Below are 43,965 nucleotides of genomic sequence, written 5' to 3'. Positions count from 1 at the left end.
GAGGGCCTGCCCGACCAGGCCGGGGCGCTCCGGGCGGCCCTGCGCCAGCCGATCGGCTGCCAGGCGTTGAATTCGTTGATCGGGCCCGAAGACACGATCGGTATAGTATTCAGCGATCTCACCCGGCCGGCGCCGAACCGCTTGCTTATTTCCGCTATCCTCGACGAACTAGGCCCTCTCTCCCGCGATCGGATAATGCTCTTTAACGCCACAGGAACTCACCGGCCCAATACCGTATCCGAGCTAACGGAAATGCTGGGAGAGGAGATAGCCGCCAATTACAAAATAATTCAGAACGATGCCAATAACCGGGACTCGCACGTCCCGGTCGGAACGACAGCGGACGGGAACGAGATCCTGCTGCACCGGGAGTACCTTGACTGCACAGTGAAAATCCTTAGCGGGTTTATCGAGCCCCACTTCTTTGCAGGATTTTCAGGTGGAGGCAAGGCGTGCATGCCGGGCCTTGCCTCCCTGGATACCATCTGCAGAAACCATAGCGTGAAAAACCTCGACAGCCCGCTGGCCACCTGGGGCGTAACCGAGGGCAATCCGGTTTGGGAGGACGTGCGCCAGGCCGTCTCCCTTGCTCCGCCGGCATTTCTGCTAAACGTGGCGCTGAACCGGAACAAGCAGATTACCCGAGTGTTTGCCGGAGATTATAAAAAAGCTCACGAAACCGGCTGCGCTTTTGTCCGGGAGCGGGCGATGGTCCCTGTCAGTCAACCATTCGATATCGTAATCAGCAGCAATTCGGGTTACCCCCTGGACCTGAATCTTTATCAGGCGGTCAAGGGAATGAGCGCGGCGGCCAACATTGTCAAGCCGGGAGGCAGTATTATCGTGGCCGCCGATTGCTGGGACGGTATCCCCGACCATGGCGAATTCGCCCGCCTGCTGCACCAGGCCAAGGATATCGGTTCTTTGCTTGAAACTCTCCGGGAGCCAGGCTTTCACGTGCAGGACATGTGGGAGGCCCAGTTGCTGGCCCTTGTTTGCAGCAAGGCGGAAGTGTACCTTTACAGCCGGAACCTGACTGATGACCAGATTAGCGGAGCCCATCTCAAACCTTGCCGCAGCATAGATTACACGGTAAAAAATCTGGCAGCAAAAATCGGCCCCGGAGCTTCGGTCTGCGTGCTGCCCCAGGGTCCGCAGACCATTCCCTTCATCGCCGGCTGAGTATCGTACCCGCTTCGGACAATCAGCCTTGGAGCTTGCCACGAATCGTTTCCACCCAGTGCAGGGCTTTTACGCCGGTAGCGTGCTCGATCTGATGCCTGCAACTGAAACCGCAAGCCACCAGCGCCGTGTCCTCGCTCAGCTTTCTTACGGCCGGAAACAACCGGTCCTCGCCTATTTTTAGAGAAAGCTCGTAGTGCTCCCTTTCATAGCCGAATGAACCGGCCATGCCGCAGCAGCCCGAATCAATTTCAGAGACAGCCAGGCCGGGCACCCGGCCCAGGATTTTCATCATTGCCGTGGAACCGTAAAGGGCTTTCTGATGGCAGTGTCCGTGGAGCGAAACCTTCTTCACCCGAGCGGTGAAGCCGATATCCAGCCTGCCGCGATCGATCTCGTTTTGCAGGAAGACGTCGATCATCAGCACGTTTTCTCTGATCCTGCCTGCTAGGCCAGGATCGTCGATCAGCTCTGGAAGGTCGTCGGTAAGCGCGGATGCGCAACTGGGCTCGCAAACCACCACCTGCAGTCCCTGGCGGATAAATTCGTCCAGCCGGCGCAGGGTTTTTTCTCCATCGCGGCGGGCCTGGTCAAGATAGCCATGTGAGATTCTGGGGCGCTGGCAACAGCCGGCCCGGGCCGACGCCACCTGGTAGCCGCACGATTCCAGCAACTCCACTGCCGAGGAGCCCACTTGAGGTTCATTGTAGTTCAGGTAGCAGTCGTCGAAAAGCACCACTCTTTTTGCCGAAACGTTAGCCTGCCGCACTGCGAACCAGCGCTGAAAAGTTTCCCTGGCGTACAGGGGCAGCACTCTGCGCCGGTCAAACCCGGCCGTCTTTTCCAGCAATGTCCGGAACAGGCTGGACTTCAGCGGCAAATTGGCCAGCGGAGCTTTCCATCCCGAAAAAAACCGGGACAGGCTCAAAGAGGAGGCCACGGCCTTTTCGCGCACCGTACTGCCGTGCCGCAGGTGGTACCTGTGCAGGAACTCGCTTTTCAGCCTGGCCATGTCCACATTGCTCGGACACTCTGATTTGCAGGCTTTGCAACTGAGGCACAGGTCAAGAGCCTCGTAAAGCCGCTTGCTGGTCAGCCCGTCCGGGCCGAATCCGCCGGTCATGGCCAGACGCAGGGCATTGGCCCTGCCCCGGGTGGAATGTTCCTCATCGCGGGTGGCCATGTAGCTTGGGCACATGGTACCGGTCAGAGTCTTGCGGCACTCGCCAACTCCGCTGCACATTTCCACCGCTGCGGTAAAACCGCCGAAGTCACTGAAGCTGAATTTCGAAGCCAGCTCGGGCCGCTGGTACGCGGTCCCGTAGCGCAGGTTCCCGTCCATCGGCGGAGCAGCGATAATCTTGCCCGGATTCATCAGCCCGGCCGGGTCGAAAAGCCTTTTGACCTCGGTGAAAACGCTGTAAATCCTGGGCCCGTAAAACCTTTCCAGAAACGGACTGCGGGCCAGCCCGTCCCCATGCTCGCTGCTCCAGGATCCGCCGTAACGCTTCACCAGTTCGAACGCCCCCTCGGCGATGGCTTTCATCCTCTCGATGTCAGTGCTCCGGGCCAGATCAAGCACCGGGCGCAGATGGATAACCCCCACGCTGGCATGGGCGTACATTACCAGCCGGGTTTCCTGTTCCCGGCAGATATCCATCACCTGGTCCACATATTCAGCCAGCACGGCGGTCGGCACGCAGGCATCCTCGATAAAGGGGATTGGTTTACGTTCCCCTTTCATACCCAGCAGCAAGCCCAGGCCCTTTTTCCTCACCGTCCAGACCCTGGCCATCGACTCCCGGTCACTCAGTAGCGGGCAGGCGTAGCCCACCTGCTGACTGCGCAGTTCGCTTTGCAGTTTTTCGGCCTTGCCGAGAGCTTCCTCCAGAGTGTCCCCAAAGAATTCCACAATCAGCACCGCCTCCGGATCGCTTTGAAGAAAGTCGCACAACGATGCTGTCGAGCGGTTTTCCCTGGCCAGGGTCATCACCGTGCGGTCCAGGATTTCCACAGCCGAGGGCCCGTGGGCCAGAATCGGCTCAACCCCCCGGATCGCCTCAAGCAAGTCGCTGAAATGGACCACGCAGAGTACGGCGTGTCCGGGCAGGGGTTCCAGGTTGATTTTAGCCTCGGTCAGGCTGGCCAGGGTTCCTTCGCTGCCCACGATCAGCTTGGCCAGATTCCAGTCCCCGTCTCCGGGAAATTCGTCCAGGTTGTAGCCTCCCACCCGGCGCATCACCTTGGGAAAAGTGCGCAGGATCTCCTCCCGGTTACCGTCCACAATCTGCTTGAACCCGCGCAGAACTTCCCCCTCGCGGCCTGTTCCGGCGCTGCGGGCGGCATATTCCCCGGCGGACAGATTGGCCAGCTCCAGCACCTGGCCACCGGCCAGGACCACCCTGGTCTCCAGGGTATGGTCCACCGTCTTGCCGTACACTATACTTTTGGTGCCCGAAGAGTTGTTGCCGATCATCCCTCCCACAGTGGCCCGGCTGGTGGTGGCGGGATCCGGGGCAAAATGCAGGCCGCAGCCAGCAAGCTCTGCGTTCAGGTTGTCGCGGACCACTCCGGGCTGGACCCTTGCCCATCGCTCCTGTTCGTTTACTTCGATAACCCGGTTCATGTGCTTGGTGAAATCGATGACCAACGATTCTCCCACCGCCTGGCCGGCCAGGCTGGTCCCCCCCCCACGCGGCAAAATGCTCACCCCCAGCTCGGCGGCAATTTCGGCCACCGCGATCACATCGTCTTCGTCTACAGGCAGTACCACAGCTACGGGCGTCATCATGTAGTTGCTTGCATCGGTGGCATAGATGCCCCGGGTGACCTGATCGAACAGCACTTCTCCGCGCAGGCGGCAGACCAGTGCCTGTTCCAGTGAACGTAATTTGCCCGGGTTGGTCATCCGATAACTCCTGAGCGGGTCTGGTTACTCATAACCACCTCAACGCGCCCGATTTTTTAAATCAGTACACCGGCCAATAGGCAGACGGACCGGTGCAACATGCCACTAGCCGTTCATCAGCTTGCCGATAGCGGAGAGTAGCAGATTGACATTGTTCTCCGATGAGCTGTAGCCCATCAGCCCGATGCGCCAGACCTTGCCGGCCAATTCACCCAGCCCGGCGCCGATCTCGATATTGTATCGCTCCAGCAGCTTGCGCCTGGTGGGAGCGTCCTCCAGCCCGGCCGGGATTTTAACCGCGTTCAGCATGGGCAGCCGGTATTCGGGGGCCACCAGGTACTCGAAACCCAGTTTTTCCAGTCCGGCCCGCAACAACTCGCTATTGGCTTTGTGCCTGGCAAAACGGACCTCCAGGCCCTCTTCCAGCACAATCCTCAGGCTTTCGCGCAGTGCGTAGATCGAGGAAATGGGCGCAGTGTGATGGTACACCCGTTCCTCACCCCAGTATTTCCTGACCATGCTCAAATCCAGGTACCAGCTCTGGACCTTGCTTTTCCTGCTGTCCATCACCTCGAGCGCCCGGCTGCTAAACGATACCGGCGAGAGCCCCGGCGGGGCGCCCAGACATTTCTGGGTCCCGCTGTAGACCGCATCTATCTCCCACTCGTCCACTCGCACGTCGACGCCGCCCAGCGAGGTGACCGTGTCCACCAGGAACAGGGCCCCGGCCTGGTGAGCCAGCCGGCTGATCTCTTCGAGCGGCTGGAGCACGCCGGTGGAAGTTTCGGCATGGATGATCCCCAGCAGTTTCGGCCGGCAGCCCGTCAGCGCCTCTTTGACCTGCCGGGGATCGATGGGGCTGCCCCAGGGAGCGTCCACCCGGACCAGCCTGGCTCCGCAGCGGCCCACAATATCACACATTCGGTTGCCGAAAACTCCGTTGACGCAAACCAGGGCTTCGTCTCCCGGTTCCAGCAGGTTAACCAGAGCGGCCTCCATCCCCGCGCTGCCGGTGGCGGATATCGGGATTGTCAGTTCGTTGCCGGTGCGGAAAACCTGCCTCAGCATGTCCCTGACCTCATCCATAATATCCAGGAAACAGGGGTCCAGGTGGCCGAGCAGCGGAGTAGCCATGGCTCGCAGTATCCTGGGGTGCGCCTCGCTGGGTCCCGGGCCCATCAGGACTCTAACGGGAGGATTCAACTCACCCGGCACAGACATATCAACCTCCAAATTTTTTAATAATTGTCAGGAACATATTATTACTGTCTGAAAATCCCCTCATCCGGTTTTCGCCGGGATAGGCAAAATGGTCAATTGCACAGCCGGTGGACCTCATCGGCTATCATACGCAGGTTTTGCCACGGGGCGTCAAGCGGCACGGCGCACTCGGGTCCGATGATGTCGATATTACTTGCCAGCTTTTCCCGCACGTCGGCGGTTATCAATTCGGGCGTGCCGTCTCTGACCACCGCCAGATTACTGGTGCCGCCCATCAGAGCCAGTCCGTCTCCCGCCAGGGTGCGGGCCGAGGACGCGGGTATTTTGGAATCGTAATGAAAGCATTCGATACCGGTGTTCCTGATATAGGATATACGATCCGAGGTGTCACCGCAAATGTGAAGCAGCAGCGGGCAGCCCAGGCTCAGGCGCAGTTGCCGGTGTATTCCGGCCAGAAAATCCCGGTAGGTTTCCGGAGAACAGAGGTCACGGGTACAGTGGTCAGCCAGGGTCAGGGCGTCGGCCCCGGCTGCCAGTTGGGCCCTGCCGAAGCGGATTGTCACCTCCATCAGGCCGTGCAGGGCCTTTTTCACTTCACCGGGCTGCTCCACGCTGGCGATCAGAAAATTCTCGATGCCGTAGATGTGATAGGCCAGCGTCCAGGGTCCGAACACCTTGCCCACCACCGCCACTTCATCCCCGAAAGTTTTTTTCAGGATAGCCAGGGCCTCGAGCGGCACTGCGCAGGCTTCATTTTTAAGGAAATCAGGGGGAACATCCAAGGGATCGGAAATGGAGGGGCAGAGGACACCGCTGACCGTGGGCATGCAATCTGCAGCTCCCCAATCCACCCGGCAGCCCAGGGCCGCCGCTTCGTGCACGACGCTGAAGAGCGGCATGACATTGTCGTAACCCAGCACCGTATGGCCGGCACTGGCCAGGCGGGCCATCTTTTCGGCATCCAGGTGCGCCTGGGGAAAGCGGACGCCCAGTTTGTCCATCAGGTCGGCGGTGACTACCGAGGTGGCACTGCCCACGGCCGGGCGGAGAGTCCGGCCGCGCTTGAGCGCGCTCAGGAATATGTCCCGTGGTTTCACAGGGATTCTCTCCGGGGAGCGGTTGCAGACAGGGGTCCTCCCTATGTTCTAGAGCTTGATTCCGAAACCGATAGCTACCAGGGCAAATCCCAGCACGGCTGACATGATCAGATAATAGACCAGGGGGATGAGCGTTTTGCGGATAATTTCGCCCTCCCTGTCCATCAGGCCCACCACGGCCGCGGCGGCCACCACGTTGTGCACGGTGATCATGTTTCCCGCGGCTCCGCCTACCGCCTGCAGCGCCACGATTAGCGACTGAGATACGCCGATCTTGGTGGCAACTCCGTACTGAAACAGGGCGAACATCATATTGCTGATCGTGTTGCTGCCGGCGATAAATGCTCCCATGGCTCCAATAACGGCGGCAAAACCCGTCCAGGTGTTCCCGGCCAGGTCGGCTACTCCGGCGGCCAGTTCCATGGGCATGCTCTCCAGGCCGCTGGTGTTGACGCCCGAGTTGATGAACACTCTGACCATGGGGATGGCAAATCCCAGGGCGAAAGCTGCTTTTACCGATGTCTTGGCGGCCGTGACGGTAGCACGCCCCAGTTCACCCGGCCGCATCTTCTGGATAAAAAAGGTACATAACACCGCCAGGACGAAAATAAAACCGGGCAGATAGAGCGGCTGAGCATCGGCGCTGATGCCGGTGCCCAGGATATTCTCCAGCCGGATCGTCCAGGCCGTGAGGATGGATTTGAAGACCGGCACCGTGCGGCTGAGTACCAGGAACAGGCCCACCAACACATATGGGATCCAGGCCTTGAACATGGTCATCCCGGGCCGCTCCTGGCTTAACTCGACGTTATAAGTGCCCGACCACTCCGGCTCCCACTGCTCTTTTTCGGGAAAATCCCACGGCTCCCTGGGGGTTAGAAAATTGTTTTTGGCGGCAATCACGATGATCCCCAGGCCGATCAGTCCCCCCACCAGCGAGGGGAACTCCGGGCCCAGAAAGTAAGCCAGCAGCACATAGGGCACGCACAGGGCCAGCCCGGCAAAAATGGCGAACGGGGCTGCTTCCAACCCCTTGGCAATGGATTTCTCTTTGCTGAAAAAGCGTGTCAGCGTCACCGAGAGAAACAGAGGGATCAGCACCCCAATGATCCCGTGCATAATTGCCACGTTCCAGCCGATCGCCTTGACGTAATCCATGTACGGCATTCCGGCACTGGCCAGGGCTTCTTTCACAACCGGGTTATCCAGGCCCGTGTGCACTCCCAGCAGGATAGGGGTACCGGCGCCGCCAAAAGACACCGGAGTACTCTGGATGATCAGCGACATGGTCACCGCGGCCATGGCCGGAAAGCCGAGAGCCATCAGCAGGGGAGCGGCCACGGCTGCCGGAGTGCCGAAACCGGCGGCCCCTTCGATAAACGCGCCGAACATCCAGGCGACGATCATGGCCTGGACCCGCCTGTCCGTCGATATGTTGATGAACCCTCGGCGAATGGTGTTCACCGCGCCGCTGTTGATCAGCGCGTTGAGCATTAGCAGCGCACCGAAAATGATCCACAGTATCGAGGCCGTAACCACCAGCCCCTGAATGATCGACGCCGCCACCAGCTTAGCGGACACTCCCCAGACAGTCATGGCCAGCATCGACGTGACCGCCAGGGCCAGCGGCATCGTCTTTTTCGCCGGCAGACGGAAAATCACCAGGAATACGAATACGGTAACTATAGGAGTCAGGGCCAGTAGCGAGTACAAGCGGTCATCCTTTGTGGAAACCGGTGATTGCTCTGCCGGAGATCAGACAGTTGGTCCATTCCGGGCGCGGGGCTTTTTTGGACAAGTTGAAGGTCACACCGAGCTTCGCGGCGAACTGCACCTGGGTCAGGTCAGTATGTCGTCAGGACATGTTGGACCGTTGACGTTCAAAATTAAGGTGTAGAACTCAGTAATTGCAAATGATTTTTACGTCCTCCTTTTCCGAGGTTAAAGGTCTTCCTCGTCCTCAGAGTTTCCCGTTTGATAACATCCCTCGGCGACAGGTGCTGCCTTCTGCGTCCGTTGTGTGGCCTGCTCCCCGCGAAAACGAATCAGCAGTATATGATGGAATTCAAGCCGTCACCTCCTGAATCAGCTCTGCTAACTCCTCCGACATCTCCGCCAGAAAAGTTTTAAAATAGTATCGACAGACCCGCCATTGATTTAAACGTTCTTTACAATAGCTAGTGGATTGAGTTAAGTCTGCTGCTTTCGCCTGACCCCCTTCGCATAACCATCGACTATCAACTTCATATGCAATTGCTGAGACCTACGCCTTGATTTTCATCAACAACTATCCAACATGTCCTGACGACATACTAGGGAAATGAAGACTTTTTCAGCTAGCGAAGAGGTGACTGAGATAATGAAAGCTGCTATTGGTGGCAGGACTGAAGATGCCAAGGAACTTCTTGGTTATTCAGATATTAGAGTGACACAAGGCTATATCACTCGTAAGCAGCTGTCATGGAACGAGTTGCCGAAGCTAACCAAAATAGGGGGCTCAAAATAAAAAGCCTTAGATCTGAACTCATCTAAGGCTTTCTCGGAAGGGGAACCGACACGATCTGACACAGTTATCATTCGAACATGCCTGATCTCTGTGTCGGAAATCGGCGCAACCCCCGATCAAATATGGTTGCCCGACCAGGGTTCGAACCTGGACTCTCCTGATCCAGAGTCAGGCGTGTTGCCAATTACACCATCGGGCAATAATGTTTGCTAAACTAAAACCAATCATACGTGCTGTCAAGGGCTTATGCACCGCGGAGCGGGCCTGCTAATCTGATGCGATGACGTTAAACGACAACACCCAGCCGTACTTGCCGCCCATCGGATAGTAGACGTTGTGCCAGAGGCCGTTGGTGACGACAAGGATCAGTTTTTCGCCTTTCTGCAGCGATGCGATCTCATGACTCGACGGGTTATTCTGCTCGTAAAGAGGAGTGTTGTTGCTGCTGACCTCCAGGCCTTTGCCGGATGGCGCCGCCTGCTGACCGTTCTGAGCCGGCTTGGAGGCCGCAGCCGATGCGCTTTCGTCGCCGGCCGGTACTGAAGTTTGAGCCGACTGTGTTTCCTGAGATTGGCTGGACGAGGTCAGTGTGTCCCTCGCTGAGTTTCCCTGCCGCTCGACATTCAGAATCGACGGCTCGCTCCAACTGCTGAGCAGGTTTCCCGCAGAATCCACGGCCGCCACCCTGGCCTGGTAGCGTCCAGGCTGGTCGAGTAGCCCGCTGTCAACTTCGAGCCGGCCTGAAGTACTGTCCAGGGCTTCGCTGATGATAACCTCTTCCACTTCGCCGCCTCCGTCCTCACTGCTCAGCCGGGCAAGCTCGAAATTAACACCGCTGGCATTATCGATCGTGCCGACATCCCATTTCACGCTGAACCCATCGTCGCTCGACTCGATTTCCGGGGACTGGGGTACTTCTGTCAGTTCCGGCGTCCCGCCATCCGGACCAGGTTCCGGATAGGGCATCGAACCCTCGCCGTCGGTCACGAACAAAGTCTCGGGATCCGACCACTGGCCCATGAAATCACTGTTGGCACTGACCGCGATCACGCGGAACAGGTATCTGCCCGGACCGGCCAGGCCATTGATACTCGAGTTGTACGTACCGCTGATTCGGCCCAGTGATGGATTGAAAAAGAACGCATTCAGCCTGTCGCGGGCCCGGCCGTTGGGATTGCCGAAAGAAGCGTCGGGCTTCGTGATTTCCACGGCCGCGTCACGCGCGCCCACCACATTGCTCACGTCCCAGTGGAATGAATAGTCCGGATTCTGAGGCGAGGCTGTCTTCTGGTCCACGTCCGGCCTGGTGGCGGCGATATTCAAATTGTTGTGAACGACTGCCAGCGGAGTGGCGTCGCTGAACCGGCTGATCAGCTCGCCCCGGGTGTTTAGCGCGGCCACGCGGTAATAGTATGTACCAACTCCCTCGAGCTCCAGCGCGTTGCCGCGGCGCTCGCCCTTGACCGTGCCAAGCGACGGCGTGTAGAACAGAGTGGCTTTCTTATCGGGAGAGGTACCCCGCGGGTTCGAAAATTTGGCGTTGGCCTTGCCGATCTCCAAGGCAGCATTCTTGGCGCCCAGTATATTGGACACGTCCCAACTGAGGACGTATTGAGGCGTGACAAGACTGATCGTGTCCGGTTGGAGCAACGGCGCGTTGGCCGGCGCCCGGCCCTGGGCGGACATATTCTCAGTGCGCAGGTTGCGCTCCAGGCGGTTTACGTTCCGGTTGAGTGTCGTTTCACCCATCCCTGCGAGACTTGTGCCGCCCGAGGCAGCTGTCCCCGGGCTTTTAATAAAATCCTGGTTTAACCTGACTGCCTCCTGGCGCATCGCAATGGTGGACGTATCGACCAGGTTTTTGATCCTGTTTCGTTGCTGGGCAGTAAGCTGCTTAACCAGGTTCTCGGGGTTTTCCAGAATACCGCGGATCTGGGTGTTAAGCTGGTCGAATGCTCCGGCGTCCACCATCTGATCGTTGCCGACCTTTCGCAGCATATCGTCCATCAGGTCGCCGAGCTGGCTCTTGACCCGCTTGCTGTTGTAGTGGGCGCTGAACTGCTGATCGTTCATCAGCTTGGACAGCTTGCCCTTGAGCTGGACCACGGAACGGCGGAGACTCGTCTTGCCGGCCATGTTGCCCGCGGCCTCATAGGGGTCCTGATTCAGGAAATCCTCCGCCGCTTCGATCTCGCGCATCTGAGACTGCCTGACGGAGTTGAGTGCGCCGACTATCTGATTATAGAGGGGATGGTCTGTTTCAAGGGCTTCCAGGATGCTCTCCAGCACGCTGCGCGAGCGCTGAAGCATGTTTTCCTTGCTGAAGAACCTGGAAAGGTCGAGATAGGTTTCCACGTTGTCGGTGGCTTTGCTCAAGTCCCCTTCGATTGCAGACTTTACCGCGTCGAACATCGACTGGCCCTCGTTGGCCCGCGAGAGCGCCTCGTTCAGCACCAGCAGATCGAACTTGTCCAGCCGCCCGTTACCGTCAACATCGCCGGCGCTGAGTTCCTCGTCCTTCGCACCCAGGCCGAGGGCCACGGTCCGTTCGAGCCGCATGATGTCGAAGATGTCGAACATCCCGTCGAGATTGACGTCACCGTTGGTGATCATATCAGTGGCGGCGGGAATCTGTGCGGCTGCGCTCTGCGGCAGGGAAATTACTCCCAGCGCAAGAATCAGCATCAGGTGAACTGTGCGACTGCTAACCATCTTGCATCCCGGCATGAGTCAAATTTGAGAAAACGGCCTTAATTCAAGTACTCCATTGCTAATTATAAGATTCCGTCCACGGAAAATCCAGCCGAAGCGGGAAGTAAATGCCTGCCCGGATCAACCCAGTTCGTTGATTGCCCGCTCAATCCGCTCCAAAGAAATATCCCGGCCGATAACCGCTAAAGTCTCGAAAATACCCGGACTTACGTTAGTTCCGGTTACCGCCAGCCGCAGGGACTGAATCAGCTTACCGGCGCCAATCTGCAAGTTTTCTGCCAGAGCGCGGATTTTTTCCTCCAGGGGCTCCTCGCTCCAGTCGTCCAATCCGCTCAGCACCTCTTTGGCCCGGCCAAGCAAGTCCGGGGTGTTGTCCTTCCAGATCTTTTTTACCGCCTGCGGATCATACTCTATTGTAACCGGGAAGAAAAAGCGGCTGCGCGGCGCCAGTTCGCCGGTCACCCGGCAGCGTTCCTTGGCCAGGCCGATAGCGGCCAGCACGTGTTGATCGTTTGGGGCGGCGTCAAGCAGGCCCTCCCGCTCGAAATCAGCCCGCGCCAGCTCCAGCAAGGTCTCATTGTCCGTGGCACTGATATACCGGCCGTTCATCCATTCCAGCTTCTGCGGGTCGAAAACGGCGTTGCGGGTGTTGATCCCGCTCAGCTCGAACGTGGTGATAAGCTCCCGGACTCCCATGATCTCGCGGTCATCGCCGGGTGACCAGCCCAGCAGGGCCAGGAAATTGAACAGGGCGGGCGCCAGGAAGCCCTGGTCGCGGTACTCGGTGAGGCCGGTGGCTCCGTGGCGCTTGCTGAGACGTTTCCTGTCCGGTCCCAGGATCAGCGGTACATGGGCGAAGCGGGGAACCGGTTTATCCAGTGCGCGGTAGAGCAGGATCTGTTTCGGCGTATTGGATATATGGTCGTCGCCGCGAATCACGTGGGTGATCCCCATTTCGATATCATCGGCAACCACGGCCAGCATGTAAGTGGGGGAGCCGTCGGAGCGCTGGATAATGAAATCATCGAGCGTGGAATTGTCGGCCCCCAGCTCGCCATGGACCAGGTCCTCGAACGTTGTCCGCCCCCCGGGTGTCCTGAACCGGACCGCGAATTTTTCGCCGGAGTCGGCTCTTCTGTCGCTTTCGGCCTCCGAGAGTGCCCGGCAGGAGCCGTCGTAGAGCGGATCGCGCTTCTGCTGCATGGCCAGTTCGCGCTTGGCGGCCAGTTCCTCCGGCGCGCAGAAACAGCGGTAGGCGTCGCCCCGGGCCATCAGACGTTCGGCCGCCTGCTTGTGACGTTCGATCCCGGCGCTCTGGTGCACAATCCCGCCGTCCCAGTCCAGTCCCAGCCAGCGCAAACCCTCCAGGATCACCGCCGTGGCCTCGGGGGTGGAGCGCTCGCGGTCGGTGTCCTCGATTCGCAGCAGGAACGTTCCGCCGTGATGCCGGGCAAACAGGTAGTTGAACAATGCGGTGCGCGCCCCGCCGAGATGAAGATAGCCGGTGGGGCTGGGCGCGAAACGGACAACCGGTGTGCCGCTCACTTGGCGCCTTTCCTGATATTTTCCGTGGTGAAAAAACGGGGTGCGATCACTCGCCCCCCGTTTATTTTATCCGTGAATGCTTTGTCGTATCAAATGAGCAGTAGGGGTTACCGGTCAACTTTCCCGGCCAGGTTTTTCGACGGCTTGAACACGGGCACGAACCGGCTCGGGACCTCCACTTTCTCGCCCGTGCGCGGGTTGCGGGCAATCTGGCTCTTGCGCCGCTTGACCTTGAATGAGCCGAAACCCCTGATCTCGATCGAGTTTCCAGAGACCAGAGCCTGCTCGACAGTATCCAGCAGGCTGTCCAGTACCTCGCGGGCCACGCTTTTACTCTGGCCGGTTTTATCGGCGACCTGTTCGATCAACTCCAGTTTGTTCATCGCTTACTCCACGTTTTGCGGCGTTCTACGCCAGGTGGTCGAAACCACTCCGCTCGAGAGGCTCAAGCGTTCCATCGCTGTTTTCAATCAGCAGCTTGCCGGTTTCGGCGGTAATCCGCCCGATCCTGGTTATCCGGGTACCGCAATTCAACTCCCGGCCTGTCTGCTCAAGTTTACCAGACCTGAGCGTAAACAGCAACTGAAAATCCTCGCCGCCGTGCAGGAAATAATGCTCGGCAGGCAGCCCGCAGTCCTCCGCCCGACGGCGGGAAAACTCTCCGGCCGGCAGTGCTTTGCGCTCCAGAACTGCGCCACAGCCTGATTCTTCGAGGATATGGCCTGTGTCAGCGGCCACGCCGTCTGACACATCGATCATCGCCGTGGGCGGGCCCAACTCCAGCAGCTCCGCCGCCTCTCTCAGGCGGGGAGTGGGGCGAAACAGGCTGTTTTGCACATTTTCCGGCAGGTTTTGCAGCGCTGAACCGCATTCCGCCCCGGCGCGCTCCAGCAGCTCGATTGCGGCCGAGGGGTCGCCGCACTCCCCGGTGATCCAGATCTCATCGCCGGGGGAAGCCCCGCTGCGCCTGAGAGCTGCAGCCGGCGCGCACCTGCCGGCCACCGTAATCGTCAGGGTAACCGGCCCTGTCGTGGATGCCAGGTCGCCGCCGGCCAGCGGGCAGTTCCAGAGCGAGGCCGCTTCCAGAAAGCCTTCGGCCAGTTCGTCGAGTATCTTCTCGCCGCCGGTTTTGGGCACCGTGGCCGCCGCCAGCATGCACACCGGCTCCGCTGCCATCGCCGCCAGGTCGCTGATCGCGGCGGCGCAGGCGCGTCCCGCCGCGTCCCGCCAACTGAAATAACGGGTGCTGAAATGCACACCCTCCACCATCGTGTCCGTACTCAGGGCCAGCAGTTCCCCGCCGGGGCAGTCCAGCAGGCAGCAGTCATCGCCGATCCCCAGGCTGAGCAGGGAATTTCCGGCGGCTTGTTCCGCCAGAGCGCGGATCCTGCCGATCGCGTCGAACTCGCCCACGGGGATTACTCCGGTTTATCCTGACCGTCCGGGGACAGAAGTAATTCGGTCTGGCTGAAAAATAATTTCAGCTCGCGCTCGGCGCTGGCGGCCGAGTCGGAGCCGTGGACCGCGTTGCGTCTCAGGCTTTCGGCGAACAGCCTGCGCACGGTGCCCTCGTCGGCGGCGGCCGGGTCGGTGGCGCCGATCACCTCGCGGAATTTTGTTACCGCATTGTCGCTTTCCAGCGCCAGGGCTACCACCGGGCCGCTGGTGATAAACTCGACCAGGCCGTCGAAAAACAGCTTCCCATCGTGTTCGGCGTAGAACTCACGGGCTGTCACTTTGTCGATCCGCATCGTTTTCATCGCCGCGATCCGAAAGCCCCTGCTTTCGATATGGGCGATTATCGCGCCCGTCTTGCCGGCCCCGGTTGCGTCCGGCTTGATCAAGCCAAGGGTCATTTCACTCAATTCACTTTCTCCGTCAAACCTGAATTCGCACAATTCCGCTCAATTATTTCAACACCGCTTCCACGGTGGCGCCGATCTCGGCCGGGCTTTCGGCCACTGCCACTCCGCACTCGCGCAGGAACTCGATTTTGCTCTGGGCCGTGCCGACCCCGCCGGAGACAATCGCCCCGGCGTGACCCATCCGTCGTCCCGGAGGAGCGGTGCGCCCGGCGATAAACGCGGCCACCGGCTTGTCCATTTTTTCCTGTGCGTACCTGGCCGCCTCCTCCTCGGCCATTCCGCCGATCTCGCCGATCAGCAGGACCGCATCGGTGTCCGGGTCGTCGTTAAACAGCTTGAGCGCATCGAGGTGGGTGGTGCCGACCACAGGGTCGCCGCCGATACCGATACAGGTGCTCTGGCCGATCCCGCGCTCGGTAAGCTGCCAGACAGCCTCGTAGGTCAGCGTGCCGCTGCGCGAGACAACTCCCACCCGGCCTTGTTTGTGGATAAAGCCGGGCATGATCCCGATCTTGCAAGCGCCGGGACTGATAATGCCGGGGCAGTTGGGTCCGATCAGGCGGGTGGGACGGCCCTCGATAAACTGGCTGACCTTTACCATGTCCTGAACGGGCACTCCCTCGGTGATACAGATCACCAGCGGGATCCCGCTCTCCGCCGACTCCATCACCGCATCCGCCGCGAACGCAGCCGGAACGAACACCACCGCCGCGTTGGCTCCGGTGGCGTCCACTGCCTCGCGGACCGTGTCGAACACGGGCACTTTGTCCTCGAACTTCTGCCCGCCGCGTCCGGGAGTGACCCCGGCCACCACCCTGGTGCCGTACTCGATCATCTGCCGGGTGTGGAAACTGCCCTCGCCGCCGGTGATTCCCTGCACCAGCACGCGCGTGTCCCTGTTGAGCAGAATACTCACGCGGCGCCTCCTTTCGCCGCCGCCACCGCTTTCTCGGCCGCCTCCATGAAATTATCCGCCCAGATGAAACCGAGTGCTGCGTCCCGGATGATCTTCCTGCCCTCCTCGGCGTTGGTTCCCTGCAGGCGCACCACCACCGGCGTGTCGATACCAGCGCCGCCGATAGCCTCGACAACTCCCTGGGCCACGCGGTCGCAGCGGACGATGCCGCCGAAGATGTTGATCAGCACCGCGCCGACATTGGGGTCTTTGGTGATGATCTTGAAGCCGTTGCCGACAGTCTCCACGTTGGCTCCGCCGCCCACGTCGAGGAAGTTGGCCGGTTCGCCGCCGGCCTGCTTGATTATGTCCATCGTCGCCATCGCCAGGCCGGCCCCGTTGACCATGCAGCCCACGTTGCCGGAGAGCTTGATATAGTTGAGGCCGAACTCGTTGGCCTCGCGTTCCAGCGGGTCCTCTTCCAGGGGGTCGCGCATTTTGGCGACGTCCTTGTGGCGGAACAGGGCGTTGTCGTCGAAATTCATCTTCGCGTCCAGCGCGATCACCTCGCCGGCACCAGTAACCACCAGTGGATTGATCTCGGCCAGCGATGCGTCCAGGCTGCGGTAGGCCTCGTAGAGAGCCATGAACACCTTGATCGCCGCGCGGTTGGCATCACCCAGGCCCAGCGCGTACGCCAGCCTGCGGGCCTGGTATGCCTGCATCCCCAGCACGGGGTCGATAAATTCCTTGTGGATTTTCTCGGGGGTCTCGGCGGCCACTTTCTCGATTTCCACGCCGCCCTGGGTACTGACCATGAACGCATCCATCCTGCTGCCGCGGTCGAACGTGATCCCGGCGTAAAGCTCGGAGGCGATATCCACGCCCTGCTCCAGCAGCACCTTGTTGACCAGGGTGCCTTCGGGTCCGGTCTGGGGTGTAACCAGGGTCGAGCCCAGCATCTCGCGGGCCCGCTGTTCGGCTTCATCGGCCGTTTTGACCAGCTTGATCCCGCCGCCCTTGCCGCGTCCGCCTGCATGGACCTGGGCCTTGACCGCTATCGGCTTGCCAGGCTCCAGCAGCTTTTCAGCCGCCGCCCGGGCTTGTTCGGGGGAATTACACAACTCACCCTCGGGAACCGGCACTCCAGCCCCTCGCAGCAGGCTTTTGGCCTGGTACTCGTGTATCTTCAACCGTTACCCCTTGAATGATTTACAGTTGATACTGTTTCTCGATTGCCTTTAAAGGGGCGTTGAAAAAAGGACTTCAACACCCCAAATTGAAATGTATAGCTGCTTTGGCTGTCAAGGGCAAGGCAAGCCGTTTCTGCTCTAACATACTGCATAATCAATTAGTTATCAGCTTTGACGTCTGAATAATCTTTGCGAACTAGTTGGACTTCGAAACGGCCCTTGACAGCCTTTTTATCCTGAATCCATTATTTTTCAACACGCTTTTAAAGAGTCAACTTAAAGCCAGATGTCGCCGATGACAAGGGCTAATTGAGTTTGGAAGAGTGTGCGCGGGTGCGAATCCCCTTGCAAAGAGCGGGAGTTGGGCGCAAATTGAAGTTTGAAGAAAAAACGGGAAAAACGGATATCGAGCAGGGAGATTTGCAGCATTGCGTGAGTTGGCGCTGGTTGGACTGAATAACAGCCATCCCTACGTGTTCGCCGGATATGTCAACGGCGGGCTGCGGGAGATTTTCGTCAAAAATTCACCGGCCTGGACCCATCCGCTGTTCCCTGAAAAGGACTGGGGTCCGATGGTGGGCGGTGGCGAGTGGTGTTTCAGCACCGCCTGGAGCCGTAATCCCGCGTTCGCCCTTGAGGTGATGGCCGCGGTGAATGTGCCGGAGCTGGCCGAATCCCTTGACCAGGCCGCAGAGCGTGGCGAGGGCGCGTTTGTCTGCGACATGTGGGGCGAGTACCATCGCGAGCAGGCCCTGCCGTTCCTGCTGCGCGGCAAGCCGGTGTATGTGGATAAGCCCCTGGCCGCCTCGGTAGCGGACGCCCGGGCGATAATCCGGGCGGCCCAGCAGAACCGCACCGTGCTCTCTACCTGCAGCGCGACGCGCTATGACAAGGCTTTGATGGAGCTGAAAGACGAGCTGGCAACAAAACTCGGCCGTCCGCGGATAGTGACGGTCTGCTGTCCATGCTGGCAGGACCTGGCGCGCTACAGTGTCCACGGGATCGAGATCATGATGGAAGTGATGCTCGAGATCCCGGTGATCCGTCTGCGCAATATCAGCAAGGGCGTCCGTCGCCACCTGCTGCTGCTGGAGTTCGCCGATGGCGCCACCGGGGTGATCCATAGCTGGGAGGGGCAGGCGTACTCGGTGACTGTCACCGCCGAAAACGGCCAGCGGGTGGTTCAGCTCAACGATCCGGAAAATCACCGGCGGATGATGGAAGCGATTCTCGAATCGTTCGACAGCGGCAAACCAGTGGTCGACTACGGCAACGCGCTGGAAGTGATCAGGATTATCGAGGCGGGCAATGAGAGCAGGGAGCGCGACGGAGCGGAGATCGACCTGTCGGTGAGCCGGGACTAGGAACTTGCGGAGGAACCATGGCTGAACATAAGAACCTGGAAAGCGTGATCCATCTGCTGCGCGCCCACAAGTGCGCCAACGAAAAAATTGACGCGGGAACGCCGATCGACCTGCTGGAGATCGAATCGATCCGGATGGCCGATTTCGTGCTGAGCCTCGAAGAGGAGTTCAGCATCCTGGTGACCGACGAACGGTTTAAGCGCTGGACCAAAGTGGGGGATATCGCCGACTATATCGAGACCTACCTGGAGAAGTACGGCACCGGGGAACTGGGCGAAATGTAAGCGCGCCTCAGGCGCAGCGCTGCGGCGAAAAAGCTTGACAGCCCAGATACCCTCACTTAGCTTAACGCTCGATATCTGAAGAGGTTGTAAGTAACCGGAGAGGTGGCCGAGCTGGCTGAAGGCGGCACCCTGCTAAGGTGTTGTAGGGGCAACTCTACCGAGGGTTCGAATCCCTCCCTCTCCGCCAGTTGCAGAGGCCGGAAGCCCGACAGGGCCTGCCGGCCTTTTTTTGCGCCGGTCCGGTAGCAATGTTACCAGTGCAGTAACAGCCAAGGTGGAGTTTATTCGTACCGCGTTGTCGGCGAGTGCGGCTCAGGTTCAAGTCTCAAAAGGATATGGTTGACAAAGGCCTGTGCCGCGTCAAGAGTGGCACAGGCCTTGCTTTTGTCAATGCCGGGAGAGCTTCCGGGCTTTGGAGAGAGGAAGGAACTCCCGCACGGGCCGGTGGAACATCGCGGCTGTTGCAACTGCCGCGTTTCCGGGAGGGGGAAGCGTTCCTCCGGTAGAACTGACGCCCCGCGGCCAGGATGGCCGCGGGGTTTTTAGTGGTAAAAACATTCAGAAGGGGATGGGCAGGAAGCCCTCGCCCCAGACCATCTCTCCGCCCAGGTTGCTGCCGTAGCCCAGCAGCCCAGCGGCGGCCAGCAGCAGAATAAAATAACCGATCCGGGCTTTGTTCCCGGCGGACTGACCGATAACCAGCCTGAGCGCCAGAGCCGCAAGCAGGACCAGACCCGAGCTGATATTGAAGTTGCGGTGCAGGTGCATCTTGTCCACAAATTCCGCGGCGGAGGAAGCATGGGTCGAGGCGAGCCCCAGTCCGCTGACAACCGCCGGGATGAAACTGAGCAGGGTAAGCACCAGCAGAGCCAGTCCCCAGCGGTTAAGCTCCCCGGCCATCCCGGTCAGATAGACGGTTTCGACTATGACCAGCAGGATCAGCCAGGCGATAGGGAAGTGAAGCACAACAGGGTGGAACCGGCCGATGGTCCCGAACAGTCCCGGCTTATCACTCTCGCTTTCCCCTCCGGGACCTGTATCTTCCACAACCTCGATTTCCTCGATCGTTTCCACTTCTTCGATCTCTTCGGCGGCCGCCGCAGTGTCGGACCGGGCGAACAGGGCCGCCGGATGAATCGTCAGCACTGCGGCAAGCAGCAGCGCGGGAAGCGCCCGGCTGAGTTTGTACATCGGCTCATTCCAGGGAAAAGATGATCCTGTCGCCGGAGAGCGTGGCCTCGAAAGCGGTCAGCGACTCTGTCGCCGGGCCCTTGAGCACCTCGCCCTTGGTGTCGTATGTCGATCCGTGACAGGGGCAGACAATCAGGTTCTGCTCGTTGTCGTACTCCACGGTACATTTACGATGCTTGCATTCCGGGTCCAGCGCCCGGATAACCTCTTCGCATTCACGGATGAACAGGATTTCCTGACCTTTGATCTTGAGTATCGCCGACCCGCCCACTTTCTTGAGCTGTTCGGCTTTGTCCAGCCCCAGGGCCAGTTTCTTGGCGCTGGCAAGTTCTGGCAGGATCGTGACAAGGACAGCCGAAGAGCCAAGAACTTTGAGTACCTCGCGTCGCTTCACCTAGTCCACTCCTTGGAAACAGTTAACCGACGGGTATCACAGGCCGAACTCACGCGTGATACAGAATCCCACCACGGCATCGTCCAAAGCACGGTGGCTGCCGGCCACAATCCCGTCGGCGCTCATATACTGGCTGTTGCTGACGACTAAGGTGAATGTATGTCGCCAGGTGAGAATTTTCAAGCCGGTGGAAATCACGGGATGCGGGGCGGTAAACCCGGCCACTGGAGTGACTGCCTCGAACTCCCAGACGAACCGGCCGTTGAAACGCACCTCCAACTGGAATGGCACCGCAACCGAGTACTCCTTCTCGGCCGAGTTTTTCAATTCGCTGGAACTCTCGGTGTGCAGCAGCAGGCCGGTACCTATCCGCAGGTGCTTGTTCAGTTTGCCCCCGGCCAGTAGTTGGCCGATAAATCCCGACGCGTCATCGATCATGTCCTGGGCGAACCAGCTCAGCCCGGCCCTGGCGGCCAGGTCTATGCCGTGGACGTCCTGGCGCAGCATGCGGTATTTGAGATCGAACTCGTAGGTGTCGAACCGTTCGCTTTGGCCGTTGAGGCGGTAAAAGCCGAGTTCCAGATTGTCGGCCGGTGCATAGCGCAGGCCCAGACCCACTTTCAGTCCGCCGGCATCGAACCCGGCCAGGTCGTGGAAGCTGTTCTGATCGAACTGCTTGCGGGTACGGTGCTCCACCAGGAACAGCAGCGAGTTCTTGCGGATCGTGCGCGGAGTCATCACGTTGATCCCCCGCTCGATCGTGGCCCAGTTGTCCGATTCCCAGCCCGTTTCATCCTGCGAAACGTCCTGCACCACTTCGATCTCCTCGACCTCCTCGACGGCTTCCTGCGCGGGCAGAGTGGCGGCGAAAGCCAGCATTGCGACAGCGGCGGTCAGCAGTATCAAGTTTTTCATATCTCACCTCGCGGCATTCCCTCTGAGATCCATTCCAGGAACAGAGCAACCAGTTCGAAGTCCAGCGCTCCGGTGGGCGGCATCGTGCCGGCCTGGATCCGGATACTGGCCCGTCCGGAGTTGGCCACCGCCAGGTCGTAGGTATCGAAATTGACCGATAGCGGCGCGCCGTTGCGCTGAGCACCGGAATTCGCCGTGGAATGGCAGATTACGCAATTCTGGTCCAGGATCGGCTTGATATCCTGCGCATAGGTAGGGGCGGTCATACCTCCGTTACCCCCATTGGACGGTGGTGCGATCAGGGGATCGATTTTATCACCGCACCCGGCCAATGTCATCGAGATCAGCAAAGCCGCCATCCCGATCGAACTTAATCTCGTCATCTGGTCCTCGCTTTGGACGATTGATTTCAGGCGGTATTCAATAATCCGTGCAAATCAGCTCGCGGATGGAACTAGCGGTCATATCCGCCTCTTTTAGGCAGTGAGACGATTGAGAATCTTTTTTCTCTTGGTCTTAAACGAAAAAAACGCCGGGATGTTAACCCATTCTTCCGGCATAATTTATCGATGAGGGTCTCAATCAGCCGGTGCTCGCGGCCGGCGCGCTGGCTTCGCTACTGCGATGAAAGGCGAGACTTCAATAGTTTAGGCGGATAAGGGGACGATGTCAACGGATTGTGCTATTTTAAGATAACGAAACCGTGACAGCACTTTGATTCCACCACGTCGATATCATGTTGAAATGGAGGCTTCGAGTGACCGAAGACTGTGTAGCCAAAGACCCGGAGCAGCTGGACCGGCTGCTAGAGGTGATGCACCATTTCCATTGCCGGGAGCCGGGAGAACTTGAGGAGTTGCTGGAGCTCCCCGCCGAGAGCCTGACCGGCCTGTTCAGCGGAAGCGCGGGCGGTCTGAGCGAGGAAGCGGAGCGGGGGCTGGCCAGGGCAGGTGTCCGGGAGCAGTATATCCGTGACGGCAGCGGTTCGATGCTGGAAGATGCGATTGATGTGGAACGGCTGGCCGTGATGGCTCGCCACGCAGCCCACCTGCTGAAAGTAATTTGCAGGGTCAGGGAAAAGCTCGGGGCCGAGGGATCGGGGCCGCTGCTGCCCCATCTTGTGACCGACGGCCGTCGGCATCCGACCGCCCTGGAGGAGGAGCTGATCAACCTGCTGATCGAGGCGCTGAACGACCCTCAGACCCGCGAGCGGCTGCTGAAATTCGTGCGCAAGGAAGCGGAGAACCGCTACAGGTCCGGTCCACAACCGCTGCTCTAGGATCGAGTTCAGCAAAGGGCCATCGAGGCCGTGGAAGGCCTACTCTGAGCGCTGCCTGTTAATATTTTCCTTGAGCCAGCTCAGTAGCCTTCGCTTGCCTGCCTCGCTGGCCAGGTATTCGGGGAGTTTCGCCAGCAATTCAGGGTCGTCGAGTTCTATTTCCTTCCCTCCGATCGCGAGGACACCGTTTTTCAGCTCTATCATCCCGGTCAGATCCTCCGGTCTGCCGTCGCTCATCTGGAACTCCTCCTGTATGAAATCCCGGAGAATACCTCCGACATCGTCAAGCCTGCCGCCGTCGTAAAAACCGACAACTTCCCGGCAATACCGGCCCACCACCGCCGGCGGAACATCGAACGCGACCGAAGTTTTGCTCCAGCGCTCCAGGGCTTCGCGGTTCCGGAGGTAGCGATCCCTCTCGCTCTCGGACAGTTGCGGAGGGGGCGGGGGCACGCTCAGTAATACCTCGGTGGATTCGAATCCGTTGTTTCCGGCTGTGCCATCCGTGCCGGACAGGGCCGGTTCCAGATAGCGGTCCAGCATCACCGCCAGCGCATTGCGGACCTCGGCGGCGGTGAACCGTTTCCTGGCATGTCCGCTCCTGCCGGTAATCCTCTGCAGCCGTGAGCGCGAAACCAGGAACAGCGTATCTGGTTCCACATCGAGAATAGCGGCCAGTTTTTTTCTAAGGGACGCGTCCCGGAGAGTTCCGCGCACAAGGTTTCCTGCGCGCTGAGGGTCGGTCTTAAGCAGGCCGCTGAGTTCTCGCTGGCTGAGATTCTTTTCCGCCAGCAGCCTGCGGACCCTGTGCTCGTCCCAGCGTCCCCGGCTGATCCTGGTTTCGTCGGCCAGCTTCTTGATCCCGTCCGGCAGGCCGGCGGAGTCCGGCTCCTCCCCGTTGCCGAGCAGGAGCCAGTTCAGGTCCACCTGCCACGTCCTGCCGACGGACTTGGCCAGCGCCGGGGATACGCTAGTCGACTTTCCCTTGCGCAAAACACCGTCGTGGACTTCCAGGATTTCCGCCAGATGGACGTCATCGAACTCGTAACCCGCAGCCAGGTAACGTTCTTTCATCACTGATAACAGGCGGTTAAAGCGCTGTTCCACCTCGCCGCCTTTTTGTACAACGGTCCCGGTCGATTTTTTGGGGCACATCAGGGGCCTCGTCGTTCAAAGAGTGGTGGACTGAACGTGACAGCTAACGAGATAAATATTGACAAAACGCAATATATGTGCTAAGATAGAATACGAAAAGCAAGGACTTATGGATATTCTCTTATTATATGTTAAAAATCCAAATCAAGAACTAATATACGAGCAAAGGATCACAATGAACAGGACGAATAGTATGTGATATTCAAATCAAGGAGCTTATACAAGCTTATCACGCAATTCAGCCAAAGTCAAGATTATTCGCATTTTTTTCAAAAGTAAACCGGATTGCTGAATTCCCGCCAAACTGCTACCTCGGAAAAGAGGGCTGGTTAAGGTACTGGTTCTTGCGGAAATGATTATCCGCCAATCTGTAATTCAAAACGAAGGAGGGGCGATGGTTCCGGAAAAATGCAGCGGCGCCGAATGGATCACGATCAGCGAGGCGGTCAAGAGACTGCCGGTGAGAGTCTCCAAATCTGCTGTCCGGCGCTGGATCGAGGAGGGAAAATACGGGATCGTGGCCGGGCGGTTCGCCGGCAGGGTGGTGATCCGCTCGGACACCCTGCCGGAGATCCTGGAAGAACCGTTTGGCTGAAACTACTCCGGCCTGGCGATAATAAAATACTGGTAAAGAAGGTGCTGGGGTTCGCGGACCACCTTGTAGCCTGCATCGCGAAGGGCGCGGTAAGCCTCGTTCCAGCTCAGCTTGTGCCCCGGGCCCTGCGGTCCCACCGGCAGGTCTTTCTTGTAGAAATCCAACACGGCCACCCGCCCGTCGTCCTTGAGCGCGCTTTTCAGGCGGCGAAGGTATTCCACCCGGTCGCCGATATGGTGCAGCGTATTGCAGAAAAACACCAGGTCCACCTTTCCTGCCGGCAGGTGGGGATCGTCCGCATCGGCGTGGACAGTGTCGATATTGCTCATGCCGAGTTCATCGGCCTTGTTGGCCAGCCAGGCCAGGGCCTCGGTGTCCAGGTCCACAGCCAGCACGCGCCCCGAGGCTCCCACCGCCTTACTGAACCGCCTGCTGAAATAGCCGCTCGAGGCGCCGATATCCGCCACAACCATGCCGGCTTTTAAATCCAGCAGTCCGACAATCTTATCCGGTTTCTGCCACTCGTCGCGGCCCTCGCTCTCGTAGCGGGTCGGGTTGCCGCCGCCGCTGTGCTGGTGCTGGGCCATCAACTCTACGGCGCCTAGGGCCAGTGCGGCGGCGGCCACCATCACGAATGTCTGTACGGCCTTGATCTCGATCATCGATGCCTCCTCCACTGAGTGGTGATCTTTTCGCTCATCCAATATTAATTGTCGATCTTTACTCCCTCGGCCGCCAGCATCCTGCGTTTCAGTTCCAGCCCACCGCCGAATCCCCCGATCCCATCACTGGCCACCACCCGGTGGCAGGGGACCACGATCGGTACCGGGTTGGCCCCGCAGGCTGAGCCGACAGCCCTGACTGCTGCCGGCCGGCCGATCCTCAGCGCAACTTCCCTGTATGTCCGCGTCCGGCCAGCGGGAATTTTCAGCAGCTGCATCCAGACCAGTTTCTGGAAATCAGTCCCGCCGAAATCGAGCGGTCCGCGGTAGGTGCCGGCGGCGGTTGGGTCGGCGAAATAGTCTTCCAGCCAACTGATTACCCCGTTCAACGGCCCCGCCTCCTCGACTATCTCGACCTCGGCGCCGAAACGCTTGCGCAAGCGCCGGTGCAGGGCCTCGCGGGAATCGGCGGTTTTCGGCCCCGAAAATTCAATTCCCGCCAGAGCGCCGCCGCTGCCGGCCAGGTGCAGTTTGCCAAGTGGGCTGTTGATTGCGCAGATGCTGATCCGGGCTGCCATGACGGCTCCATGGTCCTGTTCGAGTCAAAGTTGACTGGCCCAACCCTCTTGAATCGGCTGGCCGATTAGTCTAAATTGTCAGACTGATTTTCCATCCGGTACTTGTTAGAAAATAACTGTCCAGTCAACACAATACGAGCAGAGGTGGTCCTGAATGAAGTCAACAACCGTATGCCGATTGATCGTTCGGATGTTTTTCCTTTCACTGTTTTCAGCAGCCACGGCAGCCGCATCGCCAAGCCAGGTAGATGTTTACGAGGGCACTGTGGAGCTGCCGGTCTACGAGTTCAGCGGACGGGAACTCCAACCCCCGCTCTTCGAGCACTCCACTGTCGAGGGCACCTATCCCTATCCGCAGTTCCTGCGTCCCTACCGGCCGGGAGGCCCTGAAAAACGGAGTTTCCGGGCTGTCTTTGTCGAGAACGAATACCTTAAAATGACAGTCGTTCCCGAGCTCGGCGGCCGGATCTATTCGCTCTACGACAAGGTAAACGGGCGCGAGGTGTTTTACAAGAACGACGTGCTCAAGTGGAGCGGGGCCAACCCCCGCAGGGCCTGGCTGGTGGGCAATATCGAGATTACCGGCCCGTACGATCACCATACCCTCACGATCAACGGCGAGCCGTTCTGGTTCGACCGCGTCATCCGTCACCCGGACGGCGGCGCATCGGTGGTGCTCAGCAGTATCGACCCGTTCTTCCGGATGAAGGTTAATTTCGTGGCGCGTCTGACACCGGGGCTGGCGGCGATGGAGATCGGCGTGTTCTGCTACAACCCCCACGACGGGCGGCGGCCGTACATGTTCTGGATCAACGCCGGCGTTACTGTCGACCGGGACACGCGATTCGTCTATCCGATGACCCGCACGATCGGACACACCACCGCCGAGGTGGCCGGCTGGCCCTACTACAACGGGGTCGATTTCAGCTGGTTCAAAAACAACCGGCACATGCTCGGCGTGTTCGGCATCGATATCTACGACAATTTCCTCGGCGCCTACGACTACGGCGACGATTACGGAACATTCCGCTGGGCCGACAGACGCGTGGTGCAGGGGATGAAAACCTGGACCTGGGGCGCCGGCGAACGCGCCGGCCATGTCGCCGCCAACTACACCGACAACGCCGGGCCCTATATCGAGATACAGAGCGGGCGCAACGTATGGGACGGTCACTACGAGTGGCTGCGGCCCCATACCTGGGAGGGCTGGCGCGAGTGGTGGTTCCCCGTGGCCGGGATCGGCGGGATGACCACCACGACCGTGGACCTGTCTCTCAACCTGCAAGTCGAACCGGACCCCGGGGGCAGGAACAGCGAGGTCAAGATCGGCTTGTGCGTCCGCCGCGAGATTCCATCAGCACGCATTTCAGTCACTGCCGCCCGCGGAGAAATCCTCAGCGTCACCGCGGACCTCTCTCCCGCCAGGCCGTTCGGGAAGACAGTCAACAATCTCCGGGCCGACAGCGCGGGCCTGTCGCGAATGCAGGTAACTGTTACCGATGCGGCGGGCGACACTGTCTTCAGCTGGAACCGCCCGGATCTCAGCCCCGGCGGCAGGGATTATACTATTTTCACCGAACAGCTCGAGCGGCCGACCAGGAACCCCGGAGAGATGACGCTCGAGGAACTGGTCCTGGACGCCGAGACCAAGATCAAGGAAATGCACACCCAGTCCGCTGTCTCGCAGCTCCGTCGGGCGCTCGAAACCGATCCCGGCTACACCCGCGCGCATCTCAACCTCGGTCTGGTCCACTACGAGCGCGGCAGACCAGACAGCGCGCTGGCGCATCTGCGGCAGGTGCTTGACCGCGACCCGTACAATGACGAGGCCTCCTACTACACCGCGCTTTCGCTCTTCGAGCAGGGAGACACGGCCCGGGCTGAGCGCTACCTCTATTATATCGCCCGGCCGGATAAATACTATTCACAGCGCGAGTACCTGCTGGGCCGGCTGGCCTGGCACAGGGGAGAGTTCGAAACGGCCGCCGGGCACCTCCGCGAATCCGTCCGGGCCAACGGCTATAACCTCAGCGCCCGCAACCTGCTGGCGATGGTCTTCACAGAACTCGGCCGCGGCGGCGACGCCCGGCGGGAACTGGAAGCTGTGCTGGAGATAGACCCCACCAGCCGCTGGGCTGTGGCCGAACTGTCGCGCCTGGCGGGCGGGGATTCGCTCGAGGCCAGGCTGGCGGAATCTCTCGGCGGGCAGGCGCAGGAGGCGCTGGAGCTGGCGGCTGTCTATCGCGCTCTGGGACTGCACGAACGGGCAATCGAGGTCCTGCGGATGGTGGAGGACGGCCGGCGCGAGGTCTGGGGTACGCCGCCGGTGTACTACTATACGCTGGCGTCGAGCTGCCGGGCGCTGGGACGGTTTAGCGAGGCGGGCGAGTATTTCGCCCGTGGCCGGACCTCCGGCGGCAATCTCGACCGCTTCCCGTTCCGCCGCGAGAGCCTGCGGCCGCTGAACGAGGCGATTGCCCACGACCCCTCCGACCCCGTGGCCCGCTTCCAGCTGGGCTGCCTGCTCTACTTTCTGGAACGCCGTGAGGATGCGATATTCCAGTGGGAACAGGGCCTGAGGAGCAACCCCGGCGATTTCAGCCTCCAGCGCAGCCTGGGGATGGCCTACTATGAAAACGGTTACGGGATCGAGCCGGCGGCCGAGCATCTGGAGCGGGCGATCGAGCTGAACCCGGACCACGTACGCACGTTTACCGACCTCGGTTTCCTCTATAGCCGCGAGGGCCAGTTCGACCGTCAGCTCACCCTGCTGCGGCGCGCGCTGGAGCGCGCGCCGGGGGATGACCGGATTATCGAGGGGCTGATCGCGACCAACCTGGTCGCCGGCGAGCTGGCCGCCGCCGAAAGCCTGTTCACCAGCCACAAGTTCGAACAGCGCCACCGTGACTATTCCCTGCGCGACAAGTTCCGCTGGCTGCAGTACGGGTTCGCCGCCCGCGAGTTCGAGCGGGGCGGGTACGACGATGCCCTGGAACATCTGCGGCAGGCGCAGTTCCCGCCGAGCAACCTGGGTGTGGATGATTTCCAGTTCCAGAGCGCCCCGCGCCTGCACTACTACCGCGGACTGGTGCTGGAAGCGGCCGGCCGGGACAGCGAGGCCCGCGAGGCATTCCAGCAGAGTTCCACCGGCTGGGACCAGCTCGCCGTCGACCGCGACAGCTGGAACAGCAGGAACTACTACATGGCCCTGAGCCTGGAGAAACTGGGTGAAACCGCCGGGTCGGAGAGAATCCTGGCCTCGATGAAAGTGTTTGCTTCCAGCCAGCTCGAGTACCACCGGCGCGACCATCGCTCCGACGCCCACTACCTGCTGGCCCTGGTGCACAAACGCGAGGGAAACTCGGCAGAAGCCGCGCGGCTGCTGCGAGAGGCGGTGCGGATCATGCCCGATAATCTCGGCCCGCGTTTCGAGCTGCGCCGCGATGTTCCCGATCCGCTGCCGGAGTGATTATTAAGGATATACTGCGGTGGTGAATATCATGAATTGATTGGGGTGGCCAAGAGGGGAAGTGATACGCATCGACTTATGGGATATGGAAAAATATAGAAGTGAAAATGCTGCTAGAGTTGCAACTGCCTCTTCATCATGGCAGAATGACTTGCGGGATCTTATCTATGTTGTAGGGCATTGCCAAAGGTATTTATTCAAGATTGTCGCTAAATCGCGGTACAACTGTTCTTTTTCTGCAGGGAATTCCTCTGCATGAAATCCATTGACGCTTGAACTGTAACAATAGTGATTCTTACAGTCTTCAGATATAAAATTACCGGACTGAATACCATGTTTAACAGCTTTATTGAATAACTTTTTGTGACTTAATGTAGTGAGAAGATTTCGTAGTGAGGTTTTGAATTCAAGATCATCTGAAGACTGTATCAGTAGACTGATTTCTCGATCATATTGAGCGTTTTGTAGTCGGGGTTGATAAAGTAGCGGCTTGCCAGGAATCCTCGCAAGGACGATATACAGGAATGAGAAGGAGTCTTCAATCCCTTGTTTTATTTCTCTGTTAAGACGTTTGATTACAAACAGTTGTTGAGTTGAGAGTGACGCTGCAGTTATTGGAACCCCCACAACTAATGCTATTGTTATGTTATTTGCTGCCTCGGTAGACATTTTGAACAGGTTGCAGCACATGTCCGGAATTGATTCTCGAAGAAAAAATACAACAATACCTGCGGAGACCCAAGCACAAATAATATACGAAGCGGATTTCCTGTCCTGAAAATGGCCGTTGAGATCCATGTGTCGCTCCAATCTCCCAAAAATACGAACGGAGCAAGTATACCTATACCATGCAAAAATCATGCAAAAGGTCGAAGATGTGCTATCAGTATGAAAAATCACAGGATATAATTCGATAGTTTTACCGCGTAAGAATAATATTCTCATATACGAAAAACGAATCACAATTATGAGAATAGTAGTCTCGGCGGTTTTCAAGATACGTACTCGCGATGCGGGTTGTGCTCAAGAGAAATTCCGCGATAGCCTTTTTTGCTACCGGAACGCAATTGCCCTTGACACCCAGTGGATTGCCGGGCAACGTGGAGTTGTGCTATTTCAGGACAACTATGGAAACCAGTGGAGGTACATATGGACCGCGGAACGTTTTTCAAGTGCCTGGCCGCCGGGGCGGCGGGCAGTATCGCCACCGGCTGTGACGCAACTGCACGGGAAGCCGGTATGGCCGGCTCAACACAGCAAAAAAACCGCCAGCTGGCGCCCGGCGTGTTGACCGCCTCCCAGCCGTCCACCAGCGGAGTGCGGGTGCTGGGCAAGGAGCAAGATTTTACCGAGTGGACTCCGGAGCTGGAGCCGGCGTACACGGTGAAGCAGGGGGAAATCGTGATGGTGGAGCTGGGCCACGGCCTGCCGGGGCTGGTTACCCGCGGGGGAACGTTCCGCAAGGCGGGTCCCGGCGACAAGATCAACCCGCAGACCGGACCCGTTTACGTGAAGGGAGTGGCGGCGGGCGATGGCGTGGCGGTGGATATCCTGGAGATCCACGTGGGCGACTGGGGTTACTCCAGCGGCAGGGTGTACGAGTTTTCCGACGGTTACGTGCAGTTCAGCGACAATCTCCGTCTACCGCTCTCGCCGATGCTGGGCTGCCTGGGAGTGGCTCCGGCATCCGGCAGCCTCGACACCCGCGCTCCCGGCGAGACCGGCGGCAACATGGACTGCAAGGAGGTCCGCGCGGGCAGCACGGTGGCGTTCACTGCGGGAGTGGAGGGCGCGATGTTCGGGATGGGCGACACTCACGCCCTGCAGGGTGACGGCGAGATCGCGGGGCAGGGGCTGGAGTGCGATTCGATGGTCCTGGCCAGGTTCCGCGCCCTGCCGGAGCCGCTGTCGCCCAGGCCGGTGATCCTGCGCCGGGAGTTTGTCGCCACGGTCAGCGCGATGAAGGATCTGAACGAGGCCTGCTGGCAGGCCGCCGACGACATGGTGGAACTGCTTAGCGCGGTCAGCGGACGGGATAAAAAAGAGGCGCGCGCGCTGGTGAACCTGGTGGGAGACCTGCGGGTCAACCAGATAGTCGATCCCACCAAGGGCGCACGGATGGAAGTGCCCGGCTGGGTGTTCGGGGTCTGAGCGGGCTGTCGGCATAAATGAGCATAACAGCAACGCGGGCGCACACATGGGTGCGCCCGTTTTGTTGCTAAGGAGGTAACTCTCCCGGGTTGTTGAATAAGTTAAATAATCAGGATCTTTCCAGCGCGCGGGCAGCCAGCACAGCCGCGCCGCGGATCACCGCCGCTTCGAGCGGAAACAGGTTGGAGCGGTAAAACGCGCTGCGACGGTGGTGGGCCAGCGAGGCGATATCGAAGCCGCCGGAGGTGACCGCCGCGTACAGGGGCCGAGCCACCACCGCGGCCACGTCACGTCCCGCCTCGCGCAGGCAGCGTCTGTAAGCGGCCAGCACGGCGCACAGCATGTCCTCGCGAGTGGTGGAGCTGGTAAGCCCCACGAACCCGGCCTTGCGCTGCTGGAAACTGTGCATGTCGCCGAAGAGGTGGGGCAGCAATTCAAGGCTCTCGCCCTGCTCCTCCTCCAGCAACTGGCTGCCGATCACCGAGTCCACGCTTTCCTCCAGCTTCATCACCCAGTCCCAGAACCTGCCCGGGCTGATTTCCCGGCAGAACCTGTCGCGGAACCAGCAGAGGGTTTCGCCGCCCACCGGGCTGACAACCACCACGGTCCATCGTCCGGGCTGAAGGTGCGGCCGGATCAGGTATTTTTCGCCGGGTTCCGGGCATCCCTCGCAACTGGCGGCCACGATCTCGCTGCTGCCGCTCATGTTCAGCGCGCAGTCCGCCTGCAGTTCCTCCGCGGCCAGCAGGCCGGTGGGAATATCTGCGCCGCCGGTGATTACCGGGATACCCTTTTTAAGACCCGTTTCGGCGGCGGCCTGCCTGGTGAGTTTGCCGGCGATCGAGTCGGCGGGGACGATCTCGGGGAGCTGGGACCGGCTGACGCCCAACTGCTCCAGCCACCCGTCGTCGAGCCAGCCGCTTGCTCCCCTGCAATCGTAAAGCCCGGTGTAGGCTGCCTGGGTATGGTCGGTAATCAGTTCGCCGGTCAGGCGGAGGAGCAGAACCGTGTGCAACTGTACCCAGTGGGCGGCTACGGCGGCGACATGGGGCTGGTGCGCGGCCAGCCAGCGCATGCTGCTGGCGGTAATCGATCCGGGCAGCGGGAGGTTGCCGGCTTTTTTCAGCCAGTTTTCCCAGCCGATCTGGCTGACAAGCTCACGGGCGTGCGGCATGCTCTCGCGGTGGACATGGGTCAGGGCCGGATGCAGGGGCCGCAGGTGGTTGTCGAGCGCCACCAGCGAGGGGCAGCTGAATGCCGGACAGAGCGCATCGATAGTGGTCCCGTCTTCTTTCAGCTCGGACACCACCCGCCAGATCAGGCGGATGACCCGGTCCATGTAACTGTCCACGTCGATCCGGGTGCGGTCGCGGCTGGCGTGTGTGCCCTCGGTGGGGACGGTCGTCAGCTCCTCGATCCACAGCCGCAGCGGCGCACGCACGGCGCCTGAGAGCAGGCCCTGCGCTCTGAGTTTCTTAGGGGTATGGAATACGCCTGCCTTGATTCTCGAGGTGCCGCAGTCAATGGTGAGAAGCCGCATTGTTACCGCATCCGGTTAACGGTACCGTTTTCATGAATCGCCGCCGGGATGGCCGGAGCGGAGGTCGCCGCGCGAATCGCTGAGTTCAAGCCGGTTTCCGAAATAGAGCGTCCGGCTGGGGAATGCGAACGACAGACCGAGTTCTTCCACCAGCTCCATGATCGCCAGGTTGATCCGCTGGCGGACCTCCAGGTACTCGGCCCAGACAGTGCTGGAGGTGAAATAGTAGATGAAGATATCCAGCGAGCTGGGTCCGAAATCCGTAAACTTGACCAGCATGTATTCCTGGTTCACGCCCTCGTCGTTTTTCAGCAGCTCCTCGATCCGCCGCACCAGCTCGCTCACCGCCTTCGGCGGGCTGTCGTACTGCACTCCCACGGTCATCTTGACCCGGCGCTTGCGCATGCTGGTGCAGTTTTCGATTATCTCGCTGGTCACCATCTTGTTCGGGACATAGAGTAGGGTATTTGACCAGGTGCGCACCTTGACACTGCGGAAACCGAACGCTTCCACGAACCCGTTAACCTCGTTGAACTTGACCCAGTCGCCGATCTTGAATGGCTTGTCGGTAAACATCACCACCGTGCCGAGCAGGTTGGCCACCGTGTCCTGGGCCGCCAGGGCGATCGCCAGGCCGCCGATCCCCAGGCCGGCCACCAGGCTGGTTACCGAGTAGCCCAGGTTCTGAATGATCATGATACCGCCGACCAGCGTCACCGTGACCCGGATCGCCTGGCGGACCAGCGGAGTGAAATGGTCGGCCAGCTCCTCGTCCTGCCGGGCCAGGAAACTGCGGGTGACCTCGGCGATCAGGTCGCAGAGGCGATACGCCACCCAGACGCCGATCAGCGAGAGAGTGACATGGTAGGCCTGGGTGATTGTCCGCGGCAAGTCGTAGGGGTCGGTCGGCAGCCTGAAACTGAATATAGCGAAAAAGATACCCAGGCTGAACACCAGCGCGTTGACCGGGGGGATCAGCGACTCGATCAGGATATCATCGTACTTGAACGATGTTTTTTCCGCCCAGCGACGCAGGGTGCGGGAGATCACCTTGTCGAACACGCGGCGGGCCACCAGCGAGGCCAGCACCACGCCGAAGGCCATCAGGTAGCGGTAGATTTCCTGCCCCATGAACCGGCCCTGGAGGAAATTATCTAATCCGGGAATGTCCATCGTAAGTCGGGATACCTCGTCTGAGTTTTAAAGAGTTCAATTTCCATAAGGCGGCAGATGGGCGGCCAGCCACTGGCGGGCCACGGGCATGAACGGACGTCCGACCTCGAGGTGGTCGAGCCAGGGATAGATTTCAATCCGCTTGTCCACCGAGCCAAGTTCGTGGTACATCCTGTAAATTGAAGGCACCGGGCAGGTGCGGTCGAACAGCCCGGCCGAAACGATCACCGGGGCCTTGATCCGGCCGGCCAGGCTGACGGTATCGAAATAGCGCACGGTGTTCATTACCTGATCCCGGCTGCCGGGCTTTTGCTCGATATAGCGCACCAGGTCGCGGAACGGCGCTCCGCTCATCGTCATCGAACGCTCGAAGTCGGTCAGGAACGGCACACTTGCCACCACCGCGGCGACCCGCGGGTCGAGCCCAGCCACCAGCAGGCCCAGCCCGCCGCCCTGGCTGCCGCCCACAACACCGATCCGGTTTTCGTCAACCTCCGGGCGAGCGGCCAGCAAATCGACCGCCCGCAGGCAGTGACAGACGATCTCGCGATAAATATAACTCTCCGGCCGCTCACAACCGATAGTCATGTAACGGCTGTTGTTCTCGGGGTAGCTTTCCCGGTCAACCTCATAACCCCGGACCTGGATGCTGATTGCGGCATAGCCCCGCCGTGAGTAGTCTGTCGCCGGACTGATCCGCCCGGAACTGTAACCCGGAAAGAAGGCGAGACCCGCGAGGGGACCTTTCCCGGCGGTCGGCAATGTCAGCCAACCGTCTACCCGGACCCCATGCAGACTGGAGTAGCTGATCCGGTAAACTTCCACCTCGTCGCTGCTGCGTTCGCTGTCCGGAACAGTGCTGAGTGCCGGGGGCACTGCGTTCAGGCTGTCCAGCGTGGCCCGCCAGAAGCTGTCGAAATCGAGCGGGGGAGAGTAGTCGTGGTCAAGGCCGGTCAGATCGTAGCCGAACGAGAACTCCAGCTCCCCCAGTTCCTGTCCGCTGTTGAACAGCAGCGCGCGAACGTCGTAAAACCCAGGCAAGCCGGCCAGCCCGTCCGCATCGACATAAAGCACGGTATCCCCGGAGGCGTTCAGGCTGGTTTCCAGTTTGAAGTCCTGGATTCCGCGGCCGCTGAAATCGGTGATCCCGAGATACAGGAACGCGCGTTCAATCCTCCGGCCGGTCAGGTTTGAAATCCGGATCCCCACTTTCGGTCCGGAAACGGAACCTCCCAGCAGATGAGAGGAACTATCCGGCAGAACGGGAGCCAGTTCGGCGCGCGGGCCGCCATAGGCGACCGTACCTCTGTCCCAGGCCGCCGCGGGAGCAGGGGTCGAGGAAACAGCGGCCGCCAGGCTTATCGATACAAGGAGCCGGCGAATGTAGGAACTGCATGACATCACGCGGAATCCGTCAGATTGACGACAAGACGATACCGTGGGGAAAAGCAGCTTAATTGATAAAGCAATTGCCGCGTCAGGTCAATATTTCAATGCGGGTCCCAGGTAGCGGATCTGATAGTTAATGACAGGTAATCTTTTCGGGCCGGATTCCGTTGAAAGAAATGGAAAAAAGCCTCTGGCAATGCAGCACTGGAAAAAACATTGGAGCTTGTTCGAGTAAATTAAATCAGGGTTTACTATTGACAAAGTTTTATCAATTTAGTAATTTAGAATATCCTTTTAAGAGGGGAAATGCACCAGTAGCCGGCATTTTCTGAAGAGATTGAGAATCATTTATCTTTTCGTGTGGAAAACGGTACCATGGCTGAATCGATGACATTAACCCCGCAAGGCGTCTGTCTCGACGAGTTGTTCAGTAACCAGGCGGATTTTTGCTCTGTTTTCCGGAATGCCATCAGGTTGAAAATTCTCTGCATGCTCGGCTATCGTGAGCATGTCAAGTGTCTCCCGGGACCTGCGGATCATCAAGGACCGGGGAATTATCACTTCCCGCAAGGAGGGGCAGAGGATTTTCTATCGCGTCACCAACGGGAAGTTTCTCAGGGGGTCCGGCGATGGTTCGCTCAGGTCTGGTGGATCTCTACGGTCTCGATGAGAATGAAGTGAGCCGAATCCTGGAAGCCGAGTTGTCCTGAATTGACAGAAGGCTTCGACCCGAAACGTGAAACCACTGAATAAGGAGGCATATGCAGCAGAGCAGTTACTATCAGGGGACGTCAACCATGTTCCCCTAACCGGGCCCGGTTCAGTGAGCGTTCCAGGCCCGGATGTTTCCCACCCTCAGCGGGTGTATTCGCTCCCGCGATACGTTTTTAAGAGTTGCTCCATTAAAATGGAGAGGTAAAATGTCCCGGAAATTGATGCTTATTTTAATGACGCTCAGCTTGTGTCTGTTGATGACATCGGCGGCATTTGCCAACGATGCACAGATCAAGCTGAAGGGTTACTCGGACGAGGACGTGGAGCGCTACGAACTGACGACCCAGCGTGCAGCTCCGTTGTCGGTGATCGGCGTAGGGCAGCCGTCCTACCTGATGAGCCTTCACGAAGGAACCTATGCCTGGAGCCTGACCGCTCCGGTGGGTTCCGCGGCCGAGTTGAGCGGCACCACCGACCGCGAAGTGTATTTCGTGGTTGACATGGTCGGCGAGTACACCGTTACCCTGGATTACACCGATGGCGAGGGTGCGGCAAGCACGGCCACGCAGGTGATCAACGGCGCCAACTATGTCGGTATCACCGCCGGCAACTGCGCACTGTGCCACGCGGAAAAGCACACCGACTGGCTGGCCACCGGCCACGCCACGATCACCGAGCGCGACCTGGACGGCGTGACCAGCAGCCATATCAGGGAGTCGTGTAACAGCTGCCACACAACCGGTTACGATCCCGACTCGATGGCTGTCAACGGCGGCTTCGATGACGAGGCTCTGGCCGAGGGCTGGCTCTATCCCGACAGCCTGATGGTCGGCAACTATCAGGACCTGGTGGACAACTACCCGGCCACGGCCGAGATGGCCAGCGTGCAGTGCGAGTCCTGCCACGGCCCGGGCAGCGAGCACCCGTCCAACGTAACCAAGCTTTCGGTTACCAAGTCCGGCGAGCTGTGTAAATACTGCCACGACTCCCCGAGCCACCATCCACAGGCGACCCAGTGGGTTACCTCTGCGCACGGCAGCGATGTCTCGCCCGATGAGCATTTCGCCGGGAGCGGCTCCTGCGTGGGCTGCCACACCGCCGAGGGATTCTTCGAGCAGAATATCGAGCAGGTAGAACTCACCGCTCCGTACACGGTTCCCAACGGCCAGTCCTGCGTTGTCTGCCACGATCCGCACAAAGAGACCGTGGAACACCAGCTCCGCCTTGCAGGCGATTACAGCTACCTGGACGATGAGACCGGAGAGCCGAAGTACAAGACCGACGGTACCGCGTCACAGGCCTGCACGGTCTGCCATCACTTCCGCAATGGCAGGGACTATCCCGGCAAGGTGCCTCACCATTCGCACCAGACCGAGATGCTGGACAACATGGCCGGTTGGATGAACCCCGACAAGACGATGCCTGCCAGTAATCCTCACGGCACGCTGAATGAAAAGCGCTGCGTCAACTGCCACATGGCTGAAGCCGAAGGTGAATTGGCTAATATCGTTGGCGGGCATACTTTCAAGATGCACCGTTCCGCCGGCGATACGGTTAACACCGTGGTAATGACGGAAGATGTTCACCTCACCGACGCCTGCACCGAGTGCCATCCCGGCATCGGCGAGGATTTCGATTATCACGGCGTGCAGACCAAGGTCAGCCTGATGCTCAACGAGCTGCAGGTAAGACTTCCTGTAGTCCGTAGCGGCCGTCTGGCAGGTCTGCCCGCATACGACAGCGCCGACGTGCTGGACAACTACATCACACCCGATCAGTTGACAGCAGCATTCAACTGGTACATCGTCGACTACGATGGCAGTAAGGGTGTGCACAATCCGGCAATGTCCGTCGCCCTGCTGGCTGACGCTCTCGAGCGCGTGCTCGCCAGTGCCGAGTGCCTGAGCTGCGACATCAACGGCGACGGCAAGCTCGGTATCGCCGACGCTGTCAAGCTGATCCTGATGGGCGCCGAGGACAACACCCAGGCCTGTATCGATCGCAACGGCGACTACGTCTATGACTTCAACGACGTGCTCAAAGTTCTGAGCGATATGTGGGCCGGCTCCTGCGGCGGCACGATGTTGGCCGCGACCGGCGGCGTGGAACTGATCCACACCCGGATGGACCTGAGCGCCGATCAGATCCAGTATGTCCAGAGCGTGATGGAGCAGCTGGAGCTGACAAGCGAGCAGGCAGCGGCCTTCCAGGTCGCACTGTTCGGTGACGGCAGCGGTGCGAGCAGCCTGCCGAAGGCTTTCACTCTCGGCCAGAACGCTCCCAACCCGTTCAACCCGAGCACCACGATCCAGTTCGCGGTGGCCGAGGGCAAGGCCGGCCAGGTTACGTTGAAGGTCTACGACGTGCGCGGCCGCCTGGTCCGCTCCCTGGTGGACGGCGCCAGGGAATCCGGCACCTACACCGTATTCTGGGACGGCACCAACGAGAACGGGCAGAAAGTTTCCAGCGGTGTCTACTTCTACCGCATGGTCTCCGGAGACTTCACCCAGACCCGCAAGATGGTCATGCTGAAGTAAGCCAGTTCTCTCAAGCATGTTGATTGTAAAAAGGCGGCGGCCCATCGAGGGCCGCCGCCTTTTCTGTGTATCAGCCATAGAATAGCCCCAAGCATTTTGCGGAACACGTGAGCTGGGGGCGGGCGGCGCGCGCATAAAGCGTGCGCGCATCCGTGCGGAGAATTGTCCGCACGGACGCCGGTGCAAATGCACCGGCGCCGCCCGCCCCCATACGCTGGTGCTCCCCGAGGGGGGCAGTTCATTCGCTCAGCTTGTCGATCACGTTTTTCATCTGCCGCAGGTACGAGGCGAACGCCGCGCGGCCGTCCTGCTTCATCCTGACCACTGTTCTGGGGATTTTGCCGACGTACCCTTTCTCGATCTCCACCAGCCCGCCGTCCTCGAGTTTGCTCAGGTGGGTGGAGAGATTGCCGCGCGTCAGGCCGGTCTGCTGCTCCAGGTACAGGAAATCGGCCTCCTCGATCACATAGAGATGGGAGAGGATCAGCAGCCGCGCCGGCTCGTGGATCAGCTTGTCGATTTCCGCCAGGGTGTGCAGATGCTCTTTGGTCTGTTTTTTACTGCCCATTGAACTCTACCTCTGTATGCAACCTGTTTTTCCGTACAAACCGGTAAAAAACAAGCAATCCTGTCAAAAGGATTAGAGAGCCAACAGCGAGCAGCATGGCGGATAATTTAGTGTCGATGGGAAAGGCATTGAAGAATGAGAAGTAAATACCAAGGCCAAGACATATTGGAAAGTACAGGAGGTACCTGTAAGTGCCGTATTTATAATACGAAACAATACAACCTGCCGCCATAGCCACACCACCCAAAGCAGGCAGGTATATGCCCCCATAATGAAGAAAATCACTACTATCAAGTTTCAATCGGAATACTATTGCGAAAACAATGCATGAAATGATAAAGAACAAGACAACAAAGATGACTCTCTGGTCTTGGCCACTATTGATGAATTTTGCATAGCCGATCCGAGGGTAAGTGTACTTTCTCCTGAACTCCTCAACAAACCGGGGACCAAGTACACCTGCTAAACTTATTATTAGAATCACAAAAATAGATTTCCATAACAGGCCCGCTGCAATGATCAACAGGCCGCCATATATCTCCATCAGGCCGTCCTGCTCCAGATGAAGGAACGACTTACGTTGTAGCTTTATCAAATCCGGTTGATTTTGCACGGTTTCCTCCAGAAAAAGGTAATATCAAAACAAACCAGTTTGTAATACAAACCATAATAACAAAAAAAATCAGCCAAGTCAATGGACAAAAGACAAACTATTACCAGCCTCAAAAACAGCCATGGGTCATCTTTGCCCGCCCTCAACTTCACGCATCTTAAGGTACAGCGTGCCGATCACCATCAGCAGGATCAGGGTGGCCCCGGCCAGCCACCAGCGGCGGCTCTTGTGCTCCTCCAGCAGCATCTTGGCTTCGGCGGCGGTCTGGTGGCCCAGCTCCAGCCCCGGGCGGACTGAGGCCGCTACGATGGAGTCGTCGAACGTGTGCACCTGGGTCCGGGCCTGGGTGTAGCTCTGGCGCATGTCGCGAAGCTGGAAAGCGAGATCGGATGTCTCCATCCCTTTCTGTTCGGCCAGCTCCACCAACTCCTCGGCGGAGTTTATCAGCGTCGTCAGGCTGTCGAGCGTGGCTTTCATCGCCAGGCCGACCGCAAAACCGGGATCGTCTGCTTCCTGCTCGTGGCAGGCGCCGCACACCGACTCATCGCCCTCACCGAGCATGGCGTCGTCAGGGGGTGCGATACCGTGGTTGCCGTGGCAGGTGACGCAACCCGGGCTTTCCAGCATTTCAAAAAACTCGGCGTGGAAACTCTGGCGGTAGAGAGTCTGGTTATTAACATGGCACATACCGCAGACCGCGGAGATATCGCTGACCTCGGGCGGAAACGCCCCGTGGTTGCTGTGGCAGTCGTTGCAGGCCGGCGCGGCCACATCGCCGCGTTCCAGCAGCGGTACTCCGTGCACGCTGGAGGCGAACTGCTCGTACTGGTCGGTCGGAATCCCGTAGTCGGCCATGTGTTCCGCATCGGAATGACACCTGGCGCATGTCTGGGGCAGGTTCGGCGGATAGACCGGGGAACCGGGCTCGCCGGCGCGGCGGATATCGTGGACGCTGTGGCAGCTCACGCACTGGGCCACCTGCGTGTCGCCCTCTTCCAGCAGCAGCTGACCGTGGCGGCTGGTGACATATTTCTCCATCTGGTCCACGGGCAGCGAAGGATTGAACGAACGCATGTAGGTCGCATCGCCGTGGCATTTGTTGCACATCTGCGGAATATCCGCCGGTTCCGTAACGCCGAGAAAATCCTGAGCGGGATCTTCGCGGTCGTGACGGCGCTCGTTGGAGGGGTTGCCCCCGTGGCAGTCGCTGCAGAGGATGCCGACGCTGTTGTGGATGTCCTGTTCGTAAAGCTTGACCGGCTGTGAGTATTTACGCATCAGCTTGCCGTGGCATTTTTCGCAGTTGTTCACCTGCTGCGATGAACTCCGCTGCTGGGCGGCGAGAGGCATTGTCAGCGCCAGGAGACAGGCTGCCACGAATGCTGTTACCGACTTTTTACTCATCAGGATCGTCCTTCCGGCCCACGCCGGGCCGGCGGTAAACACACGCAAAACGGCTCAGGGTACCATGTAGCCCACAACCGTCATGATTACGATAAAGGCCACGATGCCGGTGCCCATCCAGGTAATCAGCCTGGCTTTGGGCGATTCGGTGCCGCTCCACTTGTCCCACAGCGGCAGGAAGAACCAGGCTATCGCCCCCAGGTTGAACACCGCCAGCCCCACCAGCTCACCCTCGAGCGGCCCGATATGGGGCGGGAGCATCTTGAGGGTCTGGAACATGAACAAGAAATACCACTCGGGCTTGATTCCGGCCGGGGCCGGAGCGAATGGGTCGGCCTTTACTCCCAGCTCCCAGGGGAAAAACACGGCCAGGAAATTGATAATCGCTAGGGCGAACATCCAGCATATCAGTTCGCGCAGCACGAAATTCGGCAGGAACGGCATCACCCGCTGCTGCTCAGGCGGCAGGTGTTCCATGCTCATCGGCTTGCTCATTCCCTGGCGCTGAAGCAGGAACAGGTGTAAGGCGAGCACCATGGTTGTGATACCGGGCAGGATCGCCACGTGCAGGCCGAAAAACCTGCTCAACGTTGCGCCGGTAACATCCGAGCCGCCGCGGAGAAGCCGGAGGATGAACTCGCCGATAACCGGTATGCTGCCGGCCATGTCCGTGCCCACCTTGGTGGCGAAAAAGGACAGTTCGTTCCAGGGCAGGAGGTAGCCGCTGAAGCCGAACGTAAAGGTGAGGATCAGCAGCGCCATGCCGCTCATCCAGGTCATCTCGCGTGGCTTGCGGTAGCTCTTGAGAAAAAAGACGCTGAACATGTGCACGAACACGAAGAACACCATCAGGTTGGCGCTCCAGGTATGAATATCGCGCACCAGCCAGCCGAAATGGACCTCGCTGACCAGGAACCTGAGGCTCTCGTAACTGCTGTCCGGCCCGGGACGGTAGTACATCAGCAGCAGGATTCCAGTCATCACCTGGACGATGAACAGAAACATGCTGACGCCGCCGAAATAGTACCAAATCGATGCGCTGGAGGCGGGGACTTCCTTATGGCGCATGAAGCTGATTATCCCGTCAACATCGATCCGCTCGTTGACCCAGCCGTAGGCCTGGTCGTAGTATTTCTTGAGCGACATCTGCTCAGGCCTCCTCGGAAATGAATACTTCACCGTCCTGCACGTTTACCTGCAGCGCGGTGAGTGGGCTCGGCGGCGGGCCGCTGATATTCATCCCGTTCAGGTTGTACTTGCCGTTATGGCAGGCACACCAGATAGTCGAATCGTCCGGCAGGTACTGGACAGTGCAATCCAGGTGCGTGCAGATGGCGATATATGCCTTGAACTCGCCCTTCTGGTCTCGGACCACCAGCGCCGGGCGGCTGCCGAACTTGATGATCTTGCTGCTGTTGTTCCCGAAATCGTCCACGGTGCCCGCGCTGACAGCTTCCACCGAAATATCCTGAGTGGGCGGCGGGGTGAGAAACTTGAAAACAGGGTAGGTGACCGCCACCAGAAACGTGACGGCGCCGCCGCCCAGCAGCCAGTTCAGAAAATTTCTCCGTCCGGTATCGTTGCCTCCGGCCATCAGGCAGGTTCCTTTCGGCTTAGCGTGCAGCAGAGTTCAATTTTATATAATATATCTAGATCCAGACAATAGATACAGACAATTAGTGATCTGTGAATACCGGCCCTCTACAGGAGAGTACCGGGCTTGCTGATACGTTCTCCCTGAAGCGACTTCCGTCCCCGCCGCTCTTTAGGTGAACCGTTCCTCTCAATGAACCGGACCCCGGGGAATCGCAGGGTCCGGCGATCAGCTGAACTTTTCTTAATCTTCGGACCAGACGTCGCCGTGACAGGTGAAACAGGTCACTCCGGCATCGCCCCCGGTGAAATCCGCCCCGTGGCAGCCGGCGCAGTAGGTGGCGCCCATTGTCTCGGTACGGTCGCCGTGGAAACTGTTATTGGTCTTGTCCAGCCAGCCGGTAGCCGGGTGCCCGCTTTCGCTGGCGTGGCAGACCGTACAGCTCTGGCCGCTGATCCCGCCGGTGAAGTCCTCGCCGTGGCAGGCGGCGCAGGCAGCCAGACCGCGGCTCGATGCGTCCAGTCCATGGAAATCGGCATTCGTGGAGCTGAGCCAGCCGGTCTTGGGATGGCCGCTGGGGCCGTCGTGGCAGACCGAGCAGCCGAGCTGTGCATAACCGCCCTGATAGTCTTCTCCGTGGCAGCCCGCGCAGTATTCCGGTCCGAAACTCGCCAGGCGCACGCCGTGGAAACTCTGGCTGGCTGTATCCATCCACCCCTGGGACGGGTGCCCGCTCTCCGAGGCGTGGCAGACAGTGCAGCTCTGGCCGCTTATTCCGCCGCTGTAGTCTTCTCCGTGGCAGGCGGCGCAGGCCGTGGGCACGCGGCTGCTGGCGGCCAGGCCGTGGAAATTTTCGCTGGCGGCATCCAGCCAGCCTGTGGCCGGGTGTCCGCTGGGACCGTCGTGACAGGTGTAGCAGCTGACACCTGCGTCGCCACCGGTGAAATCGTTGCCGTGGCAGCCGGCGCAGTAGTCCAGTCCGGTCCCGGCCATCCTGCCGCCGTGGAAATCCTCGTGGGTCTTGTCCAGCCAGCCTGTGGCCGGGTGCCCGCTTTCACTGTTGTGGCACTCCGAGCAACTCTGGCCGCTGAGTCCGCCGCTAAAATCCGCCCCGTGGCAGCGGGCGCAATCATCCAGCCCGCGGGTGGAGGCGTCGAGGCCGTGGAAATTTTCGCCGGCGGCATCCAGCCAGCCGGCCGCCGGGTGACCGCTGGGACCGTCGTGGCACGTGAAACAGCTCACTCCGGCCTGGCCCCCGGTGAAATCAGCAGA

General features: G+C 59.5%; 36 protein-coding genes and 2 tRNA genes (1 of these 38 only partly in view). 9 read left to right on the top strand and 29 right to left on the bottom strand.

The annotated features are described in order from the left end of the window. A protein-coding gene (larA, locus tag FVQ81_06145) for a nickel-dependent lactate racemase (GenBank protein ID MBW7996144.1) crosses the window boundary here: on the top strand, positions 1-1,182 show its 3' portion. 108 nt of this gene lie to the left of the window's left edge; 1,182 of the gene's 1,290 nt are visible here — the last part of the coding sequence; its start codon lies off the left edge, out of view; its stop codon occupies positions 1,180-1,182. Between the two features lie 22 nt (positions 1,183-1,204). Here larA and FVQ81_06140 read toward each other — a convergent pair whose 3' ends face one another. From FVQ81_06140 to sucC, 12 genes are all read right to left on the bottom strand, one after another. Further along, the gene (locus tag FVQ81_06140) at positions 1,205-4,090 is read right to left on the bottom strand and encodes an FAD-binding protein (GenBank protein ID MBW7996143.1); all 2,886 of its coding nucleotides are present in this window, start codon (positions 4,088-4,090) and stop codon (positions 1,205-1,207) included. Between the two features lie 105 nt (positions 4,091-4,195). Then, positions 4,196-5,311 (bottom strand): alanine--glyoxylate aminotransferase family protein, encoded by a 1,116-nt coding sequence (locus tag FVQ81_06135; GenBank protein MBW7996142.1) that lies wholly within the window; start codon positions 5,309-5,311, stop codon positions 4,196-4,198. A gap of 92 nt (positions 5,312-5,403) precedes the next feature. Next, a complete protein-coding gene (locus tag FVQ81_06130) occupies positions 5,404-6,453 on the bottom strand; it encodes an MtaA/CmuA family methyltransferase (protein MBW7996141.1) in 1,050 nt (349 codons plus the stop codon). Positions 6,454-6,456: 3 nt separating this feature from the next. Further along, complete coding sequence (locus FVQ81_06125; protein MBW7996140.1) at positions 6,457-8,121, bottom strand: L-lactate permease; 1,665 nt, start codon at positions 8,119-8,121, stop codon at positions 6,457-6,459. Between the two features lie 916 nt (positions 8,122-9,037). Beyond that, positions 9,038-9,113 (bottom strand) — tRNA-Gln (locus FVQ81_06120). Between the two features lie 68 nt (positions 9,114-9,181). Next, on the bottom strand, positions 9,182-11,626 hold the full coding sequence (locus FVQ81_06115; protein ID MBW7996139.1) for a hypothetical protein: 2,445 nt from the start codon (positions 11,624-11,626) through the stop codon (positions 9,182-9,184). Between the two features lie 120 nt (positions 11,627-11,746). Continuing rightward, positions 11,747-13,171: a glutamate--tRNA ligase gene (locus FVQ81_06110; protein MBW7996138.1), complete on the bottom strand. Its 1,425-nt coding sequence runs from the start codon at positions 13,169-13,171 to the stop codon at positions 11,747-11,749. A gap of 107 nt (positions 13,172-13,278) precedes the next feature. Beyond that, positions 13,279-13,554, bottom strand: coding sequence for an integration host factor subunit beta (locus FVQ81_06105; GenBank protein ID MBW7996137.1), 276 nt, complete (start codon positions 13,552-13,554; stop codon positions 13,279-13,281). A gap of 25 nt (positions 13,555-13,579) precedes the next feature. Continuing rightward, the gene (thiL, locus tag FVQ81_06100; protein ID MBW7996136.1) at positions 13,580-14,590 is read right to left on the bottom strand and encodes a thiamine-phosphate kinase; all 1,011 of its coding nucleotides are present in this window, start codon (positions 14,588-14,590) and stop codon (positions 13,580-13,582) included. Next, positions 14,590-15,027, bottom strand: a complete 438-nt coding sequence (locus FVQ81_06095; GenBank protein ID MBW7996135.1) for a nucleoside-diphosphate kinase — start codon at positions 15,025-15,027, stop codon at positions 14,590-14,592. Before FVQ81_06095 ends, thiL begins: the two co-directional genes overlap by 1 nt. Before the next feature lie 52 nt (positions 15,028-15,079). Continuing rightward, positions 15,080-15,952 carry a succinate--CoA ligase subunit alpha gene (gene sucD, locus FVQ81_06090; protein ID MBW7996134.1) on the bottom strand — a complete coding sequence of 291 codons (873 nt, stop codon included), beginning with the start codon at positions 15,950-15,952 and terminating at the stop codon, positions 15,080-15,082. Continuing rightward, positions 15,949-17,124 carry an ADP-forming succinate--CoA ligase subunit beta gene (sucC, locus tag FVQ81_06085; GenBank protein MBW7996133.1) on the bottom strand — a complete coding sequence of 392 codons (1,176 nt, stop codon included), beginning with the start codon at positions 17,122-17,124 and terminating at the stop codon, positions 15,949-15,951. Before sucC ends, sucD begins: the two co-directional genes overlap by 4 nt. A gap of 428 nt (positions 17,125-17,552) precedes the next feature. On the opposite strand from sucC, the gene FVQ81_06080 reads away from it, so the two are divergent. The 3 genes from FVQ81_06080 to FVQ81_06070 all read left to right on the top strand — a co-directional run bounded on the left by FVQ81_06080 (position 17,553) and on the right by FVQ81_06070 (position 18,959). Further along, the gene (locus FVQ81_06080; protein MBW7996132.1) at positions 17,553-18,488 is read left to right on the top strand and encodes a hypothetical protein; all 936 of its coding nucleotides are present in this window, start codon (positions 17,553-17,555) and stop codon (positions 18,486-18,488) included. A 17-nt stretch (positions 18,489-18,505) separates the two neighbouring features. After that, the gene (locus FVQ81_06075; protein ID MBW7996131.1) at positions 18,506-18,772 is read left to right on the top strand and encodes an acyl carrier protein; all 267 of its coding nucleotides are present in this window, start codon (positions 18,506-18,508) and stop codon (positions 18,770-18,772) included. A gap of 96 nt (positions 18,773-18,868) precedes the next feature. Next, positions 18,869-18,959, top strand: a tRNA-Ser gene (locus FVQ81_06070). A gap of 371 nt (positions 18,960-19,330) precedes the next feature. Here FVQ81_06070 and FVQ81_06065 read toward each other — a convergent pair. The 4 genes from FVQ81_06065 to FVQ81_06050 are packed head-to-tail and all read right to left on the bottom strand — an operon-like array spanning position 19,331 to position 21,655. After that, a complete protein-coding gene (locus FVQ81_06065; protein ID MBW7996130.1) occupies positions 19,331-19,963 on the bottom strand; it encodes a hypothetical protein in 633 nt (210 codons plus the stop codon). 4 nt (positions 19,964-19,967) lie between these two features. Beyond that, positions 19,968-20,357 (bottom strand): Rieske (2Fe-2S) protein, encoded by a 390-nt coding sequence (locus tag FVQ81_06060; protein MBW7996129.1) that lies wholly within the window; start codon positions 20,355-20,357, stop codon positions 19,968-19,970. Between the two features lie 36 nt (positions 20,358-20,393). Continuing rightward, on the bottom strand, positions 20,394-21,272 hold the full coding sequence (locus FVQ81_06055) for a hypothetical protein (protein MBW7996128.1): 879 nt from the start codon (positions 21,270-21,272) through the stop codon (positions 20,394-20,396). Continuing rightward, positions 21,269-21,655, bottom strand: coding sequence for a hypothetical protein (locus FVQ81_06050; GenBank protein MBW7996127.1), 387 nt, complete (start codon positions 21,653-21,655; stop codon positions 21,269-21,271). Before FVQ81_06050 ends, FVQ81_06055 begins: the two co-directional genes overlap by 4 nt. 374 nt (positions 21,656-22,029) lie before the next feature. Between FVQ81_06050 and FVQ81_06045 the strand changes: the two genes are divergently transcribed. Then, entirely contained in the window at positions 22,030-22,551 is a 522-nt protein-coding gene (locus FVQ81_06045) for a hypothetical protein (protein MBW7996126.1), read from the top strand. A gap of 39 nt (positions 22,552-22,590) precedes the next feature. Here the strand turns inward: FVQ81_06045 and FVQ81_06040 are convergent, their stop codons facing one another. Next, a complete protein-coding gene (locus FVQ81_06040) occupies positions 22,591-23,706 on the bottom strand; it encodes a helix-turn-helix transcriptional regulator (GenBank protein MBW7996125.1) in 1,116 nt (371 codons plus the stop codon). Positions 23,707-24,100: 394 nt separating this feature from the next. On the opposite strand from FVQ81_06040, the gene FVQ81_06035 reads away from it, so the two are divergent. After that, positions 24,101-24,301, top strand: a complete 201-nt coding sequence (locus FVQ81_06035) for a helix-turn-helix domain-containing protein (protein ID MBW7996124.1) — start codon at positions 24,101-24,103, stop codon at positions 24,299-24,301. 2 nt (positions 24,302-24,303) lie between these two features. Here FVQ81_06035 and FVQ81_06030 read toward each other — a convergent pair whose 3' ends face one another. Together FVQ81_06030 and FVQ81_06025 are read right to left on the bottom strand one after the other, a co-directional pair. Then, the gene (locus tag FVQ81_06030) at positions 24,304-24,963 is read right to left on the bottom strand and encodes a class I SAM-dependent methyltransferase (GenBank protein ID MBW7996123.1); all 660 of its coding nucleotides are present in this window, start codon (positions 24,961-24,963) and stop codon (positions 24,304-24,306) included. Between the two features lie 44 nt (positions 24,964-25,007). Beyond that, entirely contained in the window at positions 25,008-25,541 is a 534-nt protein-coding gene (locus FVQ81_06025; protein ID MBW7996122.1) for a methylated-DNA--[protein]-cysteine S-methyltransferase, read from the bottom strand. Between the two features lie 154 nt (positions 25,542-25,695). On the opposite strand from FVQ81_06025, the gene FVQ81_06020 reads away from it, so the two are divergent. Then, complete coding sequence (locus tag FVQ81_06020) at positions 25,696-29,010, top strand: DUF5107 domain-containing protein (protein MBW7996121.1); 3,315 nt, start codon at positions 25,696-25,698, stop codon at positions 29,008-29,010. A 165-nt stretch (positions 29,011-29,175) separates the two neighbouring features. Here FVQ81_06020 and FVQ81_06015 read toward each other — a convergent pair whose 3' ends face one another. Then, positions 29,176-29,808: a hypothetical protein gene (locus tag FVQ81_06015; protein MBW7996120.1), complete on the bottom strand. Its 633-nt coding sequence runs from the start codon at positions 29,806-29,808 to the stop codon at positions 29,176-29,178. A 351-nt stretch (positions 29,809-30,159) separates the two neighbouring features. Between FVQ81_06015 and FVQ81_06010 the strand changes: the two genes are divergently transcribed. Continuing rightward, positions 30,160-31,161, top strand: coding sequence for a hypothetical protein (locus tag FVQ81_06010; protein ID MBW7996119.1), 1,002 nt, complete (start codon positions 30,160-30,162; stop codon positions 31,159-31,161). Between the two features lie 109 nt (positions 31,162-31,270). Here FVQ81_06010 and FVQ81_06005 read toward each other — a convergent pair whose 3' ends face one another. From FVQ81_06005 to FVQ81_05995, 3 genes are read right to left on the bottom strand one after another with little or no spacing between them, the layout of a single operon-like run. Further along, positions 31,271-32,701 (bottom strand): hypothetical protein, encoded by a 1,431-nt coding sequence (locus FVQ81_06005; protein ID MBW7996118.1) that lies wholly within the window; start codon positions 32,699-32,701, stop codon positions 31,271-31,273. A gap of 30 nt (positions 32,702-32,731) precedes the next feature. Continuing rightward, the gene (locus FVQ81_06000) at positions 32,732-33,874 is read right to left on the bottom strand and encodes a mechanosensitive ion channel family protein (protein MBW7996117.1); all 1,143 of its coding nucleotides are present in this window, start codon (positions 33,872-33,874) and stop codon (positions 32,732-32,734) included. A 36-nt stretch (positions 33,875-33,910) separates the two neighbouring features. Next, positions 33,911-35,275: an acetylxylan esterase gene (locus FVQ81_05995; GenBank protein MBW7996116.1), complete on the bottom strand. Its 1,365-nt coding sequence runs from the start codon at positions 35,273-35,275 to the stop codon at positions 33,911-33,913. Positions 35,276-36,105: 830 nt separating this feature from the next. Between FVQ81_05995 and FVQ81_05990 the strand changes: the two genes are divergently transcribed. Continuing rightward, the gene (locus FVQ81_05990; GenBank protein ID MBW7996115.1) at positions 36,106-38,514 is read left to right on the top strand and encodes a T9SS type A sorting domain-containing protein; all 2,409 of its coding nucleotides are present in this window, start codon (positions 36,106-36,108) and stop codon (positions 38,512-38,514) included. A 238-nt stretch (positions 38,515-38,752) separates the two neighbouring features. Here FVQ81_05990 and FVQ81_05985 read toward each other — a convergent pair whose 3' ends face one another. From FVQ81_05985 to FVQ81_05960, 6 genes are all read right to left on the bottom strand, one after another. Further along, a complete protein-coding gene (locus FVQ81_05985) occupies positions 38,753-39,082 on the bottom strand; it encodes a helix-turn-helix domain-containing protein (GenBank protein ID MBW7996114.1) in 330 nt (109 codons plus the stop codon). Further along, the gene (locus FVQ81_05980) at positions 39,072-39,695 is read right to left on the bottom strand and encodes a hypothetical protein (GenBank protein ID MBW7996113.1); all 624 of its coding nucleotides are present in this window, start codon (positions 39,693-39,695) and stop codon (positions 39,072-39,074) included. The genes FVQ81_05985 and FVQ81_05980 overlap by 11 nt, the downstream gene beginning before the upstream one ends. A gap of 126 nt (positions 39,696-39,821) precedes the next feature. Next, the gene (locus FVQ81_05975) at positions 39,822-41,099 is read right to left on the bottom strand and encodes a hypothetical protein (GenBank protein ID MBW7996112.1); all 1,278 of its coding nucleotides are present in this window, start codon (positions 41,097-41,099) and stop codon (positions 39,822-39,824) included. Between the two features lie 54 nt (positions 41,100-41,153). Then, positions 41,154-42,245: a cytochrome bc complex cytochrome b subunit gene (locus tag FVQ81_05970; protein ID MBW7996111.1), complete on the bottom strand. Its 1,092-nt coding sequence runs from the start codon at positions 42,243-42,245 to the stop codon at positions 41,154-41,156. A 4-nt stretch (positions 42,246-42,249) separates the two neighbouring features. Then, entirely contained in the window at positions 42,250-42,693 is a 444-nt protein-coding gene (locus tag FVQ81_05965) for a Rieske 2Fe-2S domain-containing protein (protein MBW7996110.1), read from the bottom strand. A gap of 243 nt (positions 42,694-42,936) precedes the next feature. Continuing rightward, on the bottom strand, positions 42,937-43,935 hold the full coding sequence (locus FVQ81_05960; protein MBW7996109.1) for a hypothetical protein: 999 nt from the start codon (positions 43,933-43,935) through the stop codon (positions 42,937-42,939). Positions 43,936-43,965 lie beyond the last annotated feature (30 nt).

This window comes from Candidatus Glassbacteria bacterium, assembly GCA_019456185.1.
Classification (GTDB): Bacteria; Gemmatimonadota; Glassbacteria; order GWA2-58-10; family GWA2-58-10; genus JAJRTS01.
This window is presented reverse-complemented; position numbering and strand designations above follow the sequence as displayed.

What these genes read in the sequence shown, in the direction of transcription:
- FVQ81_06140 (MBW7996143.1), bottom strand. Translation starts at nt 4,090, where the DNA reads ATGACCAACCCGGGCAAATTACGTTCACTGGAACAGGCACTGGTCTGC.
- FVQ81_06135 (MBW7996142.1), bottom strand. Translation starts at nt 5,311, where the DNA reads ATGTCTGTGCCGGGTGAGTTGAATCCTCCCGTTAGAGTCCTGATGGGC.
- FVQ81_06115 (MBW7996139.1), bottom strand. Translation starts at nt 11,626, where the DNA reads ATGGTTAGCAGTCGCACAGTTCACCTGATGCTGATTCTTGCGCTGGGA.
- FVQ81_06105 (MBW7996137.1), bottom strand. Translation starts at nt 13,554, where the DNA reads ATGAACAAACTGGAGTTGATCGAACAGGTCGCCGATAAAACCGGCCAG.
- FVQ81_06095 (MBW7996135.1), bottom strand. Translation starts at nt 15,027, where the DNA reads ATGACCCTTGGCTTGATCAAGCCGGACGCAACCGGGGCCGGCAAGACG.
- FVQ81_06075 (MBW7996131.1), top strand. Translation starts at nt 18,506, where the DNA reads ATGGCTGAACATAAGAACCTGGAAAGCGTGATCCATCTGCTGCGCGCC.
- FVQ81_06065 (MBW7996130.1), bottom strand. Translation starts at nt 19,963, where the DNA reads ATGTACAAACTCAGCCGGGCGCTTCCCGCGCTGCTGCTTGCCGCAGTG.
- FVQ81_06055 (MBW7996128.1), bottom strand. Translation starts at nt 21,272, where the DNA reads ATGAAAAACTTGATACTGCTGACCGCCGCTGTCGCAATGCTGGCTTTC.
- FVQ81_06050 (MBW7996127.1), bottom strand. Translation starts at nt 21,655, where the DNA reads ATGACGAGATTAAGTTCGATCGGGATGGCGGCTTTGCTGATCTCGATG.
- FVQ81_06040 (MBW7996125.1), bottom strand. Translation starts at nt 23,706, where the DNA reads ATGTGCCCCAAAAAATCGACCGGGACCGTTGTACAAAAAGGCGGCGAG.
- FVQ81_06035 (MBW7996124.1), top strand. Translation starts at nt 24,101, where the DNA reads ATGGTTCCGGAAAAATGCAGCGGCGCCGAATGGATCACGATCAGCGAG.
- FVQ81_06030 (MBW7996123.1), bottom strand. Translation starts at nt 24,963, where the DNA reads ATGATCGAGATCAAGGCCGTACAGACATTCGTGATGGTGGCCGCCGCC.
- FVQ81_06025 (MBW7996122.1), bottom strand. Translation starts at nt 25,541, where the DNA reads ATGGCAGCCCGGATCAGCATCTGCGCAATCAACAGCCCACTTGGCAAA.
- FVQ81_06020 (MBW7996121.1), top strand. Translation starts at nt 25,696, where the DNA reads ATGAAGTCAACAACCGTATGCCGATTGATCGTTCGGATGTTTTTCCTT.
- FVQ81_06015 (MBW7996120.1), bottom strand. Translation starts at nt 29,808, where the DNA reads ATGGATCTCAACGGCCATTTTCAGGACAGGAAATCCGCTTCGTATATT.
- FVQ81_06010 (MBW7996119.1), top strand. Translation starts at nt 30,160, where the DNA reads ATGGACCGCGGAACGTTTTTCAAGTGCCTGGCCGCCGGGGCGGCGGGC.
- FVQ81_06005 (MBW7996118.1), bottom strand. Translation starts at nt 32,701, where the DNA reads ATGCGGCTTCTCACCATTGACTGCGGCACCTCGAGAATCAAGGCAGGC.
- FVQ81_06000 (MBW7996117.1), bottom strand. Translation starts at nt 33,874, where the DNA reads ATGGACATTCCCGGATTAGATAATTTCCTCCAGGGCCGGTTCATGGGG.
- FVQ81_05995 (MBW7996116.1), bottom strand. Translation starts at nt 35,275, where the DNA reads ATGTCATGCAGTTCCTACATTCGCCGGCTCCTTGTATCGATAAGCCTG.
- FVQ81_05990 (MBW7996115.1), top strand. Translation starts at nt 36,106, where the DNA reads ATGTTTCCCACCCTCAGCGGGTGTATTCGCTCCCGCGATACGTTTTTA.
- FVQ81_05985 (MBW7996114.1), bottom strand. Translation starts at nt 39,082, where the DNA reads ATGGGCAGTAAAAAACAGACCAAAGAGCATCTGCACACCCTGGCGGAA.
- FVQ81_05975 (MBW7996112.1), bottom strand. Translation starts at nt 41,099, where the DNA reads ATGAGTAAAAAGTCGGTAACAGCATTCGTGGCAGCCTGTCTCCTGGCG.
- FVQ81_05970 (MBW7996111.1), bottom strand. Translation starts at nt 42,245, where the DNA reads ATGTCGCTCAAGAAATACTACGACCAGGCCTACGGCTGGGTCAACGAG.
- FVQ81_05965 (MBW7996110.1), bottom strand. Translation starts at nt 42,693, where the DNA reads ATGGCCGGAGGCAACGATACCGGACGGAGAAATTTTCTGAACTGGCTG.